Annotated in this window: 44 protein-coding genes and 1 pseudogene; 16 read left to right on the top strand and 29 right to left on the bottom strand. The window is 72.2% G+C overall.

The annotated features are described in order from the left end of the window. Both FM119_RS12285 and FM119_RS12280 read left to right on the top strand, forming a co-directional pair. Window positions 1-372: OsmC family peroxiredoxin (locus FM119_RS12285; RefSeq protein WP_143822713.1), on the top strand; the 372-nt coding region annotated here is incomplete at its 5' end. 2 nt (window positions 373-374) lie between these two features. Further along, window positions 375-1277, top strand: a complete 903-nt coding sequence (locus FM119_RS12280) for a TIGR01777 family oxidoreductase (RefSeq protein WP_087138442.1) — start codon at window positions 375-377, stop codon at window positions 1275-1277. Between the two features lie 27 nt (window positions 1278-1304). Here the strand turns inward: FM119_RS12280 and FM119_RS12275 are convergent, their stop codons facing one another. The 10 genes and pseudogenes from FM119_RS12275 to FM119_RS12230 all read right to left on the bottom strand — a co-directional run bounded on the left by FM119_RS12275 (window position 1305) and on the right by FM119_RS12230 (window position 12778). Then, the gene (locus FM119_RS12275) at window positions 1305-1745 is read right to left on the bottom strand and encodes a hypothetical protein (RefSeq protein ID WP_087138441.1); all 441 of its coding nucleotides are present in this window, start codon (window positions 1743-1745) and stop codon (window positions 1305-1307) included. Continuing rightward, window positions 1687-2500, bottom strand: a pseudogene (gene dapB, locus FM119_RS12270) (4-hydroxy-tetrahydrodipicolinate reductase); the annotation flags it as partial. The gene FM119_RS12275 and the pseudogene dapB, both read right to left, overlap by 59 nt. Before the next feature lie 31 nt (window positions 2501-2531). Further along, window positions 2532-3134, bottom strand: coding sequence for a histidine phosphatase family protein (locus FM119_RS12265; protein ID WP_087138439.1), 603 nt, complete (start codon window positions 3132-3134; stop codon window positions 2532-2534). After that, window positions 3131-4528, bottom strand: coding sequence for a M16 family metallopeptidase (locus tag FM119_RS12260; protein WP_087138438.1), 1398 nt, complete (start codon window positions 4526-4528; stop codon window positions 3131-3133). Before FM119_RS12260 ends, FM119_RS12265 begins: the two co-directional genes overlap by 4 nt. A 9-nt stretch (window positions 4529-4537) precedes the next feature. After that, window positions 4538-5668, bottom strand: coding sequence for an aldo/keto reductase (locus FM119_RS12255; RefSeq protein ID WP_087138437.1), 1131 nt, complete (start codon window positions 5666-5668; stop codon window positions 4538-4540). Between the two features lie 185 nt (window positions 5669-5853). Beyond that, complete coding sequence (locus FM119_RS12250; protein WP_087138449.1) at window positions 5854-8097, bottom strand: polyribonucleotide nucleotidyltransferase; 2244 nt, start codon at window positions 8095-8097, stop codon at window positions 5854-5856. A gap of 313 nt (window positions 8098-8410) precedes the next feature. Continuing rightward, a complete protein-coding gene (locus tag FM119_RS12245; protein WP_087138436.1) occupies window positions 8411-9931 on the bottom strand; it encodes an amino acid permease in 1521 nt (506 codons plus the stop codon). A gap of 280 nt (window positions 9932-10211) precedes the next feature. Beyond that, entirely contained in the window at window positions 10212-10481 is a 270-nt protein-coding gene (gene rpsO, locus FM119_RS12240; RefSeq protein ID WP_087138435.1) for a 30S ribosomal protein S15, read from the bottom strand. Between the two features lie 103 nt (window positions 10482-10584). Continuing rightward, the gene (locus tag FM119_RS12235; protein ID WP_087138434.1) at window positions 10585-12024 is read right to left on the bottom strand and encodes an MFS transporter; all 1440 of its coding nucleotides are present in this window, start codon (window positions 12022-12024) and stop codon (window positions 10585-10587) included. A gap of 82 nt (window positions 12025-12106) precedes the next feature. Continuing rightward, entirely contained in the window at window positions 12107-12778 is a 672-nt protein-coding gene (locus tag FM119_RS12230; RefSeq protein ID WP_087138433.1) for an ArsR/SmtB family transcription factor, read from the bottom strand. Between the two features lie 64 nt (window positions 12779-12842). Between FM119_RS12230 and FM119_RS12225 the strand changes: the two genes are divergently transcribed. After that, window positions 12843-13445, top strand: a complete 603-nt coding sequence (locus tag FM119_RS12225) for a flavin reductase family protein (protein WP_087138448.1) — start codon at window positions 12843-12845, stop codon at window positions 13443-13445. Window positions 13446-13490: 45 nt separating this feature from the next. Here FM119_RS12225 and FM119_RS12220 read toward each other — a convergent pair whose 3' ends face one another. The 4 genes from FM119_RS12220 to FM119_RS12205 all read right to left on the bottom strand — a co-directional run bounded on the left by FM119_RS12220 (window position 13491) and on the right by FM119_RS12205 (window position 16896). Further along, entirely contained in the window at window positions 13491-14531 is a 1041-nt protein-coding gene (locus FM119_RS12220; RefSeq protein WP_087138432.1) for an LLM class flavin-dependent oxidoreductase, read from the bottom strand. Between the two features lie 175 nt (window positions 14532-14706). After that, on the bottom strand, window positions 14707-15231 hold the full coding sequence (locus FM119_RS12215; protein WP_087138431.1) for an adenine phosphoribosyltransferase: 525 nt from the start codon (window positions 15229-15231) through the stop codon (window positions 14707-14709). Further along, window positions 15228-15602: an FKBP-type peptidyl-prolyl cis-trans isomerase gene (locus tag FM119_RS12210; protein WP_087138430.1), complete on the bottom strand. Its 375-nt coding sequence runs from the start codon at window positions 15600-15602 to the stop codon at window positions 15228-15230. Before FM119_RS12210 ends, FM119_RS12215 begins: the two co-directional genes overlap by 4 nt. Before the next feature lie 76 nt (window positions 15603-15678). Next, the gene (locus tag FM119_RS12205) at window positions 15679-16896 is read right to left on the bottom strand and encodes a PrsW family intramembrane metalloprotease (RefSeq protein ID WP_143822712.1); all 1218 of its coding nucleotides are present in this window, start codon (window positions 16894-16896) and stop codon (window positions 15679-15681) included. 82 nt (window positions 16897-16978) lie between these two features. Here FM119_RS12205 and FM119_RS12200 point away from each other — a divergent pair, with 82 nt between their 5' ends. Continuing rightward, window positions 16979-17890, top strand: a complete 912-nt coding sequence (locus FM119_RS12200; RefSeq protein ID WP_087138447.1) for a fumarylacetoacetate hydrolase family protein — start codon at window positions 16979-16981, stop codon at window positions 17888-17890. 44 nt (window positions 17891-17934) lie between these two features. Here FM119_RS12200 and FM119_RS12195 read toward each other — a convergent pair whose 3' ends face one another. The 3 genes from FM119_RS12195 to FM119_RS12185 form a co-directional block, all read right to left on the bottom strand. Then, window positions 17935-19368 carry an aspartate ammonia-lyase gene (locus FM119_RS12195; protein WP_087138428.1) on the bottom strand — a complete coding sequence of 478 codons (1434 nt, stop codon included), beginning with the start codon at window positions 19366-19368 and terminating at the stop codon, window positions 17935-17937. Window positions 19369-19450: 82 nt separating this feature from the next. Continuing rightward, a complete protein-coding gene (locus tag FM119_RS12190; RefSeq protein WP_087138427.1) occupies window positions 19451-20365 on the bottom strand; it encodes a metallophosphoesterase in 915 nt (304 codons plus the stop codon). A gap of 81 nt (window positions 20366-20446) precedes the next feature. Next, complete coding sequence (locus FM119_RS12185) at window positions 20447-21886, bottom strand: NCS2 family permease (RefSeq protein WP_087138426.1); 1440 nt, start codon at window positions 21884-21886, stop codon at window positions 20447-20449. A gap of 131 nt (window positions 21887-22017) precedes the next feature. Here FM119_RS12185 and FM119_RS12180 point away from each other — a divergent pair, with 131 nt between their 5' ends. The 8 genes from FM119_RS12180 (at window position 22018) to FM119_RS12145 (ending at window position 31795) form a co-directional block, all read left to right on the top strand. Further along, window positions 22018-23295, top strand: coding sequence for a uracil-xanthine permease family protein (locus tag FM119_RS12180; protein ID WP_087138425.1), 1278 nt, complete (start codon window positions 22018-22020; stop codon window positions 23293-23295). 128 nt (window positions 23296-23423) lie between these two features. Next, window positions 23424-24659 carry a glycosyltransferase family protein gene (locus tag FM119_RS12175; protein ID WP_087138424.1) on the top strand — a complete coding sequence of 412 codons (1236 nt, stop codon included), beginning with the start codon at window positions 23424-23426 and terminating at the stop codon, window positions 24657-24659. Next, window positions 24649-26001: a glycosyltransferase gene (locus tag FM119_RS12170; RefSeq protein ID WP_087138423.1), complete on the top strand. Its 1353-nt coding sequence runs from the start codon at window positions 24649-24651 to the stop codon at window positions 25999-26001. The genes FM119_RS12175 and FM119_RS12170 overlap by 11 nt, the downstream gene beginning before the upstream one ends. Continuing rightward, window positions 25998-27179 carry a glycosyltransferase family 4 protein gene (locus FM119_RS12165; protein WP_087138422.1) on the top strand — a complete coding sequence of 394 codons (1182 nt, stop codon included), beginning with the start codon at window positions 25998-26000 and terminating at the stop codon, window positions 27177-27179. The genes FM119_RS12170 and FM119_RS12165 overlap by 4 nt, the downstream gene beginning before the upstream one ends. Then, window positions 27176-29029 (top strand): ABC transporter ATP-binding protein, encoded by a 1854-nt coding sequence (locus tag FM119_RS12160; RefSeq protein ID WP_087138421.1) that lies wholly within the window; start codon window positions 27176-27178, stop codon window positions 29027-29029. The genes FM119_RS12165 and FM119_RS12160 overlap by 4 nt, the downstream gene beginning before the upstream one ends. Next, entirely contained in the window at window positions 29026-30300 is a 1275-nt protein-coding gene (locus tag FM119_RS12155; protein ID WP_087138420.1) for a protein kinase family protein, read from the top strand. The genes FM119_RS12160 and FM119_RS12155 overlap by 4 nt, the downstream gene beginning before the upstream one ends. Beyond that, a complete protein-coding gene (locus FM119_RS12150) occupies window positions 30297-31421 on the top strand; it encodes a phosphotransferase (RefSeq protein ID WP_087138419.1) in 1125 nt (374 codons plus the stop codon). Before FM119_RS12155 ends, FM119_RS12150 begins: the two co-directional genes overlap by 4 nt. Next, entirely contained in the window at window positions 31418-31795 is a 378-nt protein-coding gene (locus tag FM119_RS12145) for a superantigen-like protein SSL4 (RefSeq protein WP_087138418.1), read from the top strand. Before FM119_RS12150 ends, FM119_RS12145 begins: the two co-directional genes overlap by 4 nt. Window positions 31796-31876: 81 nt before the next feature. Here the strand turns inward: FM119_RS12145 and FM119_RS12140 are convergent, their stop codons facing one another. The 6 genes from FM119_RS12140 to FM119_RS12115 form a co-directional block, all read right to left on the bottom strand. Further along, the gene (locus FM119_RS12140; RefSeq protein ID WP_087138417.1) at window positions 31877-32533 is read right to left on the bottom strand and encodes a response regulator transcription factor; all 657 of its coding nucleotides are present in this window, start codon (window positions 32531-32533) and stop codon (window positions 31877-31879) included. After that, window positions 32527-34068, bottom strand: a complete 1542-nt coding sequence (locus tag FM119_RS12135; RefSeq protein WP_087138416.1) for a sensor histidine kinase — start codon at window positions 34066-34068, stop codon at window positions 32527-32529. The genes FM119_RS12140 and FM119_RS12135 overlap by 7 nt, the downstream gene beginning before the upstream one ends. A gap of 115 nt (window positions 34069-34183) precedes the next feature. After that, a complete protein-coding gene (locus FM119_RS12130) occupies window positions 34184-34477 on the bottom strand; it encodes a peptidase (protein ID WP_087138446.1) in 294 nt (97 codons plus the stop codon). A gap of 104 nt (window positions 34478-34581) precedes the next feature. Then, window positions 34582-35865 carry an inorganic phosphate transporter gene (locus FM119_RS12125; RefSeq protein ID WP_087138415.1) on the bottom strand — a complete coding sequence of 428 codons (1284 nt, stop codon included), beginning with the start codon at window positions 35863-35865 and terminating at the stop codon, window positions 34582-34584. Window positions 35866-36064: 199 nt separating this feature from the next. Further along, window positions 36065-37822, bottom strand: coding sequence for a pyruvate dehydrogenase (locus tag FM119_RS12120; RefSeq protein WP_087138414.1), 1758 nt, complete (start codon window positions 37820-37822; stop codon window positions 36065-36067). A gap of 80 nt (window positions 37823-37902) precedes the next feature. Further along, window positions 37903-38742 carry an aldo/keto reductase gene (locus FM119_RS12115; protein WP_087138413.1) on the bottom strand — a complete coding sequence of 280 codons (840 nt, stop codon included), beginning with the start codon at window positions 38740-38742 and terminating at the stop codon, window positions 37903-37905. A 109-nt stretch (window positions 38743-38851) separates the two neighbouring features. Here FM119_RS12115 and FM119_RS12110 point away from each other — a divergent pair, with 109 nt between their 5' ends. Beyond that, on the top strand, window positions 38852-41062 hold the full coding sequence (locus FM119_RS12110) for a S9 family peptidase (RefSeq protein WP_087138412.1): 2211 nt from the start codon (window positions 38852-38854) through the stop codon (window positions 41060-41062). A 97-nt stretch (window positions 41063-41159) separates the two neighbouring features. Here the strand turns inward: FM119_RS12110 and FM119_RS12105 are convergent, their stop codons facing one another. Further along, on the bottom strand, window positions 41160-42188 hold the full coding sequence (locus tag FM119_RS12105; protein ID WP_087138411.1) for a 6-phosphofructokinase: 1029 nt from the start codon (window positions 42186-42188) through the stop codon (window positions 41160-41162). A gap of 110 nt (window positions 42189-42298) precedes the next feature. On the opposite strand from FM119_RS12105, the gene FM119_RS12100 reads away from it, so the two are divergent. Then, window positions 42299-42589 (top strand): mycoredoxin, encoded by a 291-nt coding sequence (locus tag FM119_RS12100; protein ID WP_087138410.1) that lies wholly within the window; start codon window positions 42299-42301, stop codon window positions 42587-42589. 24 nt (window positions 42590-42613) lie between these two features. Here the strand turns inward: FM119_RS12100 and FM119_RS12095 are convergent, their stop codons facing one another. From FM119_RS12095 to FM119_RS12075, 5 genes are all read right to left on the bottom strand, one after another. Further along, window positions 42614-42988 (bottom strand): hypothetical protein, encoded by a 375-nt coding sequence (locus tag FM119_RS12095; protein WP_087138409.1) that lies wholly within the window; start codon window positions 42986-42988, stop codon window positions 42614-42616. Then, window positions 42985-45138 (bottom strand): DEAD/DEAH box helicase, encoded by a 2154-nt coding sequence (locus FM119_RS12090; RefSeq protein WP_087138408.1) that lies wholly within the window; start codon window positions 45136-45138, stop codon window positions 42985-42987. Before FM119_RS12090 ends, FM119_RS12095 begins: the two co-directional genes overlap by 4 nt. Before the next feature lie 408 nt (window positions 45139-45546). Beyond that, a complete protein-coding gene (locus FM119_RS12085) occupies window positions 45547-48012 on the bottom strand; it encodes a heavy metal translocating P-type ATPase (RefSeq protein ID WP_245827482.1) in 2466 nt (821 codons plus the stop codon). Beyond that, window positions 48009-48230: a heavy-metal-associated domain-containing protein gene (locus FM119_RS12080; protein ID WP_087138444.1), complete on the bottom strand. Its 222-nt coding sequence runs from the start codon at window positions 48228-48230 to the stop codon at window positions 48009-48011. The genes FM119_RS12085 and FM119_RS12080 overlap by 4 nt, the downstream gene beginning before the upstream one ends. 488 nt (window positions 48231-48718) lie before the next feature. After that, window positions 48719-49387, bottom strand: coding sequence for a LysE family translocator (locus FM119_RS12075; protein ID WP_245827480.1), 669 nt, complete (start codon window positions 49385-49387; stop codon window positions 48719-48721). 25 nt (window positions 49388-49412) lie between these two features. On the opposite strand from FM119_RS12075, the gene FM119_RS12070 reads away from it, so the two are divergent. Together FM119_RS12070 and FM119_RS12065 are read left to right on the top strand one after the other, a co-directional pair. Beyond that, window positions 49413-49967: a CGNR zinc finger domain-containing protein gene (locus FM119_RS12070; protein ID WP_087138407.1), complete on the top strand. Its 555-nt coding sequence runs from the start codon at window positions 49413-49415 to the stop codon at window positions 49965-49967. Window positions 49968-50013: 46 nt separating this feature from the next. Next, a partial coding sequence (locus FM119_RS12065) for a transposase (RefSeq protein ID WP_179205330.1) occupies window positions 50014-50298 on the top strand: 285 nt, incomplete at its 3' end.

Genomic DNA, 50298 nt, shown 5'->3' with positions numbered 1-50298 from the left:
GACGGCGAGGTCGCACTGGCCAGCACCCCAGGGCTGACGCTCCCGGTGACGTGGGCCTCGCGCTCGGAGGGGACGGGCCAGACCTCGACGCCAGAAGAACTGCTCGGAGCCGCCCACGCGGCCTGCTTCTCGATGGCGTTCGCCAAGGTGCTCGGCGACGAGGGCACACCTCCGGAGACGATCCAGGCGACCGCGGCCGTCACCTTCAGCCAGGGAACGGGGATCACCGGCAGCCACCTGCTCGTCAGTGCGACCGTGCCGGGACTCACCTCCGAACGCTTCGCCGAGCTCGCCGAGCAGGCGAAACAGAACTGCCCCGTCTCGGTGGCCCTCGCTGGGGTGACCGTCACCCTCGAAGCCTCGCTGGCCTGATCGTGCACGTCCTCATCGCCGGTGGGACCGGCCTGATCGGCACAGCGCTGTCCGCCCGCCTCCACGCCGACGGCCACCGCGTCTCCCTGCTCCGCCGCGGCGACGCCGACGGCCCCGGGCCCCGCTGGGACCCCGCGTCCGGGACCATCGACCCGTCGGCGCTCGACGGTGTCGACGCGGTCGTCAACCTCTCGGGTGCGAGCATCTCGACCATCCCCTGGACGCCGGGCAGGCGCAGGCGCATCCTCGACTCGAGGGTCGCGGCGACACGCACGCTCGTCGCCGCGATGCACAGGGCGGCCACGCCGCCCGCCGTGTTCGTGTCCGGCTCGGCGAGCGGCTACTACGGTTCGCGTCCGGGAGAACGGCTCGACGAGTCCTCGACGGCCGGCACCGGCTTCCTCGCCGACGTCTGCCGACGCTGGGAGGAGCAGGCGGTGCGCGCTCCCTCGGCCACGCGCACGGTCCTCGCCCGGACCGGCGTCGTCGTCCACCCCGACGCCGTGCTGCGCCCGCTCATCGCCCTCACGAAGGCGGGGGTCGCGGGCCCCCTCGGTCGCGGAACCCAGCACTGGCCGTGGGTGTCGCTCGACGACGAGGTCGCCGCTCTCGCCTTCGCCGTCACCACCGACGCGCTCCACGGGCCGTTGAACATCACCGGCCCGACGCCCGCGCGCGCCGACGACATCATGTTCCACCTCGCCCGACGCCTGGACCGGCCGTACCTGCTGCGGGCACCCCGGTTCGCGCTCAGGGCAGCGCTCGGCGAGGCGGCGGACGACCTCCTGCTGTCCGATCAGCTCATCGCATCCGATGCGCTTGTCTCGGCCGGCTTCGCCTTCAGCGTCGCGACGGCGGGCGAGGCGATCGATCGGGTCGTCCCCGCGCCGGACCGCCGCGGCTGAGTCGCAGCTCGTGCCCGCGACGACCGCTCAGCCGGAACGCTCCTCGGCGATGGCGCGTCGGACCGCGGCCCGCGCGCGCCTCCTGTCGCCCGCGGCGTCGTACACCAGGGCCAGCCGGAACCAGTCGCGCCAGTCCGCCCCCGGTGCGTCGACGGCCGCCCGGTAGCGGGGGAACACGCCGTCAGCGGCATCACGGTCGACACGACCGCTCGCGCGCACGGGAAGCTCCTCCTCGGGCAGGGCGCCCTCCCGCTCGAGCCGAACGCCGAGCCGCTCGGCCTGGACGCCGAAACGCCACTCGCGCACGAGCGCCCACACGCCGACGAGCGGGAGCACGAGCAGCGCCACACCCATCGCCACCGCGACCGGCTCCCCCGTCGCGATGAGCATCACGGCACGCTGACCCGCGACGACCAGGTAGACCAGGAGCAGAACCGCGAGGACCCCCGCCCCCACCTTTGCGCGCATCACTCCCCCGACGTCGCGAGCCGGAGACGGTCCAGACCGAGGAGCGCGTCGAGCCCGACGTGGACCCCGCGGAGCGACGGAAGCGCCTCGAGCGCCCTGATCACGCCGCCGCGGTACGCGTCATTGCTCACCGTGTCGTGCAGGATGCGCAGCTGCTCGCCCTCCCCGCCGAGGACGACCTCCTGCTGAGCCACCACTCCGTCCATCCGAAGACTGTGCACGGGGATCCCCGCGACGAGCTCGCCGCGGGCGCGCTGGTCGGCGTGCGGTGCGGCGACGGGGCCGCGCCCCCGTCGCGACTCGGCCATGAGCTCCGCGGTGCGCACCGCCGTGCCGCTCGGCGAGTCGACCTTGCTCTGCCGGTGCCGCTCGATGACCTCGATGGAGTCGAAGTGGCGCGCGGCGAGAGCGGCGAGTGTCGTCGCAACGACGGAGCCGAGAGAGAAGTTCGGGACGATGAGCACGGCGGAGCCGCTGTCGGCGACCCGCGCCTCCAGCTCGGCGACCCGCTCCGCCCCCCAACCGCTGGAGCCGACGAGCACGCGCGCTCCGGCGGAGAGGGCGTGCTCGACGACGCGCGGGCTCACCGTCGGGGTCGTGACGTCGACGACGATGTCCGCGCCGTCGACCTCGCTGAGGGCGCTCCGCGAGTCCAGCCCGGCGTGCAGCGTCAGCTCCGGGTGCTCGGAGACGACCTCGGTGATGAGCCGGCCCAGTTTTCCCGTGGCGCCGACGACGGCAACTCGCGTAGTCATGCCCCCAACGCTACCTGGTCGCCCGCGTGTTCTAGAGCGCGAGCGCTCCGGCGAGACCGGTGCGATCCTCCACGGGGATGTGGCCGAGGTCGTTGTAGCTGAGGAGGGTCCAGGGCCGTCCGGGCCGCTGCGCGATGACCGTCAACGCGCAGTGCGCCTGGGTCAGCGACATCCACCGCCACGCCGGCGCGCCGAGTGCCTCACGCACCAGCCAGCTGACCACGGAGTTGTGCGTGATGAGCAGTTCATGGCACTCCCCGCGCCGTGGCGCGAGGTACTCGGCCACAGCGTCGGCCATCTGCGCCGAGCCCGCCTCGATCTCCGCCTCGGTGACCGAGCCGAAGAACGGCTCGTACGCGGGGGGCATCCCGTCCGACGGCCCGGAGGGGATCGTGTCGAACAGCAGCGCCGACGGCTCCAGGCGGAGCGCAGGGAGGCGGGTGGCGAAGACCTCCGCCGTCTCCGAGGCCGGCTGCAGCGGCGAGAAGTGGGCGACATCCATGGGGACACCGCTCAGCCGGTCAGCCAGCAGGGCGGCCTGTCTGCGCCCCCTCGCCGACAGCGGCCCGTCCGACAGCCCGTGCTCGGCGTCCTGCTGCTCGCCGTGCCTGGCCAGGTAGATGTAGTGGTTCATCGATGCCCCGCCCCTGTGGTCGCCCGGTCCGAGGTGGAGCAGGCCCTGTCGCGTGCGAAGTCGTCGCCAACCGCACCCACCGCGGTGAGCACGGGCGTCCCCGCCGCGATCTCGGTGGCCAGCTCGGCGAGCTGAGCCCGGTCGACCTTCGCGAGCCGGGCGAGGGTGGCGTCGAGGTCGAGGAACTCCCCCGTCATCAGCTCCGCCCTGCCCAGTCGGGTCATCCGCGTGTCCGAGTCCTCCAGCGCCAGGGCGGCGCTTCCGGAGAGCTGGCCGAAGGCCCGGGCGATCTCCTGGTCGTCGACGCCGCGGTCGGCCAGGAGCAGGAACTGCTCCCAGAGACGGTCGGCGACCTCGCCCGCGTTCGCCGGGCTGCACGATGCGGCGAGCACGAAGGCGCCCTGGTCCGAGTAGCTGGGCGCGGAGGAGTACACCGAGTACGCCAGCCCCCTGCGCTCCCTGATGTCCTGGAACAGCCGCGAGGACATCCCCCCGCCGAGGACCGAGTTGAGCACCGACAGCGTCGCCCGCCGCGGGTCGGTGACAGCGAGCCCCGGCAGGCCGAGCATGAGGGTGCACTGCTCGATCGGTCGCGCGATCGCGTGGGCGCCCCCGTCGACGCGCACGGGCCCCTCGGGCATGGTGGCACGACGGGAGACGGGGGCCGCGTCGGGCGCGTCGGCCCAGGCCGTCGACGAGACGGCTGCCTCGATCAGCTCGCGCAGCTGCCCGTGGCTCACACCCCCTGCCGCGGTGACGACCAGCTGGCGCGGCGAGTAGCCGGAGCGGTAGTGCTCCCACACCGCGTCGCGCGCGGCGACGAGGATGTCGGCGCTCGTCCCGCCGATGGGCCGTGCGAGCGCGCTGCCGGCGAAGAGCCGGGCGAAGAGCCCCTCCGCGCAGACGGTGTTCGGGTCGTCCTCCCCCATGGCCAGCTCGTCGAGGATCACCCCGCGCTCGGTCTCGAACTCGACCTCGGACAGCAGCGAGTTGGCGAGCATGTCCACCATCACGTCGACGGCCATCGGCACGTCGAGGTCGCGCACCTTCGCGTAGTAGCAGGTGTACTCCTTGGCGGTGACGGCGTTGTGCTCGCCGCCGACGGCGTCGAAGGCGATCGCGATGTCGAGCGCGCTGCGGTTGCTCGTCCCCTTGAACAGCAGATGCTCGAGGAAGTGGGTGGAGCCCGCGGTGATGCCCCCGTCGGTACCGGTCCGCTCGTCCCTCGATCCGATCGGCACCCAGAATCCGAGGGTCACGCTGCGGGCGCCGGGAACGTGCTCGGTCAGGATGCGCAGCCCGTTGGCAAGGACCGACCTCTCGACGACGGCGTCCCCCGACGCCTCGAACCGCAGGGAGGGCTCGGTCAGGGGAAGAGCTACTGCACCGGTCACGGATCCAGCTTAGGGCAGCCGTCGACGACCGGACGAGCCAGAGGCGGCCACGTCGAGGGCGGCCCTGCCCCGCGGCGACAGCTCGAGGCGGGCCGCCGCCATGGCCTCGTCCAGCTGCCGCACGGAGCTCGAGCCGACGATCGCGCCGGTGATGCCCTGGCGGCCGAGCACCCAGGCGAGGGCGGCGGTCGCCGGCGCCACGCCGTGCTCGTCGGCGACGCGGTCGAGCGCGCGGAGGACCCGGAGCCCTCTGCGGTTCAGGTGCGCACCCGCGCGGGTCGAGCGGACCGACGCGGTCAGGTCCTGTCGCTGGCGGTACCGTCCGCTGAGGAAGCCGCTCTCCAGCGAGAAGTAGCTGAGCACCGACAGCCCCTGCGCCCTGGCCACCAGGCCGGTGTCCCCGTCGAACGCGTCCCGCGTGAGCAGGCTGTAGTGCAGCTGCAGCGAGGTGATGAGGGGGTAGCCGGCGCCGGCGAGAACCCGCGCCTCGACCAGGCGCTCGGCGGAGTAGGAGGTCACGCCGAGGGAGCCGACCTTGCCGCTGTCGATCAGCCAGCCGACCGTGCCGAGGACGTCCTCGAGCCGGGTCGCGCTGTCATCGACGTGGAGGTAGAGCTGGTTGATCCGGTCGACGCCGAGCCGCGTCAGGGAGGCCTCGACGGCCCTCACCAGCGAGACGGGTCCGAGGCCGGGCGCGTCGGGATGGCGCCCCACCTTGGTGGACACGAGGAAGCGCCCGGCGGCGTTCCGCCGACGCAGCCAGCTGCCGAGCATCACCTCGCTGCGGCCGCTCGCGTAGGAGTCGGCGACGTCGACGAGGTTGCCGCCCTCGTGGGCGTAGCGGTCGAGCAGCGCTCCCGCCAGCTCGTCTCCGATCGTCCAGCCGAAGGAGCTGCCGCCGAACACGACCGGGAACACCCGGTCGCCGGACGGGTTGAGCGGTCGGCTCAGCTCCTGGGCGGACACGGGCTCCCCGGGCGTCGACGACGAGGCGGGGGAAGAGGCGGATGGAACGCGGGGCGGCGCCGGGTCGCGACGAGCGGGCGCGGCGGCCTCATCCGTCGGCGCGGCCGCCTCCTCCGCCTGCACGGGGACGCCGGCGGTGAACGGTGCGACCGCCCGTGCCCATCGCGACGACATGCTGCCTCCGACCGTGGAGCCGACATGGGGGCGGCCCCTGCCTGTGACGATACTGCACCGCCCACGGTTCACCGCCCCTGCGATGTCGGCATTTCGGCGGACATGTTGCGCAGTCGCAACCTTCCCACGCGACGACGCCGGCGTCCCCGCATCGTGCGGGGACGCCGGCGTCGTCGACAAGCGGACTACTCGGCAGCGGCCTCCTCGGCCGTGCCCTCCTCCGCGATGACGGGGGCGAGCGAGAGCTTGCCCCGGTCATCGATCTTCGTGATCTCGACGAGGACCTTCTGGCCGACGCCGAGGACGTCCTCGACGTTCTCGACGCGCTTGCCCCCGGCGAGCTTGCGCACCTCGGAGATGTGCAGCAGGCCGTCCTTACCGGGAAGCAGCGAGACGAAGGCGCCGAAGGCGGCGATCTTCACGACCGTTCCGAGGAACTGCTCGCCGACCTCGGGGTTGGTCGGGTTGGCGATGGCGTTGACCTGGGCGCGGGCCGCCTCGGCCGAGGGGCCGTCGACGGCGCCGATGTAGACCGTACCGTCTTCCTCGATGGAGATGTCCGCACCGGTCTCGTCCTGGATGCCGTTGATCGTCTTGCCCTTGGGGCCGATCAGCTCGCCGATCTTGTCGACGGGGATCTGCACGCTGATGACGCGGGGCGCGGTGGGCGCCATCTCGTCGGGCGCGTCGATCGCCTGGTTGAGGACGGAGAGGATCGCCGTCCTGGCCTCCTTCGCCTGCGTCAGCGCCGCACCGAGGACCGAGGCGGGGATGCCGTCGAGCTTGGTGTCGAGCTGGATCGCGGTGACGAACTCGCTGGTGCCGGCGACCTTGAAGTCCATGTCGCCGAGCGCGTCCTCGGCGCCGAGGATGTCGGTCAGCGCGGCGTAGCGCGTCTGGCCGTCGACGACGTCGGACACGAGGCCCATCGCGATGCCGGCGACGGGTGCGCGCAGCGGCACGCCCGCGTTGAGCAGCGACAGCGTCGAGGCGCAGACGGAGCCCATCGAGGTCGAGCCGTTCGAGCCGAGCGCCTCGGAGACCTGACGGATCGCGTAGGGGAACTCGTTGCGGCTGGGCAGCACGGGCACGAGCGCGCGCTCGGCGAGGAAGCCGTGGCCGATCTCGCGACGCTTCGGGCTGCCGACACGACCGGTCTCACCGGTCGAGTAGGGCGGGAAGTTGTAGTGGTGCAGGTAGCGCTTGCTCGTCACGGGCGACAGCGAGTCGATCTGCTGCTCCATCTTGAGCATGTTCAGCGTGGTGACGCCGAGGATCTGCGTCTCGCCGCGCTGGAAGATCGCCGAACCGTGAACGCGCGGGATGACCTGCACCTCGGCGTCGAGCGGACGGATGTCCGCCAGGCCGCGGCCGTCGATGCGGACGCCGTCGGTGAGGATGCGGCCACGGACGACGCTCTTGGTGACGGCCTTGTAGGCGCCGGAGAACTGGGCGATCGCGCTCTCGTCGAGCTCGCCGGCCTCGACACGCTCGACGATCGCCGTCTTGACGCGGTCCTTGAGGGCGTCGTCGGCGTTCTGGCGCTCGATCTTGTCGGCGATCTGGTAGACGGAGGCGAGCTCGTCGTGCGCGAGCTCGCTCACGGCGGCGAGGTTCTCGTCGGTGTAGGGCAGGAAGACCGGGTAGTCGGCGACGGCCTTGGCCGCCTGACGGGCCAGGTCCTCCTGCGCCTTGACCAGCTGCGTGAGGAACGGCTTCGAGGCCTCCAGCCCCTGAGCGACGACGGCCTCATCGGGCTTGGTCGCGCCGGCCTGGATGAGGTCCCAGCTGTGCTCGGTCGCCTCGGCCTCGACCATCATGATGGCGATGTCCTCGTTGCCGTTCTCGTCGGTGACGAGACGGCCGGCCACGACGATGTCGAAGACGGCGTCCTCGAGCTGCGAGGCGGTGGGGAACGCGACCCACTGGCCGTTGATGAGCGCCAGGCGCACGGCGGCGATCGGGCCGGAGAACGGCAGACCGGAGATCTGCGTCGACGCCGAAGCGGCGTTGATCGCCAGCGCGTCGTAGAACTCGCCGGGAGCGATCGACAGCACGGTGATGACGACCTGGACCTCGTTGCGCAGACCGGTCACGAAGGACGGGCGCAGCGGCCGGTCGATGAGACGGCAGACGAGGATCGCCTCGGTCGAGGGGCGGCCCTCACGACGGAAGAACGAGCCGGGGATCTTGCCCGCGGCGTAGCTGCGCTCCTCGACGTCGACCGTCAGGGGGAAGAAGTCGAAGTTGTCCTTCGGGTGCTTCGAGGCGCTGGTGGCCGAGAGGAGCATGGTCTCCTCGTCCAGGTACGCCGCGACGGCTCCCTGCGCCTGCTGGGCCAGCCGGCCCGCCTCGAAACGGATGGTTCGTTTGCCGAACGAGCCGTTGTCGAGAACGGCCTCGGCGAATTTGATCTCGGGACCTTCCAAGGTCACATCTCCTTATGTTTGGGCGCGTCAACACCCGGCATGAGGAGCAGGATCGGCAGTACGTACTCAAGCGGTCATCGCGCGGTGTCCCGCGCGCAGCTTGGCTGATCTCCAGTAGAAGGACGCCATCCCGACCGGATGGAGAACCACCACCGAGGACCAGCTTCCTGCCGGCCTGCTCCGTATGATCCAGCCGCGTCGGACGACGCGACCTGGCCTCAGGCTAGCAGAGGAGCCCGGGCAGGCCCCGCTCCCCCGACGTGTCGGGGTCGGATTCCCTGACCCGTGTTCGGCGGGGCCGCGTTCGACGGGGTCAGTCGGTCGCCGCCCGGCCGTCGGACGAGGCCGACGCCGATGCGTCCGCCCTCTCCTGCCGGGCGATGACCGAGTTCCGTCGGCCGTAGAGGTAGTAGATGGCCACGCCGAGCAGAAGCCAGACGCCGAAGCGCAGCCAGGTATCGACGTGGAGGTTGAGCATCATCCAGAAGCACAGCACGGCGGAGATGATCGGGAGGACAGGAGAGAACGGGACCCGGAAGCCGCGCGTGAGCTCCGGACGCGTACGCCGGAGCACGATCACGCCGATGGAGACGAGGACGAAGGCCGAGAGCGTCCCGATGTTGATCATCTCCTCGAGCAGGTCAACCTCGGTCAGCCCCGCGAGGAGGGCGACGAGGATGCCGCCGCCGATCTGGATCCGCGCCGGGGTCCTGCGCTTGTCGCTCGTCTTGCTCCAGCTTCGCGGCAGCAGGCCGTCGCGACTCATGGCGAACACGATGCGTGCCAGACCCAGCAACAGCACCATGATGACCGTCGTCAAGCCGGCGAGGCTGCCGAGGGAGATGATCTGGCCCGCCCAGCCCGCGCCGACCGAGACGAATGCGGTCGCGAGGGACGGGTCCTCCGCCTGCGCCAGCTCCGTGTACGGGACCATGCCGGTGAGCACGAGCGAGACGCCGACGTAGAGGACGGACACCAGCACGAGGCCGCCGATGATGCCCCGCGGCAGGGTCCGCTGAGGGTTCTTGGTCTCCTCGGCGCTGGTGGCGACGACGTCGAAACCAATGAAGGCGAAGAACACGAGGGCCATGGCCGAGAGCATCCCGAAGATGCCGTATTGGGCGGGCGCCTGTCCGGTGAGGAACGCGAACAGCGACTGCGTCATCACGCTGCCCTCGCCCTGCTCGGCGGGGATGGCCGGCGGGATGAAGGGCGAGTAGTTCGCCGGGTTGATGAAGAACGCCCCCGCCACGATCACGAACACGACGATCGCCACCTTGATGATGGTGAACACGGAGGACACCCGCGACGACAGCTTCGTGCCGAGCACGAGAAGGACGGTGAAGACGGTGACGATGAGGAAGGGCCCCCAGGTCAGGGTCACGCCGCCGAGCTGGATCGTCGCCGGGACGTCCCAGCCACCGATCTCGAACACGGTGGAGAGGTAGATGCCCCAGTACTTGGCGACGACCGCGGCGGCCGTGAGCATCTCGAGGATGAGGTCCCAGCCGATGATCCAGGCCAGCAGCTCACCCATCGTCGCGTAGGTGAAGGTATACGCGCTCCCGGCCACGGGGACGGTGGAGGCGAACTCCGCGTAGCACATGATCGCCAGGCCGCAGATGAGCGCCGCGAGGACGAACGACAGCGAGACGGACGGGCCGGCGTACGCCCCGGCCGCCTTCGCCCCGACCGAGAAGATTCCGGCGCCGACGGCGACGGCCACCCCCATGACCATGATGTCCCAGGTGCCGAGCGTGCGTTTCAGCGAGCGGCCGTCCAGCCCCGCGTCCGCGATGGATGCCTCGATGCTCTTGACCCGACGAAACGCCATTGCGCTACCTCCCCCACCCGCCGAAGCGGTCGATCCCCTGTCCGGCGGACGCCGGTGTCCGCGCTCCGCGCGCAACGATTGCTCCACACTAGTGCCAGCGCGCCCCGCACGACCAGCGGCCGTCCGGAGCCGGACGCACCACGGCCGCCACGACACGGCGGGGCGGGTGAGGCACCGGTCGCGCGGCCCACGGTTCGGTCGGCGGCGCAACGAGAAGGGGCCGCCATCCGTGGATGACGACCCCTCGGGCCTCGGCGGGTGTACCCGCAGCGGGGTGCGCCTAGCGGCGCAGCCCCAGGCGCTCGATCAGCGAGCGGTAGCGGCTGATGTCGATGTCCTGGAGGTAGCCCAGGAGACGACGACGCTGACCCACCAGCAGGAGCAGGCCACGACGGGAGTGGTGGTCGTGCTTGTGCTGCTTGAGGTGCTCGGTCAGGTCCTTGATCCGGGCCGACATGATCGCGACCTGGACCTCGGGGGATCCGGTGTCACCGGGGTGGGTTGCGTACTCGTCGATGATCGCCTTCTTGGCCTGTGCGTCGATAGCCATAAAGGATCCCCTTTCGTTCGTTGCGCGGTGCCGCCAGCCGAATGCTGAGGCGCTCTTTATCCGCGGCCGTTTTACGGCAACTGGACAACCTTAGCAGACCGGCTCACTCCTCCAACACCAGTCCGCGCTGGTCTCGCAGCAGCAGCGCGGCCGCCGCCGCGACGGCGAACACGACGGCGAACACGACGAACAGCAGCGCGGTCCCGCCGGCATCCCTCAGCACCGGGACCAGCAGGGGCGCGATGATCGACGCGATCCGGCCGACGCCCGCGGCCCAGCCGGACCCTGTGCCCCTGAGCCGTGTCGGGTAGAGCTCGGGGGTGACCGCGTACAGGGCACCCCAGGCGCCGAGGTTGAAGAAGGACAGCGCCATCCCCGCGATGAGGATCTCCGACTCGCCTCCCGCCTGCCCGAAGAAGACCGCCGAGACGGCCGAGCCCACGAGGAAGAGCGCGAGTGTCCGCCCCCTGCCCAGCTTCTCGACCAGGAACGCCGAGGCCGCATAGCCCGGCAGCTGGGCGAGCGTGATGATAAGCGTGTACTCGAACGACTTCACCAGGTCGAAGCCCGCGGCGACGATGATGGTCGGCAGCCAGATGAAGGCGCCGTAGTAGGAGAAGTTGACGCAGAACCAGACCAGCCACAGTGCCGCGGTCTGCACCCGAAGGCGCGGGGCGAAAAGCGCGCCGAGGCGGCCGCCCGCGGATTCCGTCACCGGGGAGGGGCTGCTCGGCGCCGCTGCACTATTCGGCGCCGCCGCATCGCTCGGCGCCGCCGCATCGCTCGGGGCCGCCGCAACGCTCGGGGCCGCCGCTCCGTCAACGACGCGGGCGCCGGACGGCGACGCGGAGGCCTCGAACCGCCGGACCACGCGCTCCGCTTCCTCGTGCCTCCCCTTCGACTCCAGGAAGCGCACCGACTCCGGCAGTCCCCACCTGACCACGACCGCGTACAGCGCCGGCACCGTGCCGATCAGGAACGCCCACCGCCAGCCGTGGTCCCCCACGGGCACGACGAGGTAGCCGATGATCGCGGCGGCGAGCCAGCCCACCGCCCAGAACGCCTCGAGCAGGACGATCACGCGGCCGCGGATGCGCGGCGGTGCGAACTCGCTCATCAGCGTCGAGGCGACGGGCAGCTCGGCGCCGAGCCCCAGGCCGACGACGAAGCGCAGCGCGATGAGCACCCCGACCGACCAGGCGAGCGCCGAGGCGCCCGTCGCGATACCGAAGATCAGGAGCGTCACGGCGAACACCTGGCGTCGACCGATGCGGTCGGCGAGCAGCCCGCCGAGGCTCGCGCCGAGCGCCATGCCGACGAAGCCGGCCGAGGCGATCCAGCTGAGCTCCGCGGGACTGGCGTTCCAGGTGACGGCCAGCTGCGCGAGGACGAACGAGATCAGCCCGACGTCCATGGCGTCCAGCGCCCAGCCGAGTCCTGAACCGAGGAACACACGACGGTGCTCGCGGGTGAACGGGAGAGCATCGAGCCTGTCGACGCGCTCGCTGCGGGCCGCGGCGCCCGCCTGATGAGTTGAGGTCATTTAGACATTATCTATGCCTCCTCGTCGCCGCCGCCACCCCGCTGCCGAAAAAACTGTCCCTGGACGCCGGCCAGGCGCGCGATCAGAGCACGGCGGCCAGCCCGGCACGCCCCTCGGCGCTCAGCCGGAGTTCACGTCGAGCAGGGCCGAGCAGAAGCCAACCGCGCGCGGTCAACGTCGCCAGCAGCGCGTCAGCCGCGGGACCGGCCAGGTGCTCGCGGCGCTCCGTCCAGTCCATGCACGGCCGCAGCAGGGGGCGCCCCGACTCCGCCGGAAGGTCGACGCCGATGCCGGCGAACCACGTCCGGCCCGACTCCGTGAGCGCCCACGTCCCGTCCACCTGCCCGCCGGACCGGAGTCCGTCGCACAGCGCGACCCCCAGGCGGCCGGCCAGATGGCGGTAGCAGCTGCGGGCCTCCCTCAGGGCCCGGTCAGCACGCTGCGCACTCCACGAGTGCTCGGCCGGGCGGACGACGGCGGAGAACGCGGCGAGCGCCTCCACCATCTCGGCCACCGCAGGGTCAGCGATCCGCACGTAACGGTGCCTGCCCTGCCGGTTCTCGACGAGGAGGCCCGCGTCGACGAGGCGATGCAGGTGCTCGGTGACCGTCGGCGGGGACACCGCGAGCCCGCGGGCCAGCTCCGTCGGCGTCCAGGCCCGGCCGTCCAGCATCGCGACCAGCATCGACGCCCGTGTCTCGTTGGCCAGCAATGCGGCCGTCGCGGCCAGCTCCGGAGTGCTCGTCCCGTCCATGCCCGCAGTCTAAGCAGGCGACGCTTCGGTGATCGCCGAAGCCTCGGCCGCGGACACTGGTCACATGCAGCCGACCATCACGATCACCCCGTCCGTCCTCTACTTCGGCAGCCAGGTCCTGCTGCTGAGCACCCTCATGCCCGACGGCGCGACGAACATCACGCCGATCTCCTCTGGCTGGGCACTCGGGGACAGCTACGTGCTCGGGCTCGGTCTCAACGGACAGGCGGCCCGCAATCTCGCGTTGCACGACCGGCTGGTGATCAACATCCCCGATGCGTCGCAGGTCGACGCCGTCGAGCGCATCGCGCCGACGACGGGGGCACGCGAGGTCCCGGCGGCCAAGAGGGCACGGTTCCGCCACGAGCCGGACAAGTGGACGCTCGGCGGCTTCACGCCTCGGGCGAGCGAGCTCGTCCGGCCGGTGCGGATCGCCGAGTGCCCCGTCCAGATGGAGGCCGCCGTGACCCGCACGACTCCGGTCGGCGTCGACGGGGAGGCGGTCGCGGTCGAGGTGCGCGTCCTCCGAACGCACGCCCACGCCGCCATCGTCGAGCAGGGCACATCCCACATCGACCTGCGCGCCTGGCGGCCCATGTACTACACCTTCCGCCACTACATCGCCCAGGGCGAGGAGGTCGGCGTCAGCTTCCGCGCGGAGCAGTGAGCCCCACCGCGACAAGTCCCCTCCCCCGGGCCGGGTGGCCCGTGCTCAGGCCGCGTCGATCAGCTCGGAGAGCAGCTCCACACCGCGCACGCGTGCCGCAGCCGCCCGCGGGTCCTCGCCGCGCCTGTCGCCGGCGACCAGCGAGACCATGACCTCGTCGACGCCGAAGTACTCGGCGCGGACGCGCAGCTGGTCGGCGACCGAAGCGGCGTCGCCGATGATCCAGTCGTCGCGCATCCGATCCACCATCTCCTGCTGCAGCGCGGTGAGCGAGGCGGCGAGGGCGTCCTCGACGAGCGGGAGCCGGCCGAGGCGCTCGTTGCTCCGCAGCCGTGCCATCTGCTGGAGCTGCGGCACGGCACGGGCCTCGGCCTCCTCGGTCGTGTCGGCCACGACGACGTTGGCGGTGATGAAGCTGCGCGGCTCGGCGGCGTACTCGGACGGCGTGAAGCCGCCGCGGTAGGCCTGCAGCGCCGCGTCCGCACCGGTCGCGGAGAAGTGGTGCGCGAACACGTAGGGCAGGCCAAGCTGCGCGGCGAGCCGGGCACTGTAATCGCTCGACCCGAGCAGCCACACCGTGGGCCTGGCGGTCGCCAGCGGCGTGGAGTGCAGCTCGTACGGTCGGTCGGAGGACAGCCGCACGTTCGCCCCCTCCGCGTCGAGCAGAGCAAGGATGTCGGCGACGTGGTCGGGGAAGCGCGCGGCGCCCGACGCCGCGCCCTGACCGGTCAGCACCGCGGTCACGACGGGGTCGCTGCCCGGCGCGCGACCGAGCCCCAGATCGATGCGGCCGGGGGCCATGGCCTCGAGCAGCGCGAACTGCTCCGCCACGACCAGTGGAGCGTGGTTGGGGAGCATCACGCCTCCCGAGCCGATCCTGATCTTCTCCGTCGCGGCGATAGCGGCCGCTCCGAGCACCGCGGGGCTGGTCGAGGCCACCGAGGGCATGTTGTGGTGCTCCGCGAACCAGTAGCGGGTGAACCCCGCACGGTCGGCAGCCACCAGCACGGCCGTCGAGGCGGCGATGGCGTCGGCGCTGCTCTGTGCCGAGGACACGGGGACGAGGTCGAGAACGGACAGCTTCATGAAAAATCCTCCCCCGCTGGCAACGGCTCCGGCTCCGACTGCATTCCCGGAGGCGGCGAAGGCGTGTCGCGCCGTTCCGTGCGCCGACGGACGACGGCGTCCGACCCCTCCGTCCGTCGCGGAGGCGGGGTCGGACGCCGTCAGTCGACAGTCGTCAGTCGTCAGTCGTCAGTCGTCAGTCGACCAGGGTCGAGTGCATGCGGATGTCACCGAGCGCGTCCCGCCCACCGAGCCCGCCCAGCTCGACGATCACCGAGACGCCGGCGAGCCGATACCCCGCCCTGGCCACCAGACGCGCGGTGGCCGCAGCGCTGCCGCCCGTGGCGAGCACATCGTCCACGACAAGGACGCGCGTCGACTCGTCCAGGCGCCGCGGGGCCATCTCCAGGACGGCCGAACCGTACTCGAGCGAGTACTCCTCGCTCAGCACGGGCGGAGGGAGCTTGCCGCGCTTGCGGGCGACGAGGACCGGCACACCGCGGCGGACGCCGATCGCCGCAGCGAGCAGGAAGCCCCGCGACTCGATCCCGAGGACCGCATCGAACGCGCCCTCGAACGGCGACGCCAGCTCGTCCGTCACCGCACGGAACGCCTCGACGTCCTCGAAGACCGGCGTGAGGTCCCGGAACAGGATGCCCGGCGCCGGGAAGTCCCTGACGTGGACGCTCAGCCGGTGGACGGCGTCGGACGCAGCGCTCACGCGACGTCGAGCAGGTCGATCACGAAGATCAGGGTCTGCCCGCCGAGCGGGTGGCCGGAACCGGCGGGGCCGTAGGCGAGCTCCGGCGGCACGCTCAGCTGGCGGCGACCGCCGACGCGCATGCCGGGGATCCCCTGCTGCCAGCCGGCGATGAGGCGCGACAGCGGGAAGCGGATCGACTCGCCCCTGCTCCAGGACGAGTCGAACTCCTCGCCCGACTCGTGGCTGACGCCGAGGTAGTGGACGTCCACGACGGAGGAGGCCTGCGCCTCCGCGCCGTCGCCGACGATCAGGTCGACGACCTCGAGCGTCTCCGGCGCGGGGCCGGTGGGGGCGTCGATCTCGGGACGGGTGCGGTTGGTCTCAGTCATGGCTCCATCCAATCCCGTCGAGGGCCGCCGGTCAAAACCGGTTCCACCGGGGAGTCGCCCGAGGGCGCCGTCCGACTCAGGGCCCCAGCAGCACCTGCCTGGCGTCGACGACGCGACCGAGCAGGACCCGCTCCCTGGCGACGTCCTGCTCGCGCAGTGTCTGACGGGTGCCGGTGAGGATCCGCTGCCGGGTGAAGGCCAGCCGGACTGCCGCCGTCGTGAACTGCTGCATCGCCGCACGCTTGTTCCCCGGCAGGGTGCGCGCCCACGCCGAGGCCTGACGCCGACCGCTCCAGCTGGCCAGCATGTGCACCTCCCCCGCCGTGAACCAGCCCGCCTGCTGATACTCGGACAGTCGCTCGCGGGTGATCTGCACCTCTTCCCTCCGCAGGAGCACGACGAGCCAGATCGCGAACGCGAAGAGCGGGATCTGAACGAGTGTGACGTAGAGCACGTACTGAGGAAGAGTCGCGACGGCGAACAGCGCACCGTTCCAGAGCGCGTGCAGACCGACGGCTCCCGCGTAGCCGACGAGGAGCCACCACCAACGACGCGCGGTCGTCGAACGGATCGACACGCCCCACGCCAGACCGAGCACGGCACTGAACACCACATGCGCGAACGGGGAGATCACCGCCCGGACGACGAAGGTGGCGCCGAGTCCTGCCGGACCGTTGCTGGCCAGAGCGTCGGCGAAGTAGATGATGTTCTCGGTGAAGGCGAACCCGGAGGCGATGACGGCTCCGTAGACGAGGCCGTCGAGCGGGCCGTCCACCTGCCGCCTGGCGACGAGGAAGATCACCATGAGCCCGAGGCCCTTCGCGAACTCCTCGACCAGCGGCGCCTGAACGACGGAGAGCACCAGCTCGCGCTGAGCGCCGACGCCCACGGCGACGAGCCCCGCGTCGACGAGGAGCGCCAGGATGACGGCCGCCCCCGCACCCCACAGGAAGCCGAGAAGGAGCAGCCTCCGCGGCTCCGGCTCCCAGCGGTCGACCCACGCCAGCACGAGCAGCACCGCCGCCAGCGGCACGAGCGCCGCGAGGAAGGCGGGGACCAGCAGGGAGCCGCCCAACCGCTCGAACAGGGCGAGCACGACGGCGAGCAGGAGGAACGCGAGGACGCCGATCACCACGGAGATGATGATCGTGCGCGAGAGCACGGGACGAACCGGCTCCGTCCAGACGGCCTGCGGGCGCGACTCCGACGTCGGGGTCTCGGAGTCCATCGTGCGCCGCCGGGCCAGACCGTCGGTGGGCTGAACCGGTCGGGCACCGGAACGGGGGGTCTGCATTTCACTAGATTACGCACCCCGGCGGTGTTCTGCGTACGCGTGCCGTCTGCGGGCCGGCTGGGAACTCGACTAGCCTGTGATCGTGAGATTCGCACACATCGCAGGATCAGACAACGACGTCCCCGTGCTCGCGCTCGTCGTCGACGGACGCGCCCACCCGCTCGACTCGCTCGTCGACGACGCCCCCTCGCAGCTCGGCGAGCTCATCGACCGGGGAGAGGCGGAGCTCGCCCGCATCGCCGCGGCCCCCGTCGACGCGGACTCGCCGTCCGCCGTCCCCCTGGATCGCGCACGCCTGGCCTCGGCGGTCCTCCGCCCCCCGCAGGTGATCGCCGTCGGGCTGAACTACACGGCACACTCGAGCGAGCTGAACCTCGCCACCGACGCCGCGCCCACGCTGTTCTCCCTCTGGCCGAACTCGCTGAGCGGGCACGACGCGACGACGAGCTGGCCGGCGTCGCTGACCTCGCAGGTCGACTACGAGGCCGAGCTCGGCGTCATCATCGGAACGGCGGCGAAGGACGTGACCGAGGCCGAGGCGCTCGACCACGTCTTCGGCTACACCGTGGTCAACGACATCACGGCCAGGGACATCCAGTACTCCGAGGCGCAGTGGTCGCGCTGCAAGTCCTTCGACGGCTTCACCCCGACCGGGCCGGTCGTCGTCACCGCCGACGAGATCCCCGACCCGCAGGCGCTGCGCATCCGGACCGTCCTCGACGGGGACGTCATGCAGGACGCGGGAACCGATCTCATGGTGCGCGGCGTGGCCACGCTCGTCGCACGGCTGTCGCGCTCGACGACGCTGCTGCCGGGCACGCTCATCTCGACGGGGAGCCCCGGCGGTGCGGGCTACTCACGCGACCCGCAGGTGTTCCTCACCGACGGAGCCACCGTGACGGTGTCGATCGACGCGATCGGTGAGCTCACCACCCACTGCCGCGTCCTCGGCGACGCGTCGGACGAGGACGCGCCGGGCACCACCCACGCCTGACCCCCGCCGGGTCCCGGTCGCCGCGGGGACGTCCGCGCCCTCGCTCAGACGATGATCGGCAGCGTCCCCGTGGCGGCGGTCAGCCCCGACAGCCGCTCGGGGCTCAGCTGCTTCTCGACCTCCGCCCGCGACATCAGCTCCGCCTCGACGACAAGATCGGCGATGTTGCGGTGCGTCAGCAGGGCGGTCTTGGCCAGGGCGGCCGCGGCCGAGTAGCCGATGAACGGCGTCAGCGCGGTGATGACCCCGACCGAGCTGCCGACCATGAGCTCGAGCCGCTCCTCATTCGCCTGGATGCCCTCGACGCAGTTGACCCTCAGGGTGAGGCAGGCGTTCGCCATCCAGGTGATGCTCTGCAGCAGGGAGTGGGCGATGACCGGCTCGAAGGCGTTGAGCTGCAGCTGTCCGGCCTCCGCCGCCATCGTCACCGTCATGTCCGCGCCGACGACGGAGAACGCGACCTGGTTCACCACCTCCGGGATCACCGGGTTGACCTTGCCCGGCATGATGCTCGACCCCGCCTGCTTGGGCGGAAGGATGATCTCGCCCAGCCCGGCCTGGGGGCCGCTGGAGAGCAGCCGCAGGTCGTTGCAGATCTTCGACAGCTTGATCGCCGACCGCTTGAGCGTGCCGCTGAACGACATGAAGCCGCCCGCGTCGCTCGTCGACTCGATCAGGTCGGGGGCCGTGACCAGCTCGCGCCCGGTGATGGCGCTGAGGATCTCGACCACGGTCGTGGCGTAGCGGGGGTCGGCGGTGATGCCCGTCCCGATCGCCGTCGCGCCCAGGTTGATCTCGGCGAGCAGGTGCCTGGCCTCGCCCAGCCGCTCGAGATCCTCCCCCAGCGTCGTGGCGAAACCGTGGAACTCCTGGCCGAGGGTCATCGGCACGGCGTCCTGCAACTGGGTCCTGCCGACCTTGAGGACGTTGCGGAACTCGACCCCCTTCGCCGCGAACGCCCGCTGCAGCAGCTCCAGCTGTTCCAGCAGCTCGGTGAGGCTGGAGGCGAGGGCGATCTTCAACGAGGTCGGGTAGACGTCGTTCGTGCTCTGGCTGCGGTTGGTGTGGTCGATGGGCGACAGGAAGGCGTAGTCGCCCTTGGGCCGACCGGCCAGCTCCAGGGCGACGTTGGTGATCACCTCGTTGGCGTTCATGTTCGTCGACGTGCCCGCCCCGCCCTGGATCACCCCGACGACGAACTGGTCGTGGTGGTGGCCGTCGATGATCCGCTGGCACGCCGCGTCGATCAACTCCGCCGTGTCCGGGCTCAGTGCGCCGAGGCGCTCGTTCGCCCTCGCCGCCGCCTGCTTGACCTGCGCCAGGGCGACGACCAGGCTCGGGTACACCGAGATGGGCCGCGTCGTGATCGGGAAGTTCTCGAGCGCCCGCGTGGTGTGGATCCCCCAGTAGGCGTCGGCCGGCACCTCCAGGCTGCCCAGCGAGTCGGATTCGGTGCGGGTGGGGCCGGAATGGGTCATGACGCCTCTCAGACAGAACGATGGTGGAGCATCGGCAACGGATTCGTCTTCGTCGGCGGCACCGTTGCCCGACCGTTCCAGCCTAGCGCGACGCGGGTGGGCGTTTGCGGGAGAACGCCTCGCGCCGTGCAGACGGGTCCAGCGCCTCCATGCGTCGGATGAAGGCCTCGTCGAAGGTGTCCCACGTCGCGAAGTCGCCGACGGGGACGACCTGGTGCACCGTCGTGTCCGCGTACACATGGACGAGCGTGTACGACCGTCCGCCGTCCATGCCGTTCATCCGCTCCGGCGGCACGGCGAGGTTCATCGTGTAACAGCTCGCCGCCGCCACAGACACCGGGATGCCGGCGAAGGAGGCGTGGCTGGCGTAGTGCAGGTGACCGGCGAGGATCACCCTGACGTCGCTTCCGGCGAGCACCCGGGCGAGCCGGTCCTGACGCTCCAGCTCGAGCAGCTGGAACAGCGGCTGCGGGCTCGGGATCGGCGGGTGGTGCATCATCAGCACGGAGCCCTCGGGCGCCGGCTCGGCGAGCACGCCGGCGAGCCACTCCAGCTGGGCGTCGTCGACGGCGCCGTGGTGGTACCCCGGCACGGTGGAGTCCAGGGTGATCAGGCGCAGTCCGCCGCTCAGGGCGACCGAGTCGACGGGGGCGTCCCCTCCCGCATCGTCCAGGAGGTGCCGCCGGAACGGCGCGCGCTCGTCGTGGTTGCCCATGACCCAGTGCACCGTCGCGCCGAGCCGGTCCGCGACCGGCTCGACCGCCGCCCGCAGGGCGAGGTAGGCCTCCTCCTCGCCGAGGTCGGCGAGGTCACCGGTGAACACGAGGGCGCTGACGTCGAGACCGCTGCGCTCCACCTGGGCGAGGGTGGTCGGCAGCTGCGCGGCGCAGTCGATGCTGCCACCGAGCCTGGCGCCGCCGGCGAGCAGGTGCGGGTCGCTGAGGTGGACGATGGTCTGCCCCGGGGCGGGGTACTGGCCCAGCTGAACTGCCGACATGCGGCGAGTGTACCCAGAGCCCCGCGCCGGTCGGCTGACCGACGCGGGGCTCCGCGCGAGACGGTGGGGACGCCGGAGGCGTCAGCCGATGAGCGCCTCGATGGGGCCGCGCGCGAAGTACACCACGAAGCCGGCGGCGACCACCCACAGCAGCGGGCTGATGGTGCGCACCCGCCCGGCGAAGGCGTGCAGGACCACCCAGGTGATGAAGCCCGCGCCGATGCCGTTCGCGATCGAGTAGCTCAGCGGCATGACCGTCACCGTGACGAACACGGGCAGTGCGACGGCGAAGTCGCTCCACTCGATGTCGCGGATCTGCGCCATCATCATGGCACCGACGATGACGAGCGCAGCGGAGGCGACCTCGCTCGGGACGACCTGCGTCAACGGCGTGAGGAACATCGACAGCGCGAACAGCAGGGCGGTGACCAGGTTGGCGAAGCCCGTGCGGGCGCCCTCGCCGATGCCGGCACCCGACTCGACGAACACCGTGCTCGAGGACGAGGACGTGGCGCCTCCGGCGATCGCGCCGACGCCCTCCACGACCAGCGCCGAGCGCAGGCGGGGGAAGTCGCCCTTCGCGTCCGCCACGCCGGCCTCCTTCGACAGCCCCGTCATCGTTCCCATCGCGTCGAAGAAGTTCGTGAAGACGAGCGTGAACACGAGCATGAGGGCGGCCAGGACGCCGATGCGGCCGAAGGCGCCGACCGGGTCGAACTGGCCGAGCAGGCTGAGGTCGGGGATGCTGACGATCTCGGTCGGCAGAACGGGGACGGACAGGTTCCAGCCGTTCGGGTTCTCGCCGCCGTTCGACGGGCCCGCGTGGAAGATGGCCTCCGCGATGATCGCGAGGACCGTCGAGATGAGGATGCCGAAGAACAGACCGCCGCGGACCTTCCGCGCGACGAGCACGCCCGTGATCAGCAGCGACACCACGAAGACGATCGTCGGAACGGTCGCCACGCTGCCCTCGATGCCGAGCCCGACCGGGGGCGAGGACGTCCCCGTCGCACGGACGAAGCCGGCGTTGACGAAGCCGATGAAGGCGATGAACATGCCGATGCCGACCGAGATGGCGATCTTCAGCTGGATCGGGACGGCGTTGAAGATGAGCGCGCGCAGCCCCGTCGCCGCCAGGAGCACGATGATGATGCCGTTGACGACGACGAGCCCCATGGCCTCGGCCCAGGTGACCTGCCCCACCACGCTGACCGCGAGGAACGAGTTGATGCCCAGACCGGCCGCGAAACCGAACGGCAGCCGGGCGACCAGGCCGAACAGCGCCGTCATGAGCGCGGCGGTGAACGCCGTCGCCGCCGCCACCGGCGCGAAGCCGAGCTGTGCGCCGTCCACGTCGGCCGAGCCGGAGAGGATGATCGGGTTCAGGATCACGATGTACGCCATCGTGACGAAGGTCACGAGACCACCGCGGACCTCCGTCCCGAACGACGAGCCGCGCTCGCTGATGCCGAAGTAGCTGTCGATGCGCTGCGGGAGCGTCCGGGTGGGGGTCGCCGACACGGCTGATCCTCTCGATCGGTGAAGGGGGAACCCGCACAGTCTATTACCAGGTGGATCTGGCAAGGGCGTACCGTGGTCGAGGTGCCCGTCGGCGCCAGTCCCCACCCACGAACGGAAACCACGGCACACCCATGACCTCACCCTGGACGCTGCACGGCAACGGCCGCGATGTCGCCAGCAGCGACATCGTCGCCCCCGACGAACGCCTGAGCTGGCCCCGGACGATCGGGCTGGGCATGCAGCACGTCGTCGCCATGTTCGGCGCGACGTTCCTCGTCCCCGCTCTGACCGGCCTCTCCCCCACGGCGACGCTGTTCTTCTCCGGGCTCGGGACCATCCTCTTCCAGCTGATCACCCGCAACCGGATGCCGAGCTACCTCGGCTCGTCCTTCGCGTTCCTCGCACCCATCGCCGCGGCCACCGCGAGCGGCGAGCTGGGCGGCGCGCAGTTCGGCATCCTCGCCGTCGGGGTGCTGCTCGCCCTCATCGGCGTCGTCACCCAGCTGGTCGGCACACGCTGGATCGACGTGCTCATGCCGCCGGTCGTCGCCGGGGCCATCGTCGCGCTCATCGGCTTCAACCTGGCGCCGACCGCGATCGAGAAGTACACCGATGCCCCAGTCACCGCCACGGTCACCCTCGCGGCGATCGTCGTCAGCGCCGTGCTGTTCCGCGGCATCCTCGGCCGGCTCTCCATCCTGCTCGGTGTCCTCATCGGCTACGGCGTGGCGGTGCTGCGCGGCGAGGTCGACTTCACCCGGATCGCCGAGGCCCCGCTGCTCGGCCTGCCGGCGTTCACCGCCCCGGGCAACCCCGTCGCCGATCCGGCGCTCTGGGGGCTGCTGCCCGCGTTCATCCCCGTCGTGCTCGTCCTGGTCGCCGAGAACGTCGGCCACATCCGCTCCGTCGCGCAGATGACCGGTCGGCCGGAGACGAACCGCCTCACCGGGCGGGCCCTGCTCGCGGACGGCGTCGCGACCGTGCTCGCCGGCGCCGGGGGCGGGGCGGGGACGACCACCTACGGCGAGAACATCGGCGTGATGGCGGCGACGCGCATCTACTCGACCGCCGCCTACTGGGTCGCGGGCGGCTTCGCGCTGCTGCTGAGCTTCTCCCCCCTCGTCGGCGCGGTCATCAACTCGATCCCCGCCGGGGTGCTCGGCGGGACGACGACCGCGCTGTACGGGCTCATCGGCATCATCGGCGTGAAGATCTGGCTCGACAACGACGTGGACTTCCGCCGGCCGGTGATGCAGATGACCGCCTCGGTCGCCCTCATCGTCGGCATCGCCAACCCCAGCCTCGTCATCGGGACGCTGGAGTTCAACGGGATCGCCCTCGGCACGATCGCCGCCGTCGTCGTCTACCACGTGATGAGCCTGATCGGCCGCTGGCGCGGCACCGACTGAGCGCCCGCCCGTCGCCACGGTGGCACGGAGATGAGAGTTCTCTCATCGCCGTGCCATCGTCGTCTCATCCACGGTCGAGAGCCTGAACCCGTGCCGCAGTCGGCGGCGCAGGAAGAGGTGTCCCGACCATGCGCGCAGCCCTGTACTCGCACGACTCGGTCGGGCTCGGCCACGTCAGACGCAATCTCGCCCTCGCCGGAGCCCTCGCCACGTCCGACGACGGCGAGCGCGTCGGCGGACTCGTCATCACCTCGCAGCCCTCCGCGACCGTCGCCGGTACGCCCGGGGGGTGGGACTGGCTGGTGCTTCCGGGCATCCGGCCCTCCAGCGACGGCTACGCCGCACGCGACCTAGACCTCGAGCCACCGGCCGTCGCCCGGCTGCGCGGAGCGCTTGTGGCCTCGGCGCTGGAGGAGTACCGCCCCGAGCTGCTCATCGTCGACCGGCACCCCTTCGGCGCGTCCGGCGAGCTGAGGGACACGATCGAGCGCCTGCGGCGGCAGCCGGACGCCCCCCGCATCGTCCTGGGCCTGCGCGACGTGCTGGACGAGCCGCGACGGGCGACGGCCGAGTGGGAGGACGCAGGGGGCGCCGGCCGGGTCGCCGACGCCGTCGACGAGGTCTGGGTGTACGGCGACCCCGCCGTCCACGACCCGGTCGCCTCAGGCGAGATTCCCGCCGAGCTCGCCGAGAAGGTGAGCTTCACCGGGTACCTCTCCCTCGGCAGGCGGAGCGCGTGGACGCCGCAACGGCGCGACCCCTTCGTCCTCACCATGGTGGGGGGCGGCTCCGACGGCGCCTCCCTGGCCGGGACCGTCGCGACGATCGCGCCGCCGCGCGGGGTGCGCAGCCTCATCGTCACCGGCCCGCAGATGCCGAGCGAGCACGTCGAGCATCTGCGGCGGATCGCCGTCGCGGGGGTGGACGTGGTCCGGCAGGTCCCCGACGCGCTCGCCCTCGTCCAGCGCGCGGAGGCGGTCGTGTGCATGGCCGGCTACAACTCGCTGGCCGAGGTGATGAGCACCCGCGTCCCCGCGCTGGTCGTCCCCCGTCACCAGCGCAGGCAGGAGCAGCGGATCAGGGCGGCGGCGCTGGCCAGGCACGGCGTCGTGGCCGCGCTCGACCCGGAGGAGGCGGACCGCGGTGCCATCCGTCGGTGGCTCCACGGAGCGGTCGGGCGCCGGGTCGACCGCACCGGGCTCCGCCGCGACGGGCTGGCGGTCGTACCCTCGCTCGCGCGCGGCCTGGTCGCCGGACACCCGGACGGCCGGAGGGGACTCCCCCTCGACGCCGCGACGACCGCGGACAACGGCACCCCATCAACCGGACCGACCACACGAGAGGCCACAGCCCATGTTCGTTGACACCACGGCCCCCACCGCAGCGGACGGCAGCGTCCGCACCACGGAGGGCACCCCGCGCATCGGATATGTCGTCAAGGTGTACCCGCGATTCTCGGAGACCTTCGTGGTGACCGAGATCCTGGCGCGTGAGCGCCGCGGCGAACGCCTGACGGTCTTCGCCCTGCGCCCCACCACCGACGGCCACTTCCACGCGGAGCTCGCGGAGGTCGCCGCCCCCGTCGTCCACCTGCAGCGGCCCGGATCCCGGGCGGCGCTCTGGCAGGCACTGGCGGAGGCCAGGCGACGCGGTGCGCGGATGGAGGACGTCATCGACGAGCTGCTCGCGGCGGAGGTCGACGACGCCGTGCAGGCGTGCCTGCTCGCCGCCGAGGTGATCACCGGGCGGATCACCCACCTGCACGCCCACTTCGCCACGGCGGCGGGACGGGTGGCACGCCTCGCAGCGGCGATGACGGGCATCGGGTACTCCGTGACCGCCCACGCCAAGGACATCTACCACCGCGACGTGGACAGGGGCGTGCTGCGCACGCTGATCGCGGACGCCCACCACGTCGTCACGGTCAGCGACGTGAACCTGCGCCACCTGCGCGCGCTGGCCCCTGAGCACGCCGCGCGGATCCACCGCGTGTACAACGGGGTCGACTCCGAGCGGTTCCCCTTCCGGGAGGAGCCGGCCGGAACCGGGGACGCGCTCCACGTGGTCGCCGTCGGACGCCTGGTCGAGAAGAAGGGCTTCGAGGTGCTGATCGAGGCGGCGAGGATCGCCGGGGAGGCCGGCCTCGATCTCCGGGTCGACATCGTCGGCGAGGGCGAGCGGCGTGAGTCCCTGCAGGCCCAGATCCGGCGCTCGGGGCTCGAGGGACGCGTCCGGCTGCTCGGCGCCAGGACCCAGGACGGCGTGAGGGAGCTGCTCACCCGCGCGGACGTCTTCGCCGCGCCGAGCGTCGAGGGGGCCGACGGGAACATCGACGGCCTGCCGACGGTGCTTCTCGAGGCGATGGCGCTCGGGGTGCCGGCCGTGTCCACCACCGTGGCCGGCATCCCCGAGGCGATCGACGACGGCGTGCACGGGCTGCTCGTGGCCGAGGCCGACCCGCACGCGCTCGGCGACGCCCTCCGGCGGCTCGCCGACGACCCGCACCTCGGTCGACGGCTCGCCGTGTCGGCCAGGGACCGGGTCGTGACCCGATTCGCGACGAGCAGGCAGGCGGAACGACTGGCCGCGCTCGTGACCGACGGCGCCCCCACCGTCCACGTCTCCCCTGACGGCGCCCCCGCGATCGACGGCGCCCCCGCGACGGCCGCGTCCTCCCCCGTCCGAGCCGAGGGGGTGCTCCGATGACCCGGATCGCCTACATCGTCGCGGACCCGGGGATCCCCGTGTTCGGGCGCAAGGGGGCGAGCGTTCACGTCCAGGCGATCGTCCGCGCCGCTAGGGCCCGCGGCCACGAGGTCCACGTCTTCGCCGCCAGCAGAGGAGACGACGTGCCCTCCGACCTCGCCGAGCTCCCGGTGAGCGTCGAACCGGTCGGCTCGGCCCCCGCCGAGCGGCGCGAGCGCGCGCAGCGGACCGCGGCCGAGCGGCTCGCGGACGCGGCCGTCCGGTGGGGGCCCGACGTCGTCTACGAGCGTCTCAGCCTGTTCTCGACGGCGGGCGCCCGCGCGGCCGCGGGAGCATCCGCGCGCCTCATCGTCGAGGTGAACTCCCCGCTCGTCGAGGAGCAGGCCCGACACCGCGTCCTCGTCGACGAGGAGGGTGCCCTCGCCGACGTCGCCGCAACGCTCGCCGCCGCCGACACGGTCATCGCCGTGTCAGCCCCGGTCGCGGCGTGGGCGGTTCGACGCGGCGCGGACCCGGCACGGACCCGGGTCGTCCCCAACGGCGTCGACCCGGCCCGATTCGTCCCCGCCGACCCCGCTGCCGCCCCTCCGACCGGCCGCGGCGAGGGGCGACGGCCCATCACCGTCGGCTTCGTCGGGACGCTCAAGCCGTGGCACGGCACGCAGACCCTCGTCGACGCACTCGCCCTCGCCAGGAATGCCGGAGCCGACCTCACCCTCCGCGTGGTCGGCGACGGGCCCGAACGCCGGGAGCTGAGCCGGCGCGCGGACGCGGCCGGTGTTCCGGCCGTGTTCACGGGCTCCCTCGCACCGGAGGACGTACCGAAGGAGTACGCGCTCATGGACATCGCGACGGCGCCGTACCCCGCCGAGGCGGACGACTACTTCTCCCCCCTCAAGGTCGTCGAGTACCTCGCCGCCGGCGTGCCGGTCGTGGCGAGCCGCGTCGGACAGATCCCCCGGCTCATCGACGGCTGCGGCGTCCTCGTGCCGCCGGGCGACCCGGCCGCGCTCGCCACCGCACTGAGCGACCTCGCCGCCGATCCGGAACGCCGAACCGCGCTCGCCACGGCGGGCCGCGCGCGGGCGGTGGAGCGCCACTCCTGGGACGGCGTCCTCGAGGCGAGCCTGGCACCGTCGACGTCTCCGGCCCCCGCCGCAACGCGGGTCGCGTCATGAGCCGCCGCACGCCTCGGCCGGCCGGGCCGCTGCGCCGCACGGTCGAGACGCTCCGTCCCCAGCTGAACGGCAACAGGGCGCTGATGGCCGGGGGGCTGGCCGCGCTGCTGCTCGAGGTCGCCCTGCGCGTGCTCGAGCCGTGGCCGATCAAGTTCGCCGTCGACGCGGTCTCCGCCCGCCTCGGGGCCGACCTGGGCGCGGCGGGCGGCGCGCCCCAGGCCAGCGTCGGGCTGCTGCTCGGCTGCGGGATCGGCCTGCTCGGGCTCGCCGTCCTGCGGGCGCTCGCCGGCTACCTCTCGACCGTCGCCTTCGCGATCGCCGGCTCCCGCGTGGCCACCGCGCTGCGCGCCCGGGTCTTCGCGCACGTGCAGGCGCTGTCCGTCCGCCACCACGCGGGGACCGCCCTGGGCGACACCGTCCAACGCCTCGTCGCCGACATCGGCCGCGTGCAGGAGGTCGCCGTCACGGCGGGGCTCCCCCTCGTCGGCAACGTGCTCACGCTCGTCGTGCTCACCGTGGTCATGGCGCTGCTCGACCCGATCCTCGCCGTCGTCGTACTCGCCAGCTGCGGCGTGTACCTCCTGTTCGCCCGACGCAGCTCACGCGAGATCACGCTCAGCTCCCGGGCGACCCGCCGCGGAGAGGGGGCGCTGGCGAGCACGGCGTCGGAGTCGATCGCCGCGATCGGGGTGGTGCAGAGCTTCGGGCTGGAGTCGACCGTCGCCGGGCGCTTCACCGCGGGGAACGTCCAGGCGCTGACCGAGGGCGTCAAGGCGAAGCGCCTCTCCGCCGCGCTGGAGCGGCGCACCGACGTGCTCGTCGGCGTGTCCACGGCCGTCGTTCTCACCGTCGGGGCGATCCAGGTCATGCGCGGCTCCATGACGCCGGGCGATCTGGTCATTTTCCTGATGTACCTGAAGATCGCGCTCAAGCCCCTCAAGGACCTGGCCAAGTACCAGGGCCGGATCGCCCGAGCGGCGGCGAGTGGCGAGCGCGTCGCCGACCTGCTCGACGAGGACCCCGAGATCGTGGACAAAAACCCCGAAGGCCACATGCCTTCCGTCGCCGGGCGAATCGAGCTGGACGGGGTCCGGGTGAGGGACGGCCGCGGAGCGCTCGTGTTCGACGCGCTCTCGCTGACGATCCCCGCCGGCCAGACCGTCGCCGTCGTCGGCCCGTCCGGGGCGGGGAAGTCGACGCTGGCGGCACTGCTGTCGCGCCTGCAGGACCCGGAGAGCGGGAGGATCCTCCTCGACGGCCGGCCGCTGGACGATCTGCCGCTGCGCGGCGTGCGCGGCAGCATCGCGGTCGTCCACCAGGAGGCGGTGCTGTTCCACGGGAGCATCCTGGAGAACATCCGACACGGGCGCCTGGACGCCAGCGACGAGGAGGTGGCCTCGGCCGCCAGGGCGGCGGAGGCCGACGGCTTCATCCGGGCGCTCCCCGACGGCTACCTCACCGAGATCGGCGAGCGCGGCGCCACCCTCTCCGGCGGTCAGCGGCAGCGCATCGCGATCGCGCGGGCCCTGCTCAGGGACGCGCCGATCGTCGTCCTCGACGAGGCGACGACGGGGCTCGACCCGCAGTCGCGAACGCTCGTGCGCGCCGCACTGCGCCGCCTCGGCGCGGGCAGGACGACACTGGCGATCACCCATGACGCGGAGCAGCTGGCCGGCGCCGACCGGGTCATCTGGCTCGCCGACGGCGACGTCCAGGAGGACGGGACCCCCGCCGAGCTCGCCGCCGACCCGGGCAGCCGCCTCGCGGGCTGGCTCCGTGCCCACGCCGCCGAGACGGGCGCCGACGCAGGCGACCGGGACGACACGACGGAGGAGGTGGCGACGCGATGACCCCCGCAGCGACCGTCTCCCCCGACGTGACGGGCATCCCCTCCGGGCACCGGCTGCTGGACGAGGCGGGCCGCGCCGAACTGCTCGGGGCGGACGTCACCGTCGCCCGGCTGCGGTTCAAACCACGCCACGCGATCGTGATGGCCCTGCACGGCGAGCACGGCCCCCGGCTCCTCCAGGCGTACGCGGACCCGGTGAAGGCGGCGAAGACCCGCCTCCTGGCCCGCGAGCACGGCATCCTGCTGACCGAGCCGGCCGCGGGCGTGCTCGTCGGCCCCGCCGGCAGCGACCGGGTGCTCGCCCGCCTGCTGCACCGCGTCGGGCTCGACGCCGGCGGCACGGCAGGCACGGACGGCGCCGTTCCGACGTCGAGGGTCGCGCACCGCGAGCCCGCACTGCTGAAGCACAACCCGCTCCGGCGCCTCGTGATGAGCGCTCCGCGACACCGCGTCGCCGGCGACACGGACTCCGCCACCCCGGTCGTGGCGAAGCTCATGCGGCACACCGCTGCGGCCGGACCGCGGCTGCACGCGGCGCTCGCGGCGGCTGCAGTCCCCGTCCTCCCCCTCGACGAGCACCGCATCGGACGGCACGGCGTCGTCCAGCACTCGCCGTACTGGGGCGACGGGTCCTCACCCGATGCTCGTGCCCTCGGGCTGCGGGACGGCTCGGCGGGGGCCCCGGCGACGCCGGGATCGGATGAGCTCCGTGCCGCGCTCGCCGACGCCCTCCACCGCGTGCACGCCGCCGGAGACACGCTGCCGGCGCTCAGCGGCCGCGATCCGGCCGCCATCGCGCGAACCGCGGTCGACGCGATCAGGGCGATCGCCCCCTCGGCCGCCGACGCCGCGCACCACATCGCCGCGCGGGCCCTCGACGCGATCGCCCGCGAGGACACGGACCGGCTCGTCCCGATCCACGGCGACCTCTCGCCCGACCAGCTGCTCAGGGAGGGAACGGAGCTGCGGCTCATCGACTGGGACCGCTGCCGGAGGGGCACGGTCGCAGAGGAGCTCGGCGGGCTGCAGTCGGCCGTTGTCAGCACGAGCCTCCTCGCACACCGCTCGCTCGTCCCGGGGGCCGTCGCCGGCCCCGAGGCGCTGCACGCGCTGAGCGGGCTGACGACGACGGCCCTCGCCCCCGCCGCCCTCGGGGGGTGGATCGCGCTGGGTCTGCTCGCCCGCGCGGTCGAGCCGTTCCGCGGCCAGCTGCCGGAGGCGGCACGGCTGCTCCACGACCACGTCCACGCCGCAGAGGAGGCCATGGAATGACCACGATCACAGCACCGGTGACGGTGCCGGACGAGCTCGAGCACGAGGGGTCCCGCTATCGGGTGACCCGGGCCTGGCCGCACCGTCGCGGCCTCGCGGTCGAGCTGAGACGGCACGGGCCCGACCGGGCGGGAAACGACCACGGCGCCCCGACCGGGCCGATCCACGCCGGACTCCTGCACCGGGGAGGCGACGTCGAGGTGTACCCGCACGGCGAGGACCCCGGCCTGCCCGCGCTCGCCGGCGTCACGGGCCGTCTGCTGTCGCACCGGGCCGGGCGGCGTGCCGTCCTCGACGACGGCGAGCGCTTCGTCAAGGTCGTCCGCCCCGGCACCGCGGGGAGGGTTCTCGACGGCGCCGGACGCGCCGCGCCGCTCGGCTCCGGCTACCTGCTGCCGCGGCACCGCATCCTGGGCGACGGCGTCGTGGCCATCGAGCGCGTGCCCGGTCGTCCCCTGATCAGTACCGCGCACGACGCGGAGTCCTGGGCTCGGGCCTGGCAGCTCTGGGAGTCGGCCGACGCCGCCGTGGCCGACGCACCGGGCGCGTCCCCGGCGGACGCGAGCGGCGCGGCACCGCGGGGAGGGCAGGGCGCGCGTCCCGCCGAGCCGCCGGCCACCACCGTTCACGACGTGGCCGCGGAGGTGGCCGTGCTCGACGGCTGGGCGGCGAGGATCCGCACGACGCTCGGCACCGATCTCGCCGCCGAGGCGGCCGTCACCGCGGTCACGGAGCGGCTCCGCGCGGGGGCCGACGACGACGGCCCCGCCGTTCCCGCGCACAGGGACCTCCACGACGGGCAGCTCCTCGTGTCCGCCCGGGCCGTGGCCCTCATCGACCTGGACACGGCGTGCCACGCCCCGGCCGGGCTGGACCTGGGGAACCTGCTCGCCCACATGACCATGCACCGGACGACCGGGCTGCTGAGCGACGACGGGCACGCCCGCGCGGCCGCCGCGATCCGACGCCGTGCCGAGGCCCGTGGCGTGGGCGCCCGACGACTGGCAGAGTGGGAGCGCGCCGCACTGGCCCGGCTGGGACTGGTCTTCGCCGTCAGGCCGGGGTCGCAGCGCCTGGCCGCCCGGCTTCGTCGGCTGTCACGGGAAGGAGCGACCGCATGACCCCCCGCACCCGCGGTGTCCTCGGCATTGTGCTCGTCGCCGTCCTCGGGCTGGCCGCCGTGACGTGGGGCGCGCTGAGCATCGCGCAGGCGTTCGATCCTCCCCGCCCCGAGCAGACCGTCCTCGAGGAGCCCGTCGTCATCGGCAGCGCGCCGCCGTCCGCTCCGGCGACGACGCCGGACGCCGATCCCTCGCCCTCGCAGGGAACGGCCGACGGCCAGGGCTCGCCCGGTGACGGGTCTGCCGGGTCCACGGGGACGCCAGCGCAGCCGGACACGGTGCAGCCCCCGCCGACGGAGGTCGACGACGACGGGGACGACGACACGGACGACGACGACCGGGATGACGACGGGGACGACGACACGGACGACTGACGGTGTCTGTCCCGCTCGGCAGCCGCGACGCACGGCCCGACAGGGACAGACGCGCCCCGGCCGGCCCTGGCCGGACCCGACTCACTCCCCCGCGCGGTACCCCAGTCCCCGCACCGTGGCGATAACCCCGGCGCCGAGCTTGTTGCGCACGTACCGCACGTACACGTCGACCACGTTCGAGCCGGGGTCGAAGTCGATGCCCCACACCCTGCTGAGCAGCTGCTCGCGCGACAGCGCCTGACCGCGGTGCCGGAACAGCTCCTCGGCGAGCGCGAACTCCCTGGCCGACAGTTCGACGTCCCTCCCTGCCACGCTCGCCCTCCGGGCGCGCAGGTCGAGACGGACGTCGCCGAGCTCCAGCACGGCCGCGTCGCCGTGGTGCTCGCGCAGCCGCACCCTGACCCTGGCCAGCAGCTCGTCAAAGCGGAACGGCTTGGCGATGTAGTCCGATGCGCCGAGCTCCAGACCGGTCACGGTGTCCTGCACCCCCGTCCTCGCGGTCACGATGATCGCCGGAGTGCTGATGCCCTCACGACGGACCTGGCCGAGGACGTCGAAGCCGTTCAGCTCGGGCAGGCCCACGTCGAGCAGCACCAGGTCGTGTGCGCCGCGCCTGAGCTCGGCCAGTGCGGCGGTGCCCGTCGACACCGTCGACACCTCGTACCCGTTCTGCCGCAGCCCCTTGGCGACGAAGGCGACGATGCGCTCCTCGTCCTCCGCGATCAGGATCCTCACCATCGTTCCGCACTCCCCTCCGGCCCCGGGTGTCCCGTGCCGTCTCCCTCCGCCTCGCCCGCGGTCCCGCCGGGCCCGGCGACGGGGATGACGATCAGGAAGGTCGAGCCGAGACCCTCCGCGCTGTCGAGCAGGACGGCACCGCCGTGCTGCACGGCGATGGCCTGCACGATCGCGAGGCCGAGGCCGGAGCCGTCGACGCCCCGGCCCGCGTGGGCACGGCCGAACCTCTCGAAGATGCGCTCCCTCGCCTCGCGCGGGACCCCCGGCCCCCTGTCGGAGACGGAGAGCTCGGCGCGGTCGCCGACGATCCGCGCGGACAGCGTGATCGTCGTGCCCTCCGGCGCGTACTTCGCCGCGTTGTCCGCCAGCTGGAGCCACGCTTGAAGGATCCGCTGGCCGTCGGCGACGACGACGCCCTCGTCGACCCGCGCGAGCTCCCAGCGGTGGCCGGCGTAGGCCTGCACCCGGCTGAGCAGCCGCTCCGTGAGCACGGGCAGGCTCACCTCGGTGAGCGTCAGCCCGGGGGACTCGACGTCGGCCAGCAGGGCGATGTCGTCGATGAGCAGCGCCATCCGGTCCAGCTCCTCGGTGGCCAGCTCCATGACCTCGGCCACCTCGGACGGGTCGGCCGGGTCGAGGACCTCGATGTTCCCCCTCACGATCGTGATCGGCGTCTTCAGTTCGTGTCTGACGTCGTCGAGCAGCCGTCTCCTGGCGTGGAAGGAGTCCTCGAGGCGCTCGATCATCCCGTTGACGGTCCGGGTGAGCTCGCCCAGGTCGTCCCTGGCGCCCACGGGGATGCGCTCGGACAGGTCGCTCGCCGTGATCCGTGACGCCGACTCCTGCAGCAGGCGCAACGGTCGGAGCACCCGACCCGCGACGATGAGCCCCACGACGAGCACGGCGACGACGACGAACAGGCTGACCCAGGTGTAGCTGCGCATCGTCTCGCCGAGGTCGGCGAGCTCGGCCTCGAGGTCGACCGCGGCGAGGTACGCCCCCGTCCCCTCCGCGCCGTCGATCGTGATGGGGACGACGAGGTACCTGAGCGTGCCGAAGGACGACTCGGTCGTGCCGATCGCCACCACGCCACGCTCGGCGACGCCGCCGGCGAGGGCGACGAGCGCGGGGTCGTCGGCGAGGGCGAGGGCCGCTCCGATGCCGGGGGCGTAGCGCGCCACGCCGTCGACGATGCCGAGGGCGCCCTCGAAGTTGTCCGGCTGCACCTGCTGGACCGCCTGCCGAACGGCCTCGTCGACGTCGGAGAAGCGCGGCTCCGTCTCGCTGGGTGTCACGGTCCCCGTTCCGGGCGACGACGGCGTCGGCTGGACGCCCTCGATGACGGCCCGGACGCTCTCCACCCTGATGTGCAGCTCGGCGTCCACCTGGGCGAGGATGCGTTCGCGCTGCAGCAGGTAGACCGTCGTCCCCGCGACGGCGAGGCCGAGCGCCGTGACGATGAGCATCGCCATGACGATGCGCATCCGCACGGAGACGGCCGGCGCGCGGCTGAGGAGTCGTCTGGCGGCGCTCATGGACTCGATTATCCCGGAAAGCCGGCGCCGCACCGCCGCCCGCGCGCCCGAGGGTCCGCGCCGGGCGTGACGGCGTGCACCGCTCTGCGCCGCGGGCCGGCGACCCGGGGCGCGCTCAGGCGCCGTGCAGGGCGGGGACGATGAGGTAGATGCCGAACAGCACGGCTCCGGCGCAGAGCCCGAAGCACGCGTAGGCGGTCAGACGGGCGAGGCGCTTCTGCCCCGCGGTCAGCGGGTTCTTGCGCGCGGCCTTCTCGGCCTTGCGCTCCGCCTTGCGCGCCTCGGCCGGCGACAGGACGGTGATCGCGTCGGTGAACTCGGCGGGGGCGACGACCGGCACCCTGCCGCCGCGGATCAGCATCCGCACGCCGAGCGCGTACAGGCCGACGACGACGATCGCCGCGGTCATCGCCCACACCAGGACGGACAGGAACGCGACCCAGTCGACGCCGACACCCGCCGCCGCGGCGGCCGCGAGCACGGCACCTGCCGTCACCGCACTGGTCACCGTGTTCACTTGTCGTCCCCCGTCGTCGTGGCGTCGGAGTCGGGCAGCGCCCCGCCCCCGCGCTGTCGTCCCGTCTCCGTCTCCGTGCCTGGCGAGCCCGCCGTCTGGCGCACGCGGTCGCGGCGCTTCACCTTCTTTTCCGGCTCGGTGATCCGGACGGCGTGGCCGGAGTCGGCCACATCGCTCATCGCGTTGTGGGCCCCCACCTCGTCGCGACGCGACCACAGGTAGATGAACAGGATCACGCCGACACCGACCACGGCGTCCGCGATCACGCCGACCGTGCCCAGCTGCGCGACGAGCGCGGCGAGTGCGCCGACCGCTCCGGCCGCGGGGAGCGTCATCAGCCAGCCCAGCCCGATCCTGCCCACGGTGCCCCAGCGGATCTCGGATCCGCGCCGGCCCAGGCCGGAGCCGATGACGGAGCCGGAGGCGACCTGGGTGGTCGACAGCGCGAATCCGACGTGGCTGGAGGCGAGGATGGTGGCGGCCGTGCTCGCCTCGGCGGCGAAGCCCTGCGCCGGCTTGACCTCGGTGAGACCGCGGCCGAGGGTCTTGATGATGCGCCAGCCGCCGATGTACGTGCCCAGGGCGATGGCGAGCGCGCAGACCGTGACGACCCAGAGCTGCGGACCCGTCCCCGCGTCCTGCATCCCGACCGCGACGAGGGTGAGCGTGATGACGCCCATCGTCTTCTGCGCGTCGTTCGTCCCGTGGGCGAGCGCCACGAGCGAGGAGGTGAAGATCTGTCCGTAGCGGAACCCGGAGCGGCCGTCGGGCTTCTTGTCGTACCTCCTGGTCAGCCCGTAGGCGAGCTTGGTGACGACGAAGGCGATCAGCCCGGCGGTGAAGGGGGCGATGAGCGCGGGCAGGATGATCTTGGACAGCAGCACTCCCCCGTCGATCGCGCCGACGCCGAAGCCGACGAGGGCGGCGCCGATGAGGCCGCCGAACAGGGCGTGCGAGGAGCTGGAGGGCAGGCCGAGCAGCCAGGTGAGCATGTTCCACACGATCGCGCCGATGAGCCCGGCGAAGATCATCTCCGGCGAGATGAGCACGCCGCCGGAGCCCTCCTTGATGAGGCCGCCGGAGATGGTCTTGGCGACCTCCGTCGACAGGAACGCCCCGACCAGGTTGAGGACGGCGGCGAGCGCCACCGCGACCTTCGGCTTGAGCGCGCCGGTCGCGATGGGCGTCGCCATCGCGTTGGCCGTGTCATGGAAGCCGTTGGTGAAGTCGAAGAACAGCGCGAGCGCGATGACGAGTACAACGAGGTAGGTGATGTCCACCGGGCGACGTCTCCAGGTTGGCCCGCGGCGAACGCCTCACGAGAACGCAATGTTCACGCGCTGTTCGACGTGGGGAGGTTGCCAGAGCCCCTGGCGTATTGATACTTCCACCAGCCGCATGGCTCGTCAACTCGGTCGCCGCGGCGCAGAGCAAAGGCCAGGGGACGACGTGCCCGCCCCCTGGCCTTCGCACCCGCGCCTAGGGTCGCGGGATGTTCCTGAGGTTGCTCCTGGCCATCGCCACGGCCTCGCCGACCCCGCCGTTGAGCACGACCTTCGACATCGCCAGGGCGAAGCCACCGATCTGGGCTCCGGTGATCTCCGGGGGAAGCGACAGCGCCCTCGGGTCAGTGACGACGTCGACCAGCGACGGCCCCCTGTGGGCGATCGCCTCGCTGAGCGCCGCCTCGACGTCGCCGGCCGCGGTGACCCGCCGCGCCTGGAAGCCGAGGCTCGCGGCGAGCGCGGCGTAGTCGACCTCCGGCACGTCGACCCCGAAGTCGGGCAGCCCGTCGACGAGCATCTCCGCCTTGACCATTCCGAGGGTGGAGTTGTTGAACACGAGCACCGTCAGCGGCAGCTCGAGCGCCTTCACGGTGAGCAGCTCGCCGAGCAGCATGCCCAGGCCGCCGTCGCCGGACATCGACACGACGGGCCGCTCCGGGTCGGCCAGCTGCGCGCCGATCGCCTGCGGGAGCGCGTTCGCCATGGAGCCGTGCAGGTAGGACCCGAGGGCGCGGCGGCGGGGCGAGGTGTGCAGGTAGCGCGCCGCCCACACGTTCGTCATGCCGGTGTCCGTCGTGAACACGGTGTCCTCCGGCGCCACCCGGTCGAGGACGCTGGCGACGTACTCGGGGTGGATCGGGACGAGCGAGGCGACGTTGGACGCGTAGGCTCCGACGGTCCCCGTCATGATCTTCTCGTGCTTCTTGAGCGTCCTGTCGAGGAAGCGGCGATCGGACTTGCGGCTCACCAGCGGGGCGAGCTGCCGGAGCGTCTCGGCGACGTCGCCGTGGACGGGCACGTCGACCGCCGCCCGTCGCGAGATCGCAGCCGCGTCGACGTCGACCTGGGCGATGCGGGTCTTGCCGTCGGAGGGCAGGAACTGCTGGTAGGGGAAGTCGGTGCCGAGCAGGATGAGCAGCTCGGCGTCGTGGATGCCCGCGTGGGCGGCCCCGTAGCCGAGCAGGCCGGTCATGCCGACGTCGTAGGGGTTGTCGTGCTGGATGAAGTCCTTGCCACGCAGGCTGTGACCGATCGGGGCGTTGACGGCCTCGGCGAGGGCGACGACCTCGTCGTGGGCCCCCTCGACGCCCGCGCCGGCGAAGATCGCGACCGTGTCGGCTGCGTTGATCGCGTCGGCGAGCGCGCGCACGTCCTGCGGCGAGGGGTGCAGCACGGAGGTGGCGGCGGGCCGGAACGGAACAGGCGTGCCGACCGACTCCTCACCCGCGAGGTCGCCGGGGAGGGTGACGACGGCGACGCCGGGGGCCGAGCTGGCCTGCCGGATCGCCTCCGCGAACACCCGGGGGGCCTGGGCGGGCGAGCTGACCAGCTCGCGGTACGAGGAGCACTCGACGAAGAGCCGGTCGGGGTGGGTCTCCTGGAAGTAGTGCGCGCCGATCTGCACCGTCGGGATGTGGCTGGCGATCGCGAGCACGCGGGCGCGCGACCGGTGCGCGTCGTAGAGCCCGTTGATCAGGTGCAGGTTGCCCGGCCCGCAGCTGCCCGCGCAGACGGCGAGCTTGCCCGTGAGCTGGGACTCCGCCCCGGCCGCCCAGGCCGCGGCCTCCTCGTTCCTGACGTGGATCCAGTCGATGCCGCCCTTCGCCGAGCCGCCGCTGCGCCTGACGGCGTCGACGATCGGGTTGAGGCTGTCGCCGACGATCCCGTAGATGCGGTGGACTCCGGCGTCGATCAGCTGCTCGACGATCTGCTCGGCCACGGTGTGTGCCATCTGTGTCCCTCCCTGGGTGGGTCGGCCGGGTCCCGGCCGACGCGATCGTGCCCCCGGCCGGTCGGCCGGGGGCACACGTTCTACTGCTCCTCGTGGACGTTCGGGTCACCGCCGAAGAGCCGCCCGTCGGGGCGCCCGAGGGCCGTGACCGCGCTCACCTCGTCCGGGGTGAGCGCGAGCGACTCGGCGGCGAGGTTCTCCGCCTGCCTCGACGGCGTCGCCGACTTCGGCAGCGGGAGCACGCCGCGCTCCAGGTGCCAGCGCAGGATCACCTGCGCCGGGGTGATCCCGTGCGCCTCGGCCGCGGCGACGATCGCCGGCTCGTGGTACGGGGCGCTGCCCTTGCCCAGCGGGCTCCATGCCTGCGTGAGGATGCCCTGCTCGGCGTGGTATTCGACGAGCGCCTCCTGCGGGAAGTACGGGTGCAGCTCGACCTGGTTGACGGCGGGGAGCACGCCCGTCTCGGCGACGAGGCGCTCGATGAAGGTGCGCGTGAAGTTGGAGACGCCGATCTCGCCGACCCTGCCGTCCTTCTGCAGCTCGACCATGGCCTTCCAGCTGCCGGTGTAGCGGTCGACGCTGGGGTTGGGCCAGTGGATGAGGTACGAGTCGATGCGCTCGACGCCGAGCCGGGACAGCGAGCCCTCGACCGAGCGCATGGTCTCGTCGTAGCCGTGGTCGCGGCCGGGCAGCTTGGTCTGGATGATCAGCTCCCCGCGGGGGACGTCGGCACGGCGGATCGCCTCGCCGACGGCGCCCTCGTTCTCGTAGTTCACCGCGGTGTCGATCAGTCGGTAGCCGGTGGCGATGGCGCTGAGGATCGCCTCCACCCCCTCCTCGCCGGTCAGCGGGTAGGTGCCGAAGCCGATGCGGGGGAACGAGGTGCCGTCTGCGAGCTGGTACTGGGGGAAGCCGGTCATGCCGCCGAGCCTACGCCCCGGCGCACCGGGGGAACCAGCCCTGTTCGCCCAGCTCGAACGCGGCCGCGGCGCGCAGGGGCCGCCGCCGGCGCTCCACTAGCGTGGACGCATGACTGCCAGCACGGGTCCACGGGCCGAGAAACGAGCCATCATCAGGGAGCACCACGGCGACAGGGTCGCCGACCCGTACGAGTGGCTGAGGGATACCGACTCCCCCGAGGTCGTCGCCCTCCTCCAGGCGGAGAACGCCCACACCGACGAGCGCACGGCCGGGCTGGAGGCACTGCGGCGACGCGTGTTCGACGAGATCAGGTCCCGGACCCTGGAGACCGACATCTCGGTCCCCCAGCGCATCGGGCAGTGGTGGTACTTCACCCGCACGAGGGAGGGCGCCCAGTACGGCATCAGCTGCCGGACCCCGGCGGCAGGCCCCGACGACTGGACTCCCCCCGCCGTCGACCCGGCGACGACGCTCCCCGGCGAGCAGATCGTGTTCGACTCGAACGAGGCGGCGCTCGGGAACGACTTCTTCGCCCTCGGCTCCTTCGACATCTCCGCGGACGGCCGCCGGCTGCTCTACGGCGTCGACACGGCCGGGGACGAGCGGTACACGCTGCGGGTGCGCGACCTGGCCAGCGGCGACGACCTGCCCGACGAGGTCGGCAACACCTTCTCCGGCGCGGTGTTCTCCCCCGACGGCGCGCACGTGTTCTACACGACCGTCGACGACGCCTGGCGTCCGGACACCGTGCACCGTCACCGGGTGGGCTCCGCGGAGCCGGACGTCGTCGTCCTCCATGAGCCGGACGAGCGGTTCTGGGTGGGCGTGGACACGACCAGGTCGCAGCGGTACATCCTGTTCAGCGTGTCCAGCTCCGTCACCAGCGAGTACCGCTTCCTGCCCGCGACGACGCCGACGGCCGAGCCGCGAACGCTGTGGCCTCGGCGGGAGGAGGTCGAGTACGACGTCGAGCACGCCGTCATCGGTGGCGAGGACGTGTTCCTCGTCACGCACAACGACGGGGCGGAGGACTTCGAGGTCGTCGCCGTCGACCCGGACGCGCCGGGGACGGGACCGGCCGACGCGCGCGTCGTCGTTCCCCACCGGCCCGGCGTCCGCATCGAGGACGTCGAGGCGTTCGCCGACCGGCTCGTCGTCTCCTCGCGCAGGGAGGGCCTGACCCGGATCGCCGTCGCCCGCCTCGCCGGCGTGTCGGACGTCGCGCTGATCGCGGTCGAGGAGGTGGTGTTCCCCGAGCCGCTGTACACGGTCGGCACCGCGGGGAACCCGGAGTGGACGGCCCCGCTCACCCGGCTGAGCTACACCTCCATGGTGACGCCGCGCAGCCTGTTCGAGCTGGACGCGGTCAGCGGCGAGCTCACTCTGCTCAAGCGCCAGCCCGTGCTCGGCGGCTACGACCCCGACGACTACGAGCAGCTACGGGAGTGGGCGCCAGCCCCTGACGGCACGCTCGTGCCCATCTCGATCGTCAAACGCCGCGACACCGCTCTGCCCGCCCCGCTCGAGCTGTACGGCTACGGCTCGTACGAGCTGAGCACCGACCCCGGCTTCTCCATCGCCCGGCTGTCGCTGCTGGACCGGGGGGCCGTCTTCGCCATCGCCCACGTGCGCGGGGGCGGCGAGCTCGGCCGGTCCTGGTACGAGGACGGCAAGCGGCTGCGCAAGCGCACCAGCTTCACCGACTTCGTCGCCGCGGCCGAGCACCTGATCGCCCGCGGCTACACCGTCCCCGAGCGGCTCGTCGCGGAGGGCGGCAGCGCAGGCGGACTGCTCATGGGGGCCGTGGCGAACCTCGCGCCGACGACGTTCGCCGGCATCCTCGCCTCCGTGCCGTTCGTCGACGCCCTGACCTCGATCCTCAAGCCCGAGCTGCCGCTGACCGTGATCGAGTGGGACGAGTGGGGCGACCCGCTGCACGATGCGGAGGTGTACGACTACATCAAGGGCTACACGCCGTACGAGAACGTCGTCGACGGCGCCGACTACCCGCGCATCCTCGTGACGACGAGCCTCAACGACACGAGGGTCCTCGTCGTGGAGCCGGTCAAGTGGGTGCAGCGCCTGCGCGACGCCGGCGCCGACCCGCTGCTGCGGATCGAGATGAGCGCGGGACACGGCGGGGTGACCGGGCGCTACGACGCGTGGAGGGAGCGCGCCGAGGAGCTGGCCTGGATCCTCGACGTGCTCGGCCTGGCCGACGCGGTGCCCGCAGCGCACGCCGCACCGGCCATCGGCGCGGATGAGCCCGCCAGGGTGGGGTCGCCCGCCGCCGAGCCGTCCCCTCCGGAACCGCGCTGAGCGGACACGACGACGCCGGGACCGCATCACGCGGTCCCGGCGTCCTGTGTTCCCCCACGGTGCCAGCGCGTGATCGCCCGGTCCGGGGACGCGAGGCTCAGCCGAAGAGGATCGCGGCCTCGTCGTAACGGGCCTGCGGCACCTGCTTGAGCCCGGAGAGGGCGTCAGCGAAGGGCACGTTGACCAGGTCGGTCCCGCGCAGGGCGACCATCGTCCCCCATTCCCCCGCCATGACGGAGTCGATCGCGGCCATGCCCAGGCGCGTCGCCAGCACGCGGTCGTACGCGCTCGGCACGCCGCCGCGCTGGATGTGCCCGAGGACGGTCGCCCGCGACTCGATGCCGGTCATCCGCTCGATCTCGGGTGCGATGATCTCGCTGATGCCGCCGAGTCGCGGCCGGTTGAAGGCGTCGAGGCCCTTCTCCGAGTGCGGGGTCTCCATGGTGTTGAGCGTGAACCCCTCCGACACGACGATGACGGGAGCCCTCCCGCGGTCGCGGACCGACACGGCCCACGCCGCGATCTGGTCGATCGACTGCGGCTGCTCGGGGATGAGGATGGCGTGAGCACCGGCGGCCATGCCGGCGTGCAGCGCGATCCAGCCGACGTGGCGGCCCATGACCTCGACGACCATGCAGCGCTGGTGCGAGTCCGCGGTGGTGCGCAGCCGGTCGATCGCCTCGGTGGCGATCTCGACGGCGGTGTCGAAGCCGAAGCTGTAGTCGGTGGCTTCGAGGTCGTTGTCGATCGTCTTCGGGACGCCGACGATCTTCAGGCCCGCGTCGGTGAGGCGCTTGGCCGCCGCGAGCGTGCCCTCGCCGCCGATCGCGATGAGCGCGTCGATGCCGAGCCGGCTCATGGTGCCCTTGATGTTCTCGGGTCCGCCGAGCGGGCCCTCGAAGGGGTTCGTGCGCGAGGTGCCGAGGATCGTGCCGCCCTGCTTGCCGAGACCGCGGACGCTGTGCCTGTCCAGTGGCATCGTCAGCCCCTCGACGACGCCGCGCCAGCCCTCGCGGATGCCGATGAACTCCTGGTCGTGGATCCGCGTTCCCTTCAGGACCGCGCCGCGGATCACCGCATTCAGGCCGGGGCAGTCTCCGCCGCTGGTGAGCACGCCGATTCTCATGGGACTCCTGTCCGTCGATGGGGGTGCGACCGCGACCACTCCGCGGCCGAACGGGGCAATAATGACAATAGTGCCCCGGCGTGCGGGGCCGCACCCGAACAGGAGGACCCATGAGCGCAGCGGACATCGATCAGGCGAAGACGAGGGCCCTGCCCTCGACCGGCGAGGTCACCGTGTTCTCGACGCCGTGGTGCGGGTACTGCCAGCGCCTGACGGCCCAAATGGATCGGGCCGGGGTGGCCTATCGCACGATCGACATCGAACAGCACCCGGACGCGGCGGCCCTGGTCGAGTCGGTCAACGGCGGCAACCAGACGGTGCCCACCCTGCTGTTCGCGGACGGGACGGCGCTGACGAACCCCTCCCTGCACGAGGTGCAGCAGCGCATCGCCGCGGGCTGAGCCCCGGCGGCGCCCCGCCGCGCCTCAGCGGCGCCGGCCGGAGGCGCCACTGCCCGACGGCGCGGCGTCCGGCCGCGGCACCCTGACCACGAAGCCCGCGACGAGAAGCAGCAGCGGCACGGCCACCCAGACCGCGATGAGCAGCCCCGCGGAGTCGATCCGCTCGGCCAGCGGCGCGATGGGGTTCCACAGCACGATCGCGGGGAGCACGAGGGCCACCGCCCAACGCGGAGTACCCGACACCGCGTACCAGCCGATGATTGCTGCGAGGATCGTGACGAGGTACTCCCCCACCGTGCGCCAGCCCCCCTCGGGGACCAGCGCGATACTCGCCGCCGCCGCCAGCAGCCCGACGGCGATGCCCGGCCGGAACGTCTGCCCCTCCGAGGCGGAGCTCATCGGGAGATCTCCTGCTCGAGCAGGTGGAGCAGCGCACTCAGCTGCACCGAGTCCTGCGGGCCGGCCTCGCGCTGCTCGCCGTCGAGCGCCCTCGCTGCGAGACCCTGCTTGGAGTCGATGAGCTCGGCGATCTTCGTGTCGATCGTGTGCGCCGCGATGATGCGCCACGCCGTCACCGGCTCCGCCTGACCGATGCGGTGGACGCGGTCGATGGCCTGCGTCTGCTCGGCGGCCGTCCAGCTCAGCTCGGCGAGCACCACGTTGGACGCCGCCTGCAGGTTGACGCCGACGCCGGCGGCGGTCAGGGAGCACACCGCGACGGACACGCCCTCGTCGGTGTTGAAGGCGTCGATGGCCTCCTGGCGCGCGGGCGTGCTCTGGTCGCCGCGGATGGAGACGGTCCGCAGCCCCCGCTCGGCGAAGACGCGCTCGGCCTGGTCCATCACGTCGATGTGCTTGGCGAAGAACACGACCTTTCCGACGGAGCGGGCCAGCTGCGCCGTGTAGTCGGCGGCAAGCGGTGCCTTGGCCTGGCCGATGCGCCTGACCATGCTGAACACGTTCTCGCCGGAGGCCGAGCCGGAGCCGTCGTCCAGCTCGCCCTGGGCGACGAGGCGCATGATGTCGTGGTCGACGAGACCGCGGGCGGTGCGCTCGGAGCCGCGGGCGAGGATGATGCGCTCGTAGCTGGCGTACATCCGCTGTGCCATCTCTGTCTCCGCGGCGCGGATCGAGCGGCCGAGGTCGTCGTCCAGCTCGACCGGCAGGTCCGCGACGAGCTTGTCCGGCAGGTCGGCGGCCACGTCGATCTTCTTCCGCCTGACCACGCCCAGGTCGATGACGGCCTGGCGTGCCTCCGGGTAGAAGCCGTGGTCGGCCGGGGTCAGGCCCGTCTCGTCGAGCCGCCGGGCGAGCTCGGCGTTGGGGCGTTCCCCGTTCGTCCAGCCGAGGAACTGCCAGATGGCGTTGAAGTCCTCGACGTCGTTGATGAGCGGCGTCCCGGTCAGGGCGAGCAGGAGCGGGTTGTGGTCGGGGGTGCGCTCGCGGATGCGACGGCTGAGCGCGAGCACGTTCTGCGAGCGCTGCGAGCCGAGGTTCTTGATGAAGTGCGCCTCGTCGACGACCATTCCCCTGAACCCGTGGTCCCCGAGCCAGGACAGGTGCCGGTCGAGCACCTCGTAGTTGACGATGAGGACGTCCGCGAAGGCGTCCACGGTGTCGCCGTCGCCGTTGATCACACTCGCGACGCGCCCGGGGAGCCAGCGCTCCGCCTCGCGCGCCCAGTTCATCTTGACCACGTTGGGCACGACAGCCAGCAGGGGGAAGGCGCCGGAGACGCTCGCGGCGAGCAGCGACTGCGCGGTCTTGCCCAGTCCCGGCTCGTCGGCGAGCAGGAAGGTGCGGTGCCCCCGCTTGGCGGCCTCGACGAAGCGAGCCTGGTGCTTCATGATCTCGCGCCCGGCCGGCGCGAGGCGGTCGATGCGCGGGGCGTCGGGCAGCGTCATGCTGGCGGCGGTGCCGCCCGCGCCCGTCTCGAATGCCTTGTACAGCGGGCCCATGAGCTCCCAGCCGTCCAGGCGGCGGCGCGGCGCGGTCGGTGCGGCGGGCCTGAGGTCGGGGGCGAGGAACGGGGACGACCGCCGGTGGGCCTTCGCCGAGGGCGGCAGGACCTGCTTGGCGGCGAGCGAGGCGGGGACGCTCGGGGTCGGTGCCACCGGCGCCGTGGTGATGATGAGCTCGTCGTCGCTGAGCTTCGCACCGGACTCGATCAGCCAGTCGCGCCGCAGTTTCTGGGCGACGGGGCTCGCGGCCTGCTCGACCTCGAGGAGCGCGATGAGCGAGGTGTCCCTCGCCGCGATCTTTGCCAGGATCGTCGCCACCCCGTCGAGACGCTTGAGCAGCTCGGCCCGGGTGCCGTCGCTGATCTCGGTGTCGGCCTTGACCCGGCGGCGCTCCTCGCGGACGAGGAAGGCGATGACCTGGAACTTCGTCCGGTTGGTCGGGCCGACCTTGCCCTTCTGCGCCTTGGACTCGACCTCGCGGACCTTGCGGGCGAGGATCGGGATCAGTGGTGCGTCGTCGTCGTGGCGCGCGCTCGCACCGCGCGAGCCGTGGTGGCCGGATGAACGACGGTGGCCGGTGGGCGGCATGCTCCTCCTGAGCAGTGTGGGACCGGACGAGCCGGGCGTGCGGGTGCGCCTGTGACGCGGCGAGGGGGCGACCGGCTCCCCTCGAGTCGGTCGACGACCGCTCGGACGACGGCCGGGTGGCCGGCGACGGGCCGGGTCGTGGCTGACGCCGGTGGGCCGATTCGACCGCGACCGCCGTGGGCGCCGACGCCGGGCGTGATGCGGGGCGGACGGAACGACACGAGCGACCGTGAGAGGATCGCCGGGCCGAGCCGAGCCGCCGATGCGGCGGAAGGGAACGGACCGGGTGATCGGAGATCACGTCCCGCCGACGACGGGGGTCTCGCAGCGCGTGAAGCGCGACTCCCATTATGGCACGGGCCGGCTCTGACGCGCGCTGCCCCTCCGCGCGGCCCGGTCGTTCCCGGCTCAGGCCCGGTCGGCCACCCCGCTGTACCGGCGAAGCCGCAGCGAGTTGAGCACGACGAAGACGCTCGAGAACGCCATCGCCGCACCGGCGAGCATCGGCGTCAGCAGCCCGAGCGCGGCGACAGGGATCGCGGCGACGTTGTAGGCGAAAGCCCAGAACAGGTTGCCGACGATGATGCCCCGCATGCGTCGTGAGAGCAGGATCGCGTCGACCGCAGGCCTCAGCCCCCCGCCGACGATGGTGATGTCGGCCGCGCGCGCCGCCGCCGCGGTGCCGGTGCCGACCGCGATGCCGAGAGTCGCGCTGGCCAGGGCAGCCGCGTCGTTCACGCCGTCGCCGAGCATGGCCACGCGCTCGCCCGCGGCGACCGCAGCGGAGACCCGGGCCGCCTTGTCGGTCGGGCTCAGTTGGGCGTGCCACTCGGCCACGCCGAGCCGGTCGGCGACCGCCGCGACGGGTGACGGTGCATCACCGCTGAGGATCACGACCCGCACGCCGGCGGCGCCGAGCCGCGCCAGCACGGACGGCGTCTCGGGCCGCACCCGGTCGGCGAGGGCGAGCACGGCGACGGCCGCACCGTCGACGAGGACGAGCACGCAGCTCTCCCCCGCGGCCGCGGAGGCGTCGACCGCCTCCGCGAGCCGGTCGTCGAGCGTCGCGCCGCGCGAGCCTGCCGCCGAGGGACTGAGGATCGCGACGGGGGTGGCCCCCGCACGACCGCGCTCCCGCACCGTGGCACGGACGCCCTCGCCCGGCAGCACCTCGCAGTCCTCGACCTCGACGTCAGGCGGGACCGTCTGCACCGGCCCGGCCGGCCCGGCCGACCCGGCCGCGCCCGCCTCCGCCCAGCGCACCAGCGCGGAGGCAACGGGGTGGACGGCGAGGGACTCGACGGCACCGACGAGCGCGCGCAGGCGCCCCTCCTCCGCACCGTCGGCCAGGGCGGCCGCCGTCACGGTGACGGCCCCCTCGGTGAGGGTGCCCGTCTTGTCGACGTACAGGGTGGTGACGGCGCCGGCGTTCTCCAGCGCCTCCGGCCCCGTGATGGCGATGCCGAGCTCCGCCCCCCTGGCCGTGCCGACGACGAGCGCCACGGGAATGGCCAGACCGAGCGCGCAGGGGCACGCGACGATGAGCACGGCGACGGCGACCTCGACCGCGGTCGCCGCCCCGGCACCGGAGGCGAGCCAGCCCACGAGGGTCGCGGCCGCGACCACGAGCACGACGGGCACGAACACCCCGGAGACGCGGTCGGCGATCCGGGCGATCCGGGACTTCTCGCTCTGCGCCCGCTCGACCATCGCGGCGACCCTGGCCATCTCGGAGTCGTCGCCCGTCCGCGTCGCCCTGAGCGTCAGCACGCCCGAGGCGACGAGACTGCCGGCCAGGACGGTGTCGCCGACGGACACCTCGATCGGCAGGGACTCCCCCGTGACCACACTCGCGTCGACCACGCCGCCACCGGAGACCGCCTCGGCGTCCGCGGCCACCCGCTCGCCCTGGCGCGCGAGGAAGAGGTCCCCGACGGCGAGCTCGCGCACCGCGATCGTGCGGATCGCACGCCCCGCCGACGGGTCGGAGGGGTCGGGGTCGACCGGGACGGCGACGTCGGACGGCTGCAGGGCGGCGAGCTCGCCGAGCGCGGCCCCCGCGCTCCGCTTCGCCCGTGTCTCGATGCTGCGGCCGAGCAGCAGGAAGAAGGTCACGGCTGCGGAGACCTCGAGGTAGATCTGCGCACCGTGGTGGCCGGTCGCGATCACGCTCATCTCGTGGTGCATCCCCGGCACACCCGCACCGCCGAGGGTCAGGGCGTAGACGGACCAGAGGAACGCCGCGAGGGTGCCGATGCTGATCAGGGTGTCCATCGTGACCGCCCCGTGCCGTAGGTTCCGCACGGCGGCGCGGTGGAAGGGCGCCCCGCCCCAGACGACGATCGGGACGGTGAGCGCCAGGCACAGCCACTGCCAGAAGTCGAACTGCAGGGCGGGCACCATGCTCAGCAGCACGACGGGGACGGCGAGCACGCCGGTCACGATCGCGCGCCGACGGTACGGATCCGTCGTGGTGTCCGCGCGCGATGCCGCTCCGGCTCGGCGGCCGACTCGCTCCGGCACGCACGGGGCGATGCCGGGCGCCGCGCCCGGACCGCCCTGCTGTCCGCCGGGCATGGCTGAGCCCGTCGATGCGGGCGGCACAGGCGGTTCGACCGCCGACGCCGGCGCGGCCAGTCCGGCTGGTCCGGCCGGTCCGGCTGAGGGCGCCAGGGGCGTGGCGTCGTAGCCAGCCCGCGCGACGGCGTCGACGAGCTCGTCGACGGCGACCGTGTCGGGATGCTCGACGACCGCGTTCTCGGTGACGAGGTTGACGCGCGCCGTGACCCCGGGGATCCGCTCGAGGCGCTTCTCGACCCGGGCGACACAGCTCGCGCAGGTCATGCCCGTGACCGCGAGCGCGGTCTCGGTCACTCCGGGTCCGTGCCGAGCAGCGTGTACCCGGCCTCGTCGACGGCGGAGCGGACGGCGTCGTCCGGGAGCGGCGCGGTGCTCGTGACCACGGCGATGCCGGCCGGCACGTCGACGTCGACCCCGGTGACGCCGCCGAGGGCGGCGATCTCCTCGCTCACGCTCCGCGCGCAGTGCGCGCAGGTCATGCCGTCGATGCGATAGTTCTGTGTGGTTGACATGGTGACCTCCGCGACCACGATACCCCCCAGGGGTATCGGTCGCAAGGGCCGCGGAGCGAGATGTCCTGCCCGGGAACGTTGATCGGGGCGGTGGGTGGTGCGGGGCCGGCGCTGCTTGCAGCGGTGAAGCCGGTCGGTGAGAGCGTCGCGGCGTTCCTGCTCGCTGATGTGGAGCCGGGCGTGCGCCCACCCGTCGGCCATGGTCCGGTGGAAGCGTTCCACTTCGCGGTTCGTCTACGGCCAGGACGGCCGCCTGTGCCTCGGAGCGATCGATCGCACGCCGCACGCCCCTCGCCACCGGTCGGACCGGTGGTCGCGCCGCTGTCGGACAAGACCCACGCGATAGCGACCCCGTGGTCGGCGCACCACGCGACTGCGCGATGCAGCTCCGCGACGGCAGTGGCAGCTCCGTTCCGTCGTCAACGACGAGCCGAGCGACCTTCACGGTGGCGGGGAGGAGGCGCTGCGTCGGCGTGAGACATGGCGACTCAGACGCGGGCTCCGGCGGGAACGTCGCGAGCAAGCAGGATGGCAACGACTCCGAGGAGGGCTCCTGTGATGCGTCGCTGCCACACGGTCCATCCGGGTCGCCCCGTCAGGAAGCTCGCGATCGCGCCGGCACCGATGACGATGAATGCGTTGACGGTCACGCTGACGCCGATCTGGAGCAGCCCGAGCGTGACGCCTTGGACGACGTGACTCCCGAGGGCCGGGTCGATGAACTGCGGAATGAGGGTGAGATACATGATCGCGACCTTGGGGTTGAGCAGGTTGGTGACAAGGCCCATCCGGAACAATCGGCTGTCGCTGTCCCCGACCGGGTCGCTCAGCTCGAAGACGCCGGCACCGCCCCGGCGCAGCGCCTGCCATGACATCCACGCCACGTACACGACCCCAGCGGCCTTGAACCCGATGAAGAGCCACGGGACAGCGACGAACACGATGGCGAGACCGAAGTTGGCCATCAGCATGTAGATCACGAAGCCCACTGCCGTCCCGGCCAGGGACACCAGGCCTGCACGCCGACCCTGCCCGACGCTGCGCGAGGCGAGGTACATCATGTTCGGCCCGGGAGTAAGCACCATCACCAGAGCTGCAGCAGTCATGCCGAGCGCGGCCTGCGCGGAAACGGGGAACTCCATCACGAGGTTCGTCATGGCATCACCCTGATGTAATAGCTTTATGCATCTCAACCCTTACGGCGAGTACGCGGTCCTCCTTGCTCAATCGCTGGCCAACGACTGGCCGGCCGACCGCTCAGGCGTGGTCGCCCGCACGCGCGAGAACGGCATGACCATGCCCTTCCCTGAGCAGTCGGGGGATCACTCCCGGTGCAGAGACGTCATAGACCAGTGGCTGGGAGTCGTCGACGCGCAGAGCGCCGATGGCCGGGCCGCCCTGCTGAATGAGCAGATGGCGGCCGCATCGGCCTATCCGCGCCTGACCGACCACGATGGAGAGGGCTGGCACCTGCACTACCGCGACATCGACGACGATCTCTCGGTGGTCCTCCAATCGGTGATCGCCGTAGGGACAGCGCTCCACCTGACCACGCGTGGCATGAACCGCCTCGGGCGCTGCGCAAGCACACCCTGCCTGAACGTGATCGTCGACATCTCGCGCAACGGGACCCAGCGCTACTGCTCACCACGATGCGCTACCCGAGAAGCCGTTCGACGTCACCGCGCACGAGCCGAGCGGGGAGGATCGAGCACCGTGTCCGGTCAGAACAGCTAGGGCGTGTCTCCCATATGGTTCGTGATTGACGCGCGATTCTGGATGGGTGACTTTGGTTCTGGACTCTCGTACTCGCCGGTTGACGGACGCGCAGTGGGCGTTGATCGCCCCGCTACTGCCGTCGAACACGGGGCGGCGCGGCCATCCGTTCGGTGATGATCGTCGCGTCGTTGACGGGATCATCTACCGGTTCCGGACCTCGACGCCGTGGCGTGATGTGCCGCGGGCGGAGTTCGGTCCCTGGCAGACGGTGTGGAAGCGGCATCGCCGCTATGCCGGCGATGGCACTTGGGACCGGGTGCTGCAGGCGCTGCTGTCGCAAGCGGATGCG

It is taken from the genome of Mycetocola reblochoni REB411 (assembly GCF_900163835.1).
In the GTDB taxonomy this organism is placed as follows: domain Bacteria; phylum Actinomycetota; class Actinomycetes; order Actinomycetales; family Microbacteriaceae; genus Mycetocola_B; species Mycetocola_B reblochoni.
The sequence above is the reverse complement of the archived record's forward strand: the minus strand, read 5'-3'. Positions and strand labels throughout refer to the sequence as shown.

Bases quoted from the DNA above. Each gene is read 5' to 3' on its own strand.
- FM119_RS12275 (WP_087138441.1), bottom strand. From the start codon at position 1,745: ATGCGCGCAAAGGTGGGGGCGGGGGTCCTCGCGGTTCTGCTCCTGGTC.
- FM119_RS12265 (WP_087138439.1), bottom strand. From the start codon at position 3,134: ATGAACCACTACATCTACCTGGCCAGGCACGGCGAGCAGCAGGACGCC.
- FM119_RS12255 (WP_087138437.1), bottom strand. From the start codon at position 5,668: ATGTCGTCGCGATGGGCACGGGCGGTCGCACCGTTCACCGCCGGCGTC.
- FM119_RS12245 (WP_087138436.1), bottom strand. From the start codon at position 9,931: ATGGCGTTTCGTCGGGTCAAGAGCATCGAGGCATCCATCGCGGACGCG.
- rpsO (WP_087138435.1), bottom strand. From the start codon at position 10,481: ATGGCTATCGACGCACAGGCCAAGAAGGCGATCATCGACGAGTACGCA.
- FM119_RS12235 (WP_087138434.1), bottom strand. From the start codon at position 12,024: ATGACCTCAACTCATCAGGCGGGCGCCGCGGCCCGCAGCGAGCGCGTC.
- FM119_RS12230 (WP_087138433.1), bottom strand. From the start codon at position 12,778: ATGGACGGGACGAGCACTCCGGAGCTGGCCGCGACGGCCGCATTGCTG.
- FM119_RS12225 (WP_087138448.1), top strand. From the start codon at position 12,843: ATGCAGCCGACCATCACGATCACCCCGTCCGTCCTCTACTTCGGCAGC.
- FM119_RS12220 (WP_087138432.1), bottom strand. From the start codon at position 14,531: ATGAAGCTGTCCGTTCTCGACCTCGTCCCCGTGTCCTCGGCACAGAGC.
- FM119_RS12210 (WP_087138430.1), bottom strand. From the start codon at position 15,602: ATGACTGAGACCAACCGCACCCGTCCCGAGATCGACGCCCCCACCGGC.
- FM119_RS12205 (WP_143822712.1), bottom strand. From the start codon at position 16,896: ATGCAGACCCCCCGTTCCGGTGCCCGACCGGTTCAGCCCACCGACGGT.
- FM119_RS12195 (WP_087138428.1), bottom strand. From the start codon at position 19,368: ATGACCCATTCCGGCCCCACCCGCACCGAATCCGACTCGCTGGGCAGC.
- FM119_RS12190 (WP_087138427.1), bottom strand. From the start codon at position 20,365: ATGTCGGCAGTTCAGCTGGGCCAGTACCCCGCCCCGGGGCAGACCATC.
- FM119_RS12180 (WP_087138425.1), top strand. From the start codon at position 22,018: ATGACCTCACCCTGGACGCTGCACGGCAACGGCCGCGATGTCGCCAGC.
- FM119_RS12175 (WP_087138424.1), top strand. From the start codon at position 23,424: ATGCGCGCAGCCCTGTACTCGCACGACTCGGTCGGGCTCGGCCACGTC.
- FM119_RS12170 (WP_087138423.1), top strand. From the start codon at position 24,649: ATGTTCGTTGACACCACGGCCCCCACCGCAGCGGACGGCAGCGTCCGC.
- FM119_RS12165 (WP_087138422.1), top strand. From the start codon at position 25,998: ATGACCCGGATCGCCTACATCGTCGCGGACCCGGGGATCCCCGTGTTC.
- FM119_RS12160 (WP_087138421.1), top strand. From the start codon at position 27,176: ATGAGCCGCCGCACGCCTCGGCCGGCCGGGCCGCTGCGCCGCACGGTC.
- FM119_RS12155 (WP_087138420.1), top strand. From the start codon at position 29,026: ATGACCCCCGCAGCGACCGTCTCCCCCGACGTGACGGGCATCCCCTCC.
- FM119_RS12150 (WP_087138419.1), top strand. From the start codon at position 30,297: ATGACCACGATCACAGCACCGGTGACGGTGCCGGACGAGCTCGAGCAC.
- FM119_RS12145 (WP_087138418.1), top strand. From the start codon at position 31,418: ATGACCCCCCGCACCCGCGGTGTCCTCGGCATTGTGCTCGTCGCCGTC.
- FM119_RS12140 (WP_087138417.1), bottom strand. From the start codon at position 32,533: ATGGTGAGGATCCTGATCGCGGAGGACGAGGAGCGCATCGTCGCCTTC.
- FM119_RS12135 (WP_087138416.1), bottom strand. From the start codon at position 34,068: ATGAGCGCCGCCAGACGACTCCTCAGCCGCGCGCCGGCCGTCTCCGTG.
- FM119_RS12130 (WP_087138446.1), bottom strand. From the start codon at position 34,477: ATGACCGCGGCGATCGTCGTCGTCGGCCTGTACGCGCTCGGCGTGCGG.
- FM119_RS12120 (WP_087138414.1), bottom strand. From the start codon at position 37,822: ATGGCACACACCGTGGCCGAGCAGATCGTCGAGCAGCTGATCGACGCC.
- FM119_RS12115 (WP_087138413.1), bottom strand. From the start codon at position 38,742: ATGACCGGCTTCCCCCAGTACCAGCTCGCAGACGGCACCTCGTTCCCC.
- FM119_RS12110 (WP_087138412.1), top strand. From the start codon at position 38,852: ATGACTGCCAGCACGGGTCCACGGGCCGAGAAACGAGCCATCATCAGG.
- FM119_RS12105 (WP_087138411.1), bottom strand. From the start codon at position 42,188: ATGAGAATCGGCGTGCTCACCAGCGGCGGAGACTGCCCCGGCCTGAAT.
- FM119_RS12100 (WP_087138410.1), top strand. From the start codon at position 42,299: ATGAGCGCAGCGGACATCGATCAGGCGAAGACGAGGGCCCTGCCCTCG.
- FM119_RS12095 (WP_087138409.1), bottom strand. From the start codon at position 42,988: ATGAGCTCCGCCTCGGAGGGGCAGACGTTCCGGCCGGGCATCGCCGTC.
- FM119_RS12090 (WP_087138408.1), bottom strand. From the start codon at position 45,138: ATGCCGCCCACCGGCCACCGTCGTTCATCCGGCCACCACGGCTCGCGC.
- FM119_RS12080 (WP_087138444.1), bottom strand. From the start codon at position 48,230: ATGTCAACCACACAGAACTATCGCATCGACGGCATGACCTGCGCGCAC.
- FM119_RS12075 (WP_245827480.1), bottom strand. From the start codon at position 49,387: ATGACGAACCTCGTGATGGAGTTCCCCGTTTCCGCGCAGGCCGCGCTC.
- FM119_RS12070 (WP_087138407.1), top strand. From the start codon at position 49,413: ATGCATCTCAACCCTTACGGCGAGTACGCGGTCCTCCTTGCTCAATCG.